A 57,671-nucleotide genomic window follows, 5' to 3' on the forward strand; every position below is an offset into this window, starting at 1 on the left:
AGCCGCTAGATCTTTCGCGCGCTCGCGGTGGCGCGGTCGAGCTCCCAGTATGCGCGCAGGGCGACGAGCTTGCCCTCGTCGTTGACGCGGTAGGTGAACACGCCCTCGGCGGTTACCTCGTAACCGGCGGACCGGATCACGATCGAGCCGACGTTTGCTTCCTCATCACCGCATTGGAACGTCTCGGCGAAGTTGAACTGCAGTTCGCTGGGCGCTATCGCGGTGTCGTAGAACTTGGCGATCGCTTCCTTGCCACGGTGACCCTTGCCCTCCGGGTCGAAGTGCGATGGTCCGATCGGATCCTCGACGATCGCATCGTCGGCGAAGTTGTCCAGCCAGGCCTGCTTGTCGTGGGCGATCGCCGCCTCCCGGGATCGCTTACCCGCCAGGTGAACCGGTGCGTCGGGGTTGGTGACGCTCACTTCTGCCAACCCGAGTGGATGTAGGTCTCGGCGAAACGCTTCATCGAGTCGAGCTTGGCTTGCAGCGGTGCGTCGAAGCCCAGTCCCTCGAACACCCACGGCATCACGATGTTGTCGGTGACACCGGATTCGGCAAGTTCGCGGTGGCCGTCGACGCCGAACTTGTCGATGCAGACGGCCTGGAACTCGAATGGGTCGTCGGCGCGGCCGTATTCGGCGAGCAGTGCCTTCAGCTTGGCGATCGTCTCGGCCAACTGTTCACCGGTCATCATCGCGCTGGTCCACCCGTCACCGACGCGTGCCGCGCGCCTGAGCGCGACGTCGGTGTGGCCGCCGACGTAGAACGGGACCGGTTCGGTGGGCGCCGGACTCATCTGCAGCTTGTCGAAGTCGTAGAACTCACCGTGGAACTCGACCATGCCGCCGGCGAGCACGAGCTTGATCACCTCGATCATCTCGTCGACGCGCTTGCCGCGCTTGGCGTACGGCTGGCCACACCATTCGAATTCCTCTGGTGCCCAGCCGATTCCGACGCCGAAGCCGAACCGGTTGTTGGTCAGGTTGGCCACCGAGCCGACCTGACGCGCCAGCAGCAGCGGGTTGCGCGAGCCCAACTTCATCACGTTGGTGTAGAAGCGCAGCGTCGACGTCACCGCACCCATCGCGCCGGCGGCGATCAGCGGGTCCACCCAGGGAGTGTTCTCGTCCCACATCCGGGAGCCGTCCGGGGTGTACGGATAGTCCGCCGACTGCTTCTCCATGTAGAAGATGGAGTCGGGCAACGCGATCGAGGTGAAGCCGACTTCCTCCGCGGTCCTGGCGATGTCGATGAGGTGGTCGATCTGACACATCGGCACCGCGCAGGTGTACTGCATGTCGGTCATCGGTGCTCGGGCTTGTCGCTGGCGACCACCCACATCGAGTAGTACTGCGAGCCGCCGCCATACGCGTGGCCCAGCGCCTTGCGTGCGTTGGGCACCTGGTGTTCACCGGCCTTACCCATCACCTGGATCGCCGCCTCGGCGAACCGGATCATGCCGGACGCCCCGATCGGATTGCTCGACAGCACGCCCCCCGACGGGTTGAGCGGGATGCGACCACCGATCGCCGTCTCACCGGCCTCGGTCAGCTTCCAGCCCTCACCCTCCGGCGCGAAGCCGAGGTTCTCCAGCCACATCGGCTCGAACCACGAGAACGGCACGTAGACCTCGGCGGCATCGATCTCGTCGATGGGACTCTTGATTCCGGCGGCCTTCCACAACGCCGCGGCGGCGTCGCGGCCGGCCTGCGGGTTGACCTGGTCGCGACCCGCATAGGCCAGCGGTTCGGTCCGCAGCGCGGTGGCGTGAATCCAGGCGACCGGATTGCCTTCCTGGACACGGCGATCCGCAATCTCTTCGTTGCCGATCACCAGCGCGCAGGCGCCGTCGGACGACGGGCATGTCTCGTCGAACCGGATGGGGTCCCACAGCATCTGGGACGACATCACCTTCTCCAGCGTGATGTCGGGCTGATGCAGATGGGCCAACGGGTTCTTGGCGCCGTTGAGCCGGTCCTTGACCGCCACCATCGCACCGATGTGGTCGGGCGCCCCGGAACGGCGGATGTAGGCACGCACATGCGGGGCGAAGTAGCCGCCGGCGCCGGCGCCGACCGGCTTGGTGAACGGCACCGGAATGCTCAACGCCCACATGGCGTTCGACTCGGACTGCTTCTCCCATGCCATGGCCAGCACCCGCCGGTACTTACCGGACTGCACCAGGCTGGCGGCCACCACCGCGGTCGATCCGCCGACCGAACCGGCGGTGTGCACGCGGATCAACGGCTTGTTCGTCGCGCCCACGGCATCGGCCATGAACAGTTCGGGCATCATCACGCCCTCGAAGAAGTCGGGCGCCTTTCCGACCACCACCGCGTCGATGTCGTCCATCGTCGCGCCCGAGTCGGCCAGCGCCTTGTCGATGGCCTCTCGTACCAAACCGTTCATCGAGACGTCCTGGCGCTTGGCGACGTACTTCGTCTGCCCGGTACCCAGGACCGCAGCGAGATTCTTCGACATCAGGCGTGTCCTTCCAGAACGGCCACCAGGTTCTGTTGCAGCGCAGGCCCGCTCGTCGCGTGCGCCAGGACACGCTGCGCCGAACCGTTGAAGATGTGTTGCGCGGCGAACCCGATGCGCTCGAGGCCCGCCGAGAACATCGGGTTGGCGGACAACGCACCGCCCGAAGGGTTCACCTTCGTCGACGAGGGCAGCCCGATCGCCTCCGTGAGGATCAGGTGCTGGTGGGTGAACGGTGCGTAGATCTCGGCCACGTCGATGGATCCCGTGTCGCCGCCGGTGGCCGCCTGGGCGGACGCCGCCGTCGACGGCGACGTGGTCAGATCGCGGGCGCCCAGTATCGGCGTCTCGATGCGATGTTCGATCCCGGTGATCCACGCCGGGTTCTCACGGAGCTCACGCGCCCGGTCGCCGGCGGCGAGCACGATCGCCGAGGCTCCGTCGGTGATCGGCGCGATGTCGTGGCGGCGCAACGGATCTGCGAAGTACGGCCGCTCGAGGAGTTCGGAGATCGCCTTCGCCTCGTCTGAGGCAGTCGGAGCCTTCTCGCTGTCGGTGCGGCCGGCGGCCGTCATCGAGTCCAGTGCCACCTGAGCCATCTGCTCGGCGGTCCACTTGCCGGCGTCGAGCCCGAAGCGGGCCTGCAGGCCCGCCATCGACACCGCGTCCGGCCACAGCGGGGCGACGGTGTAGGGATCGGTCTGCAGCGCCAGCACGCGGCGCAGCACACCCGCACTGGACTTGCCGAAACCGTACACCAGCGCGGTGTCCACCTCGCCGGTGAGGATCTTGATGTAGGCCTCGTACAGCGCCCACGCCGCGTCCATCTCGACATGCGACTCGTTGATCGGCGGCACCGCGCCGATCGAGTCGATCGCGGAGATGAACGAGAACGCCCGGCCCGCAAGGTAATCCGAGGATCCCGAGCACCAGAAGCCGATGTCGGTCTGCTTCAGGCCGAGCTCGTCGGAGAGCTGATGGAAACACGGCATCAGCATCTCGACGCCGTTGGTGGTCCCGTCGGTGCGGCGCACGTGCGGTGCGTGCGCGAACCCGACGACTGCTACATCTCTTGAATCGGTCACGTCCAGCCCTTTACAGGTGGTGCTTGTAGGAGTCGTAGTCGGCGTCGGGCTCACCAGTCGGCCGGAAGTGGTCGATGTTGTCGATGCCCAAACCCCACTCTTCGCGCGGTTTCCAGACCGCTTCGACGCGCATGCCCATGCGGACTTCGCTTGCCTCGATCTCGGTCACCAGATGCAGGAAGGGGATGTCGGCGCCGTCGAGCAGAACGTAGGCAGCCACATAGGGCGGCTTGATGCGTTGTCCTGCAAAGGGAATGTTGATGACGGCGAACGTCGTGACGGTGCCCTTGTCCGGCAACTCGATGAACTCGTCGAGCTCCAGGCCCGTGGCCGGATCGGCCTCCTTGGGCGGGAAGTACACCTTGCCGGGCTTGCCGTCACGGCCGCTCTTGGTTCGCGCCCCGAGCAGCTTGCCCTCCTCTAGGGCGCGCAGGAAGGTGCTCTCGGGCAGGGACGCGGTGTGCTGGATCTCGATCGACGACGGCGTCACCTGGACGGTGACCGGGTCGCGGTCGTCGGGCTGACCCTCCGGTTCGGCGTCCTCGCCTAGTGCGAAGTAGGCGATGTCGGTGATGGCTCCGACCGGCTCGTCCACCCAGTGCGCGTGCACCCGCGCGCCGGTGCTGATGGAGTCTGCGGAACCCGCGTCGACCGCGTGCAGCAGCGGCGTGTCGGCGCCGTCCAGCTTGATCAGCGCCCACGCGAACGGACGGTCCAGAGGCTGACCCTCGAGGGGGGCCGGCTGCCACGTCCACGACACCACGGTGCCGACAGCGGACACCGGTACGATTTCCGTCAATCGCTCGTAGGTCACGGGATCGAACTCGGCCGGCGGCACGTGCACCCGCCCATCCGAACCGCGCACTCCGACGATGCGTCGCTCGCGCAGGGCGGTGAAGAACTGGGACAGGAGTGGTCCGACTGAACGGGTGTAGTCGAATGAGAGCTTCAGCGGCGCTGAAAGCGGCGGCTCATGCGGATCGATCTGCACCGGGCTGCTTTGGCTGGTGGTCACGGCATCGAGTAGAACAGGTTCTAACAATGGTTTCAAGACACCGTTATGAGGTCTGCCGATGAAGCTCGGACTGCAGTTGGGGTATTGGGGCGCGCAACCCCCCGAGAATCACGCCGAACTGGTCGCCGCCGCCGAGCAGGCCGGCTTCGACACGGTGTTCACCGCCGAAGCCTGGGGCTCGGACGCCTACACGCCGCTGGCGTGGTGGGGCCGCGAGACCACGCGGATGCGGCTGGGCACGTCGGTGATCCAGCTGTCGGCGCGCACCCCCACCGCGTGCGCGATGGCGGCGTTGACACTCGACCATCTCTCCGGGGGTCGGCACATCCTCGGGCTCGGGGTGTCCGGACCGCAGGTCGTGGAGGGTTGGTACGGCCAGAAGTTCCCCAAGCCGCTGGCCCGCACCCGTGAGTACATCGACATCCTGCGCCAGGTGTGGGCGCGGCAGGCGCCGGTGCGCAGCGACGGTCCGCACTATCCGCTGCCGTTGGCCGGGGAGGGCACCACGGGTCTGGGCAAGAACCTCAAACCGATCACTCATCCGCTGCGCGCCGACATCCCGGTGATGCTCGGCGCCGAAGGGCCGAAGAACGTCGCGCTGGCCGCCGAGATCTGCGACGGATGGCTGCCGATCTTCTACTCGCCGCGCATCGCCGACATGTACAACGAGTGGCTTGACGAGGGCTTCGCCCGTCCCGGCGCGCGCCGCAGCCGCTCCGACTTCGAGATCTGCGCGACGGCTCAGGTGGTCGTCACCGACGACCGCGCCGAGATCATGGAGCTGATGAAGCCGCATCTGGCGCTGTACATGGGCGGCATGGGCGCCGAGGACACCAACTTCCACGCCGACGTCTACCGCCGGATGGGTTATGCGGAAGTCGTCGAGGACGTGACCAAGCTGTTCCGCTCGGACCGCAAAGACGAAGCCGCGAAGATCATTCCGGACGAGTTGGTCGACGACTCGGCGATCGTCGGCGACCTCGGTTATGTGCAGGAACAGATCAAGGCGTGGGAGGCCGCAGGCGTCACGATGATGGTCGTCGGGGCGCGTTCGCCCGAGCAGATCAGGGATCTCGCCGCGCTGGTCTGACCCCGGGCGGCGAGCCGCCGATCCAGCCTGAGTAGACACTTCCTTGATTGTTGTCTACTCGACGTTCTAGATTGACGCGATGACGTCGCACCACACCATCGCCGGCACGGTGCTCACCATGCCGGTACGGGTTCGCACCGCCACCCAACACACCGCGATGTTCGCTGTCGACGCCGACGCCACGCAGCGGATGATCGACTACAGCGGCCTACAGGTCTACCGTCCGCTACCGGGCCGTGCGATCGTGACGCTGATAATGACCCATTTCGTCGACAGCGATCTCGGCGCGTATCACGAGTACAGCACCTGTGTGAGCGTGAATCCGCCTGGCTCGAAGCCCGGTCTGCGGTCTCTGCAAACGGCGTTCGTCCACCACATGTTCGTCGACCAGTCCTTCACCTTGGAGGCCGGCCGGACGATCTGGGGGTTTCCGAAAGTCATGGCGGACTACGACATCCGCGATGGCCGGCAGTTCGGTTTCGATGCACGTATCGACGGTCGCCTGGTGATCGGAATGGAATTCTCTCCCGGCGTGAAGCTTCCGGCGGCGGCGTCGCGGCAGCAGGAGTTGTCCTCGTACTCGTGTCTCGACGGCATTCGGCGCGAGAGCCGGTTCGAGATGGTGCCCGCGGGCGTACGGATGCGACCGGGCGGGGCGCGAGTCTGGCTGGGCGATCACCCGTTCGCGAAAGAACTTGTCGCGCTTGGTCTACCGAAACGTGCGCTGGTTTCGAATTCTTCTGAAAACGTTGCTATGACGTTCGGCGACGCCAGGGAGGCTTGACGATGACGATGACGAAACCCGATGTCGACCTGACCGACGGCGCCTTCTACGCCGGCGATTCGCGGTCGGTCTACAAGTGGATGCGCGAGAACGAACCGGTGTTCCGCGACCGCAACGGATTGGCGGCGGCCGCAACGTATGCCGCCGTCATCGAGGCGGAGCGCAACCCGGAGCTGTTCTCCAACGCCGGTGGCATCCGACCCGACCAGCCGGGCGTCGAGATGATGATCGAGATGGACGATCCGCAGCATCTGCTGCGGCGCAAGCTCGTCAACTCCGGCTTCACACGTAAGCGGGTCAAAGACCTCGAGGGCTCGATCGAGAACCTGTGCGACACGCTGATCGACAACGTGTGTGAGCGCGGTGAATGCGACTTCGTCTGGGACATCGCGGCGCCGCTGCCGATGGCCGTCATCGGCGACATGCTCGGGGTCCGTCCCGAGGAGCGCGAGATGTTCCTGAAGTGGTCCGACGACCTGGTGGGTGCCCTCAGCAGCACCGCGGACCCGGAGGAATTCCAGGTCACGATGGACGCGTTCGCGGCCTACAGCGAGTACATGATGGGCATGATCGCGGCCCGCAAGGATGAGCCGACCGACGATCTGGTCAGCGTGCTGGTGCACGCCGAGGTCGAGGGCAGCAAGCTCGAAGACCATCAGATCGTCACCGAGGTGCTGCTGCTGTTGATCGGCGGCGACGAGACGACTCGGCACACCCTGTCCGGCGGCACCCGGCAGTTGCTGTTGCACCCCGATCAGCATCGGCGCCTCGCGGCTGATCTGTCGTTGCTACCCAACGCGATCGAGGAGATGCTGCGCTGGACGGCACCGGTGAAGAACATGGCGCGGACGATCACCGCCGACACCGAGTTCCACGGCACGGCCCTCAAAGAGGGCGAGAAGATGATCCTGCTGTTCGAGTCGGCCAACTTCGACGAGAAGGTGTTCGACGATCCCGAGTCGTTCGATATCGAGCGCTATCCGAACAACCACCTGGCGTTCGGCTTTGGCACGCATTTCTGCCTGGGCAACCAGCTCGCGCGGCTCGAGCTGTCAATCATGCAGACCAAACTGCTCCAGCGGCTGCCCGATCTGCAGTTGGCCTCCGGAGACGAGTTGCCGTTGCGGCCCGCCAATTTCGTGAGCGGTCTGGAGAAGATGCCGGTGGTGTTCACGCCGACGGCGAAGGTGCTCTAGTGCGCCGATTGTGAAACGAGCGACGGAAATCGGACCGAAACCGTCGCAGGTTTCACAACCGAGCCAGGGCGCGGGGCGACTTCGCGGGCCTACTTCATCTGAAAGTTCGGGGCCCGCTTCTCCTTGAACGCCCGCGGACCCTCCTTGGCGTCCTCGCTCAGGAACACCGGGATGCCGTTGGCGGTGTCGGGCTTGAACGCCTCGTTCTCGTGCATGCCCTCGGTCTCGCGGATGGTCTTCAGGATCGCCTGCACGGCCAGCGGTCCGTTGTTGTTGATCACCTCGGCGATCTCCAGCGCCTTGTCCAGCGCCGTTCCATCGGGCACCACGTAGCCGATCAGCCCGTACTCCTTGGCCTCGGCGGCGGTGATGTGCCGTCCGGTCAACAGCAGATCGCACGCGATGGTGTACGGGATCTGCCGCACGAGGCGCACCGCCGAGCCGCCCATCGGATACAGGCTCCACTTCGCTTCGGAGATTCCGAACTTGGCGCTCTCGCCGGCGATGCGGATGTCGGTGCCCTGCAGGATCTCCGTACCCCCGGCGATGGCCGGACCCTCGACGGCGGCGATCAGCGGTTTGGTCAGCCGGCGGCCCTTCAGCAGCGCGTCGATGCGCGACGGGTCATAGCTTCCGTCCTTGAACGAGTCGCCCGGCGGCTTGGCCGTCGCGGCCTTGAGGTCCATCCCCGCGCAGAAGTAGCCGCCGGCGCCGGTGAGGATGCAGGTGCGGATCTCGGGATCGTTGTCGACGCGGTCCCAGGCGTCCACCATGATCGAGAGCATCTCGGTCGAGAGCGCATTGCGCGCCTCGGGCCGGTTCAGCGTCAGGATCAGGGTGTGTCCGCGCTGCTCAATGAGGGCGTCGGGGCCCTTCTGGGGATCACTCACTAGGGTTCGCCTTCCAGCGTCGATGCCACAGACTTGTCTGGAAATGTAACACGTTCTAGTTTAGGTCTCGTGGCCCTGAACATCGCTGATCTTGCCGAGCACGCCATCGACGCCGTGCCAGACCGTGTCGCCCTCATCTGCGGCGACGACCAGCTCACCTACGCCCAGTTGGAGGAGCAGGCCAACCGGTTGGCCCACTACCTCATCGATCAGGGTGTCAAGAAGGACGACAAGGTCGGCCTCTACTGCCGCAACCGCAACGAGATCGTCGTCGCGATGCTGGGCATCGTCAAAGCCGGCGCGATCCTGGTCAATGTCAACTTCCGCTACGTCGAGGGCGAGCTGAAGTACCTCTTCGAGAACTCAGACATGGTTGCCCTGGTGCACGAGCGCCGCTACGCCGACCGCGTCGCGAACGTGCTGCCCGAGACCCCGGCCGTGAAGACCGTTCTGGTGGTCGAGGACGGCAGTGACGACGACTTCGAGCGCTACGGCGGCGTCGAGTTCTACTCCGCTCTCGAACAGGCCTCGCCCGAGCGCGATTTCGGACCGCGCAGCCCCGACGACATCTACCTGCTCTACACCGGTGGCACCACCGGTTTCCCCAAGGGCGTGATGTGGCGCCACGAGGACATCTACCGGGTGCTCTTCGGCGGCACCGACTTCGCCACCGGTGAGTTCGTCAAGGACGAGTACGACCTGGCGAAGGCCGCGGCGGAGAACCCGCCGATGGTCCGCTATCCGATCCCGCCGATGATCCACGGCGCCACCCAGTCTGCCACCTGGATGTCGCTGTTCTCCGGTCAGACCACCGTCTTGGCACCGGAATTCGATGCCGACGAGGTCTGGCAGACCATCGAGAAGCACAAGGTGAACCTGTTGTTCTTCACCGGCGACGCGATGGGCCGCCCCTTGCTCGATGCGCTGGTGAAACTGCACGAGTCCGGTCGCGAGCCCGATCTCTCCAACCTGTTCCTGCTGGCGAGCACCGCCGCCCTGTTCTCCACCAGCATCAAGGAAAAGTTCCTCGAACTGCTGCCCAACCGGGTGATCACCGATTCGATCGGGTCCTCGGAGACCGGCTTCGGCGGCACCAGCATCGTGGCCAAGGGGCAGTCGCACACCGGCGGCCCGCGGGTGACGATCGACCACCGCACCGTTGTTCTCGACGAGGACGGCAACGAGGTCAAGCCCGGATCGGGTGTGCGCGGGCTGATCGCGAAGAAGGGCAACATCCCGGTCGGCTACTACAAGGACGAGAAGAAGACGGCCGAAACGTTCAAGACGTTCAACGGAATTCGCTACGCCATCCCCGGTGACTACGCCGAGGTCGAGGCCGACGGCACCGTCACGATGCTCGGCCGCGGCTCGCAGTCGATCAACAGCGGCGGCGAGAAGATCTACCCCGAAGAGGTCGAGGCCGCGCTCAAGGGGCATCCCGACGTGTTCGACGCGCTCGTGGTCGGGGTGCCCGACGAGCGCTACGGTCAGTGCGTGGCGGCGGTCGTGCACCGGCGTCCGGGCACCAACCCGACGCTGGCCGAGCTCGACACGTTCGTGCGCCGCGAGATCGCCGGTTACAAAGTGCCGCGCAAGGTTTGGTGGGTCGACGAGATCCACCGGACCCCGGCGGGCAAGCCGGACTACCGGTGGGCCAAGGACACCACCGAGGAGCGGCCGGCCGACGATGTGCACGCCAACCACGTGGGGTCGGCGTCGTGACGGGAATGCGCACTGAGCTCTGCGACCGGTTCGGCATCGAGTACCCGATCTTCGTGTTCACGCCGTCGGAGAAGGTCGCCGCGGCGGTCAGCAAGGCCGGCGGCCTCGGCGTGCTGGGCTGCGTGCGGTTCAACTCGGCCGACGATCTCGAAGATGTGCTGTGCTGGATGGACGAGAACACCGACGGCAAGCCCTACGGCGTCGACGTGGTGATGCCCGCCAAGGTGCCCCAGGAGGGCACGGCGGTCGACATCGACAAGCTGATCCCGCAGAGCCATCGCGACTTCGTCGACAAGACGCTCGCCGATCTCGGGGTTCCGCCGCTGCCGGAGGACGGGGCGCGCAACGAGGGTGTGCTCGGGTGGCTGCACAGCGTGGCGCGCTCGCATGTCGAGGTCGCGCTCAAGCATCCGATCAAGCTGATCGCCAACGCGCTCGGTTCACCACCGAAGGACGTCATCGACCAGGTGCACGCCGCGGGAGTTCCGGTCGCCGCGCTGGCCGGCAGCGCCAAACACGCTCAGCGCCATGTGGACAACGGCGTCGACATCGTGGTCGCGCAGGGCCACGAGGCCGGCGGGCACACCGGTGAGATCGGCTCGATGGTGCTGTGGCCGGAAATCGTTGACGCCCTTGACGGGAAGGCGCCGGTGTTGGCGGCCGGCGGTATCGGCTCCGGCCGGCAGGTCGCCGCCGCGTTGGCCCTCGGTGCGCAGGGAGTGTGGATGGGTTCGGCGTTCCTAACGTCGGCCGAGTACGACCTCGGGCACCGCAAGCCCGGCGGCGTCTCGACGATCCAGGAGGGGTTGCTGCGGGCGACGTCGGCCGACACCGTGCGCCGGCGGATCTACACCGGTAAGCCCGCTCGTCTGCTGAAGACCAAATGGACCGACGCGTGGGACGCGCCCGACGCGCCGGAGCCGTTGCCGATGCCGCTGCAGAACATCCTGGTCAGCGAGGCGCATCAGCGTATGAACGAGTCGGACAACCCCGACACCGTCGCGATGCCGGTGGGTCAGATCGTGGGGCGGATGAACGAGATCCGCCCGGTCGCCGACATCATCGCCGAGTTGGTGGCCGGTTTCGAGGAGGCCACGCGCCGCCTCGACGGCATCCGCGGCGACTAGTCAGCTGTCACTCCCCGAGCTCAGCGCTTGACGCCACGCAGGCGCGCCCGCACTACCTCGCGGTTGACGGCCGCCACCGCTGTCAGCGGGATGCTCTCGGGACACACCATGGAGCATTCGCCATAGCTGGAGCACGGTCCGAAGTCCTGCTCCATCTGCGCCACCACATCGCGCGCGCGGCGGCTACGTTCCTGACGACCGCGGGTGACGGTGGCCAAGTGCAGCAACTTGGCCCCGGCGTACAGGTGCGCGGACCCGTTCGGGCAGGCCGCCACACAGGCGCCGCATCCGATGCACGCCGCGAAATCCAGCGCGTACTCGGCCTCATCGTGTGGCAGTGGTTCGGCGTCGGCGTCGCCCGCGGTGCCGGCGTCTACGGCGACCGATCCGCCCGCAGCGATCATCCGGTCCAGTGCCGAACGATCCACCACCAAGTCGCGCACCACCGGAAAGGCCGCCGACCGGAACGGTTCGAACCGAATCCGCGCGCCGTCGGCGAACAAACGCACATGCTGGCGACACGAAGGCGTGTTCGGCAGAGGGCCGTGCGGGCGGCCGTCGACGGTGATTCCACATGACCCGCACACCCCTTCGCGGCAGTCCGAGTCGAAGGCGACCGGCTCTCGGCCCTCGGCGACCAGCGCGTCGTTGAGGCGATCCAGCAGTTCCAGCAGCGACATCTCCGGCGTGGCGTCGTCGACGGTGTAGTCCTCGTATCGTCCCGGCGCCGCGGAGTCGGCTTGCCGCCAGATCTGCAACGTCAGCCTCATACATAGTCCCTGGGTTGTAGCGGAACGGCAGTGAAGGTCAGCGCTTCGTGGTGGCGAATTTGCGGCCCGTCGGCGCGGTGCTCCCAAGCCGAGACGAAGCACCAGTTGGCGTCGTCGCGTTGCGCTTCGCCGTCTGCTGTCTGGTGCTCGACGCGGAAGTGCGCGCCACAGGACTCGTCCCGATCCAGCGCGTCGATGCACATCAGCCGGGCCAGACCGAGGAAATCGGCCACCCGGCCGGCCTTTTCGAGTTCCTGGTTTAACTGCGCGCCGGTGCCCGCCACCCGCAGGTCGGACCAGAACGCCGCGGTCAGCTCGTCGATGGCGGCGATGGTGTCGGCCAGCCCCTTCGCAGATCGGGAGACGCCGCACCCGGTGTAGAGCAGGTCACCGAGCCGGCGGTGGAACCGGTCGGGCCCCTGGCTGCCGCCGATCGACAGCAGCTCCTCGACCCGCCGCGTCACATCGGTCAGCGTGCTCACCACCGCGGGATGGTCGGCGGCCAGCGGCGCGGTGCCCAGCATGCCGGCGAGATAGTTCGGTATCGAATACGGCAGCGTGAACCAGCCGTCGACGCACGCCGACAGCAGCGAGTTGGCGCCGAGCCGGTTGGCGCCGTGGTAGCCCCATCCCGCCTCGCCGGCGACGAAAAGCCCTGGGATGGAGGTCATCTGGTCAAAATCACTCCACAGCCCACCCATCGAGAAATGGGCACCGGGCGCGATCCGCATTGGTACTTGGTACGGGTCCTCGCCGGTGACGTCGTGATACATCGAGAACAGATTGCCGTAGCGCTCGGCGATCTTTTCGGGGCCCAGTCGGCTCAGCGCGTCCCGAAAATCAAGGTAGACGCTGTTTTTCAGCGGCCCCACCCCGCGCCCGGACTCGATCTGGGTGCGGGCAGCGCGCGACGAGACGTCGCGCGGAGACAGGTTCCCGTACGCCGGATACATGCGCTCGAGGTAGTAGTCGCGCTCGTTCTCGGGGATGTCATTGGGGTGCCGGTCGTCGCCGTTTCGCTTCGGCACCCAGATTCGGCCGTCGTTTCTCAGCGATTCGCTCATCAGGATTGTCTTGGACTGCCACTCCGAGTTCACCGGTAACGCGGTCGGGTGGAATTGGATGAACGCCGGCGACGCGAACAACGCACCCCGCATGTGCGCGCGCCAGGTCGCCGTGGCGTTGGAGTTGTGTGCCAGCGTGGACCTGAAGAACACGTTGCCGTAGCCGCCCGTCGCGAGCACCACCGCGTGGCCGGTGGTGGCTCGCACTTCACCGGTCACCAGGTCGCGGGTGACGATGCCGCACGCGCGACCGTCGGCAACGATCACGTCGAGCATTTCGGTACGGATGTGCAGGTTCACCGTGCCGGCTTGCACCTGGCGAAACAACGCCTGGCTGGACGCGATCTGCAATTGCTGGCCGGTCTGGCCGCGGGTGTAGTACGTGCGCGAGACCTGGACCCCGCCGAACGACCGGGTGGCCAGGCTGCCGCCGTATTCGCGGGCGAAGGGCGCCCCGATCGCGTTCATATGGTCGATGACGCGTGCGGACTCGTGTGCGAGTCGGTAGCAGTCCGCCTCCCGGCAGCGGAAGTCTGCGCCCTTGACGGTGTCCTTGACGAACCGGTCGATGCTGTCGTTGTCGACCTTACGTGCCCGGGCAGCGTTGATGCCGCCCTGGGCGGCGACACTGTGCGCCCGCCGTGGCGCATCGTGGAACGTGAAACACTCGACGTGATAACCCAACTCACCCAGCGCGGCCGCACAGCCGGCGCCCGCCAATCCGGTGCCGACCACGATCACGGTGAATTTGCGCCGATTCAGCGGACTCACCAGCCGGTAGTCCAAGGTGCGGCGTTGCCAGGCTTCGGCCGGATCACCGGCGGGGACGCCGCCCACGATCGGATCGCCGGCCGCTCGTAGGGATGCCAGGAAGTCCGGTGTCATGACAGCAGCCCGGTCCACACCGCGATCGGGATGGTCATGTTGCCGACCATCACCGTCAGTGCGAGCGAACCTCCTATCGCCACACCCACTTGGCGTGCGCGTTGTCCGGTGACTCCGAGATCGTTGACCAGCGTCCACAATCCGTGCGCCATATGGGCGCCGAGCGCCGCCATGGCCAACAGGTAGAACGCCGCGACACCGGGCCGCTCGAAGCTGGCGATGAGGTTGTCGTAGGCGTGGCTGGTGGTCACGGTGGTGCCGGTGAACGACGAACTCGCGAACGGCCGAGTGCCAGTAGTCAGGTCCATGATGTGGAATACGACGAACCCCAGCAGCGCCAGCCCGGTGACCAGCATCGTGCGCGCGGTGAATGACCGCAGACCGAGCCCGGTGCGCCGGAACCGGCCCCGGGCCCGATGGGCACGGCGCGTGAGCAGGACCGCGGCCCCGACATGGGCGATCAGACAAGCCGACAGCACGACACGAAAGATCCACAATGCACCCTCGTACGGCAACAGCGGTTCGAGCAGAGTGCGCAGCCAGTGTGCGTAGGCATCGAAGTGCTCGGCGCCCGTGTAGACCTTGAGATTCCCGATCATATGGACGAGGACGTACGCCGCGAACACGATTCCGGTGACGGCCATGACGAGCTTGAGCGTCACCGAGGACGGCTGAACCCGCCAGTCCCAGTGCGGACGGGCAACAGTGGGACCGCGTGGTACTTCATGGCCGCTATCAGCGGCGTCGACCGCCTCAGCCGTATCTCTCATCGCACGCACGCCACGTCATTGTCGTCGTCGTACATCGTCAGGATGCCAGCACCCCGGCGATGTGGTACGGGCCGTCTGCCTTGTCGTCGGTGCTCACCATCCCGTTCCTCAGTGCAAGCTCTGCGCCCATCTCCGCGCTGCGGTGCGGACCGGTCTATCACGCTACGGTAACGCCGGCGCGTAGCCATCGCCGATCGGCGCCACTAGTGCTGGAACGGGTACACCGGATCGGCGCATTTTGTGCCCTCGGCCGCCAGCTGCCGCTTGATGACCTTGAACGTCTCGGTGCGCGGCAACGCCGTGCTGATCCGCACGTACGACGGCCACTGCTTCGGCCCGAGATCGGGCTGCGCGGACAGGAATTCGCGGAACGCATCCGGATCGAACGTCGCGCCTTCGGTGAGGGTCAGCGCGGCCATCACCTGGTCGCCCACGTCGGGCGCGGGTATCCCGTAGACCGCTACCTCCACGACGTCGGGGTGGCGCAGCAGCACCCGCTCGATCGGCGCCGCACCGAGGTTCTCGCCGTCCACGCGCATCCAGTCGCCGAGCCTGCCCGCGAAGTACGCGAAGCCGTTCTCGTCCCGGTATGCGAGGTCGCCACTGTGGTACACGCCGCCGCGCATTCGCTCGGCGTCGGCTTCGGGGTCGTTGTAGTAACCCTCGAAACGCCCTGCGTCCGAGGTGTTCACCAGCTCGCCGGTCACACCGGGCGGGCACGGTTGGCCGGTGTCGACGTCGAGGATCTCGGTCCCCGGCGGCAGCGGGCCCAGCGAGCCGGGCGGGGTGTCTGGTGTGCGGGCGATCGCGATCCCGCCCTCGGTCGAACCGAACCCGTCCATCACCACCGTGCCGAAACGCTTCGCGAACCGCTCGACGTCGGCAGGCGCACCCTCGTTGCCGTACACCGCCCGCAGCGGATTGTCCGCGTCGTCGGGAAGCTCCGGTGTGGCAAGGACATACGACAGCGGCTTACCGACGTAGTTGGCATACGTCGCGCCGAAGCGGCGGACGTCGGGCAGGAACTGCGACGCGGAGAACTTGCGACGCAACGCCAACGAGCTCTGCGAGGCCAGCGCCACCGCCCAGCCGACCAGCACCGCGTTCGAGTGGAACAGGGGCATCGACACGTAGCAGACGTCGTCGGGTCCCAGGTCGAAGCGCTGCGTCATCGTCACACCCGCCACCGCAACCTTGCCGTGGCTGCACTTGACGGCCTTCGGGTCACCGCTGGTGCCCGACGTGTAGATCAGCATGAACAGGTCCGCGGGATCGGCACCGCGCACCGTTACGGGCTCGTCGGCGAAGGCCGCCACCTCGTCCGCCCATTCGGGTGAGTCGACATCGATGTGGTCGATACCGTCGATCACGTCGCGTGATCCCGAATCAGCAAGCACCAGTTGACAATCGGCATGGGTGATGTCACGCTGCAGCGCTGCACCCCGCCGGACGGGGTTGAGACCGACCGGCACGATGCCGGTCAGCCCCGCCGCAGCCAATACCGCCGAGAAGAACGGCGTGTTCTGCAGTAGCACCCCAACGTGAGGGGGCCGGTCGGGATCGAGGCGTGCCCGCAGCGCGGCGGCGACGGCCGCGGCGTACCGCAGGTGGTCGCGCCAGGTGGTGACCGTGTCCTCGAAGAGCACTCCGCGATCGTCGACGTCGATCAGCGGCGCCAACAGTTCGGCGACCGTGGGCAGCCTGTTCACCTCACGCGGGCGTATCGGCCAGCTCCCGGCCGATGCGCAGCAGTTGCCCCGTCGCGCCGCCGACCGCGAACTCGGTCTGCTTGGCCGCCAGGAAATACCGGTGCACGGGGTGGTCGATGTCGATCCCGACGCCGCCGTGGACGTGCACCGTGGTGTGCGCGACGCGGTGGCCGGCGTCGGCGGCCCAGAACGCCGCGGTGTTGACGTCGACGTCTGCGGGGAGATCTTCCGAGAGTCGCCAGGCCGCCTGCGTCAGGGTCAACCGCAGCGCCTTGACATCGATGTAGCCGTCAGCCAGCCGTGACGACACCGCCTGGAAACTGCCGATCGGCCGGTCGAACTGCTCGCGTTCGCGGGCGTACTCCGCGGTGAGCTCCAAGGCGCGTTCGAGGACACCGAGCTGAAACGCGCTGCGGCCCAGCGTCACCCGGGTGGTCAGCCACGCGGCGACATCAGCATCGCCGACCGCGCGGCCGGCATCGACCTGGGTGCCCCGCAACTCGAGATGTGCGACGCTGCCGTGACCGGTGGTGCTCAACGACTCGACCGTCACACCGGGGTCCGTCGCCGCGACCAGGAAAACGTTGACGCCCGAATCCGTTTCGGCCGGGATCAGGAATGCGTCGGCCACGGGGCCGTACGGCACCTGCGTGCGCGACCCGGTGAGCCGGTAGCCGCCGTCGCTCGACTGAGCCTGCACCGGCCCCTGACCCATCTCGCCGTCGAGGGCGACGGTGAGCATCTTGTCACCCTTGACGGCGGGCTCCGCCCACTCCTGCTGCAGTGCCTCCGGGGCGAACTTGGCCAGCGCGCCGGCACCCAGCACGACCGACTCGAGGTAGGGCACCGCGGACAACTGCCTGCCGAGTGCGACCAGGATGGCCACCTGTTCGAGCACCCCGAATCCGCCACCGCCCACCGACTCAGGAGCGGCGGCCGACAGCACGTCGGCCTCGATCAGCTTGCCCCACAGCGTTTTGTCGAACCGTTGCTCGAGGCCGTCCAGTTCGCGCTGGCGCTCGGGGGTCACGACCGAGTCGACGATCGTGCGGACCAATCCGCCGAGATCCTCCGACGCTTCGGTTGTCTTGAAGTCCATGGCGGGGTCCTATCGGTTCACTCGGGGCAGGCCGAGCGCGACCATGCCGATGATGTCGCGCTGAATCTCGTTGGTGCCGCCGCCGAACGTCAGGATCAGGCAGCTGCGGTGCATCCGTTCGATCCGCCCGCGCAACAGGGCCCCCGGCGTGCCGGAGCGCAGCGTGGCCGCGGTGCCCAGCACCTCCATCAGCAGGCGGTAGGCCTCGGTGGCCAGTTCGGTGCCGTACACCTTGGCCGCGGACGCGTCCGCGGGTGAGGGGGCGGCGTCGTCGGCGGACGCCAGTTCCCAGTTGATCAGCTTGAGCACCTCGGCCTTGGCGTGCACCCGGGCCAGGTTGAGCTGCACCCATTCGGAGTCGATCAACCGGTTGCCGTGCACGTCCTTGGTGTTCTGCGCCCACTCACGAACCCCGTTGAGCGCCACGAAGATCGGCTGAGCAGACACCAGTGCGACGCGCTCGTGGTTGAGCTGGTTGGTCACCAGCTTCCAGCCGGCGTTCTCCTCACCGACCAGGTTGGTCACCGGCACCCGCACGTCCTGGTAATAGGTGGCGCTGGTGTCGACGCCCGCCATGGTGTGCACGGGCGTCCACGAGAACCCCTCGGCCGTGGTGGGAACGATCAGCATCGAGATCCCGCGGTGCTTCTTGGCCTCGGGATTGGTGCGCGCGGCCAGCCACACGTAATCGGCATAGGCGATCAGGCTGGTCCACATCTTCTGGCCGTTGATCACGTAGTCGTCGCCGTCGCGAACCGCGGTGGTGCGCAGCGACGCCAGGTCTGTGCCCGCGCCGGGCTCGGAGTAGCCGATCGAGAAGTGCAGGTCCCCGGCTGCGATCTTGGGCAGGAAGAACTTCTTCTGCTCGTCGCTGCCGAAGTGCATGATCGTCGGCGCAACGCTGTTGATCGTCAGGAACGGCACCGGCACGTTGGCTATCGCGGCCTCGTCGTTGAAGATCAACCCGTCGATGGGAGGGCGCTCCTGGCCGCCGAACTCCTTGGGCCAGGACAGCGTCAGCCAGCCGTCCTTGCCCATCTGCGCGACGGTTTCGCGGTAGACGTTGCCGCGTCCCATCTCGCCGTCGTTGGAGGCCAGCGCCTCGGCGCGCTCGGCGGTCATCAGCTTGGTGAAGTAGGAGCGCAGCTCGCGGCGCAGCTCTTCCTGCTCTGGGGTGTAGCCGATCCGCATCGCCTTGTCCTAACTTCTCTAGAGGCACGAAGTGGCATACCGGGAGCCAGCCCCGATTCCCTCCCGGTTGTAACACGTTCTAGTCTTGGGGTCCAGGCCGGTGCCACACTGGGCTCGGAGCAGCTTTGACCGCGAGGAGGTTGTGATGAGGGTGGAAGTGGACCGGGACCGGTGCGAGGGCAACGCCGTGTGCGTGGGAATCGCGCCCGACCTGTTCGATCTCGATGACGATGATTACGCGGTGGTCAAGCTCGATCCGGTGCCCGCCGACCAGGAGGATCTGGCCGAGCAGTCCATCGCGGAGTGCCCGAGAGCCGCGCTGCTCCGGCGAGACTAGAGGTATTCATAAATTGACGACGCCCGCGGGCATCCGTGCGGGTACCACCCATACCGAAGGAGAGGGGGAGAGTGGCATGAGTACAGACCCCAACGACCTGTCCGGCCGCGTGGCGGTGGTAACCGGCGCGGCGGCAGGGCTGGGACGCGCGGAGGCCATCGGCCTGGCCCGGGCCGGGGCCACCATCGTCGTGAACGACATCGCCGCCGCGCTCGACAAGTCCGACGTGCTCGACGAGATCTCCGCCGCGGGCGCCAAGGGCGTCGCGGTGGCGGGCGACATCAGCGAGCGCTCGACCGCCGACGAACTGGTCGAAACGGCCGACGGACTCGGGGGCCTGGGCATCGTCGTCAACAACGCCGGCATCACCCGCGACCGCATGCTGTTCAACATGTCCGACGAGGACTGGGATGCGGTGATCGCCGTGCACCTTCGCGGGCACTTCCTGCTGACCCGCAACGCCGCCACGTACTGGCGCGCGAAAGCGAAGGACAACAACGGCCAGGTCTACGGCCGGGTCATCAACACCTCGTCGGAAGCCGGGCTGGTGGGGCCGGTCGGGCAGGCCAACTATGGCGCCGCCAAGGCCGGCATCACCGCGTTGACGTTGTCGATGGCCCGAGCCCTGGAACGCTACGGTGTGCGGGCCAACGCCATCGCGCCCCGTGCCCGCACCGCGATGACCGCGGACGTGTTCGGCGAAGCACCGGAGTTGAGCGAAGGCCAGATCGACCCGTTGTCGCCCGACCACGTCGTGAACCTGGTGCGCTTCCTGGCTTCCCCGGCGGCCGAAGGGGTCAACGGTCAGCTCTTCATCGTCTACGGTCCAACGGTGACCCTGGTGGCAGCGCCGACGGTCGAGGCACAATTCAGCACCGATGCCGATGCCTGGGACCCCGGCAAGCTGTCCGAAACCCTTCAGGAGTACTTTGCTGGCCGCGATCCGCAGAGGAGTTTCTCGGCCTCCGCGCTGATGAGTTAGCAAGACTTACGGTCTCGTTCGTCATCGCCCGACTCCACTAGAACACGTTCTAGAATGACCTGGGTCACACCGGCCTTGACCAGCGCAGAAATCACAATTGTGATGTCATTTTCGGAGCTTTGACACCCCGAACGTGTTCTAGTTAGTATGATCCGGCTCACCGAGAGCAACGTTTGACCAAGGGGTGGGAAGTCCGCCGTGACAACATATTTCACCTCTTCGCCACGACCACGACGCGCCGAACATCCCGACCCCCGAGAACGGAGCAAAGGTTGATCGAACAGCTCGCGGCCCCGGCTCGGGCCGTGGGCGGGTTCGTGGAGATGTCGTTTGACACGTTCGCCAAGACGTTCCGGCGGCCGTTCCAGTTTCGGGAGTTCCTCGACCAGACGTGGATGATCGCGCGCGTTTCGCTGGTGCCGACCCTGCTGGTCGCCATTCCTTTCACCGTGCTGGTCGCGTTCACGCTCAACATCCTTCTTCGCGAGATCGGCGCCGCGGACCTGTCGGGCGCCGGTACCGCCTTCGGCACCATCACCCAGCTCGGCCCGGTGGTGACCGTGCTGGTGGTGGCGGGTGCCGGTGCGACCGCGATCTGCGCAGACCTGGGCGCGCGCACCATCCGCGAGGAGATCGACGCCATGCGCGTGCTGGGCATCGACCCGATCCAGCGGCTGGTGGTGCCCCGCGTGCTGGCCTCGACGTTCGTCGCGTTGCTGCTCAACGGCCTGGTCTGCTTGATCGGCTTGTCCGGCGGTTACGTGTTCTCGGTCTTCCTGCAGGGCGTCAACCCGGGCGCGTTCATCAACGGGTTGACGGTGTTGACGGGCCTCGGTGAGCTCGTCATGGCCGAGATCAAGGCTCTGCTGTTCGGGGTGGTCGCCGGACTGGTCGGCTGCTATCGCGGCTTGACCGTCAAGGGTGGCCCCAAGGGCGTGGGCACCGCGGTCAACGAGACCGTCGTCTACGCGTTCATCTGCCTGTTCGTGATCAACGTGGTGATGACCGCGATCGGCGTGAGGGTGCTCGAGCGATGAACGCTTGCGTGAAGAGCAGAGGGGCGCGATGAGCTACGACGTCACCGTGCGCTTCCGCCGTTTCTTCAGCGGTGTGCCCAGGATCGTCGACAGCATCGGCGAGCAGGCCCTGTTCTACGGCGAGACGATGCGCTACCTGCCCAACGCGGTCCGGCGGTACCGCAAGGAGACGGTCCGCAACATCGCCGAGATGACGATGGGCACCGGCGCGCTGGTGATGATCGGCGGCACCGTCGGCGTCGCGGCGTTCCTGACGTTGGCCTCCGGCGGCGTCATCGCCGTCCAGGGCTACAGCTCGCTCGGAAACATCGGTATCGAGGCGCTGACCGGGTTCCTGTCGGCCTTCCTCAACGTGCGCATCGTGGCCCCCGTGATCGCGGGCATCGCGTTGGCCGCGACGATCGGCGCGGGCACGACCGCGCAACTGGGCGCCATGCGGGTGTCCGAGGAGATCGACGCCGTCGAGTCGATGGCCGTGCACTCGGTGTCCTACCTGGTGTCCACCCGGCTTATGGCCGGCATGGTCGCGATCATCCCGCTGTACTCACTGTCGGTGCTCGCCGCCTTCTTCGCCGCGCGGTTCACCACGGTGTTCATCAACAAACAGTCGTCGGGCCTCTACGACCACTACTTCAACACCTTCCTGGTGCCGACGGACCTGCTGTGGTCCTTCCTTCAGGCGATCGTGATGGCCATCGCGGTCATGCTGGTGCACACCTACTACGGCTACAACGCATCGGGCGGGCCGGTCGGGGTCGGCATCGCGGTCGGCCAGGCCGTGCGGACCTCGCTGATCGTCGTCGTCACCATCACCTTGTTCATCTCACTCGCCGTGTACGGCGCGTCCGGCAACTTCAACCTCTCCGGGTAGGCGGGGACGATGTCAGACAACGAGGCCAAGCGCAGCCACGTGAGGATCGCCGCGGCGATTCTCGCGGCGATCCTGCTCGCGGCGACGGTGTTCACCTACCTGGCCTACACCGCGGCTTTCACGCCGGTGGACACCGTGAACGTCACCGCTCACCGAGCGGGTCTGGTGATGGAACGCGACGCCAAGGTCAAGTACCGGGGAGTGCAGATCGGCAAGGTCGAGTCGATCGAGTACGCCGGCAACGAAGCCAAGCTGACGTTGGCCATCAACCGCAACGAGATGCGCTACATCCCCTCCAACGCCAATGTGCGGATCGGCAGCACAACGGTTTTCGGCGCCAAGTCCGTCGAGTTCCTGCCTCCGGCGCAGCCGTCGGGCCAGCAGCTGAAGGCCGGCGCGACAGTGGCCGCCAAGGATGTGCAGCTCGAGGTCAACACGCTGTTCCAGACGTTGAGCGATGTGCTCAACAAGATCGACCCGATCAACCTGAACGCCACGCTGAGCGCGGTGGCCGAAGGTCTGCGGGGCAACGGCGACGATCTCGGTGCGCTGCTGGCCGGACTGAATTACTACCTGCAGCAGCTCAATCCGAAACTGCCCACGCTGCAAGAGGATCTGCGCAAGACCGCCGTGGTGGCCAACATCTACGGCGACGCCGGTCCGGATCTGGCCCGCATCATCGACAACGCACCGGCGATCAGCGACACGATCGTCGACGAGAAGGACAACCTCAACGCGGCGCTGTTGGCCGCCACCGGGCTGGCCAACAACGGCACCGCCACATTCGAACCCGCCGAGGACGACTACATCGCGGCGATCCAACGGCTCCGCGCACCGCTGAAGGTGGCCGGTGACTATTCACCGGTCTTCGGCTGCATGCTCGAGGGCACCGCGCTGGCAGTCGACCGGTTCGCACCCGTCATCGGCGGTATCCGGCCAGGCCTGTTCGTGGCGTCGAACTTCCTTCCCGGCTCGCCCGGCTACACCTACCCCGAGAGCCTGCCCATCGTGAACGCCACCGGCGGGCCGAATTGTCGTGGCCTGCCCAATGTTCCGAGCAAGCAGTTCGGCGGATCGTGGTACCGCTCGCCGTTCCTGGTCACCGACAACGCGAATGTCCCGTACCAGCCGAACACCGAGTTGCAGTTCGATGCGCCGTCGACGCTGCAGTGGCTGTTCAACGGGGCGTTCGCAGAACGGGACGACTTCTAATGCGCGGCGACAAGACGTTGCTCTACGTCAGCATCTTCACCGTGGTCATGCTTCTGGTGGCCGCGGGACTGGTGGTCGTGTTCGGCGAGTTCCGGTTCACCGCCGAGAAGGGCTATCACGCGACCTTCACCGACGCCTCCCGGTTGAAGGCGGGTCAGGACGTGCGGATCGCCGGTGTCCCGGTCGGAACCGTCGGCGACGTCAAGCTCAACCCCGACAACACGGTCGACGTCTCCTTCGATGTCGACAAGCGCTATCAGCTCTACACCTCGACGCGGGCGGTGGTCCGCTACGAGAACCTGGTGGGCGATCGGTATCTGGAGATCACCTCGGGACCGGGAGAGCTGCGAAAGTTGCCGGCCGGCAGCACGATTCCCAAGGAGAACACCCAGCCCGCGCTCGATCTGGACGCGCTGCTCGGCGGCCTGCGGCCGGTGCTCAAGGGTCTCGACGGTCAGAAGGTCAACGAGGTCAGCAACGCGGTGATCGAGCTGTTGCAGGGCGAGGGCGGCGCGCTGTCGAACCTGTTGTCCACCACGAGTGCATTCGCTCAGAATCTCGCCGCCAGGGACCAACTCATCGGTGACGTCATCAACCACCTGAACACCGTGCTCGGAACCGTCGACGAGAAGGGTGCGCAGTTCGACGCCAGCGTCGACCAACTGCAGCAGCTCATCACGGGTCTGGCCGAAGGCCGCGATCCGATCGCCGGCGCCATCGAGCCGCTCGCGTCGGCGGAGAACAACCTGACCGACATGCTGCAGAAGTCACGCAGGCCGATACAGGGCGTCCTCGAGAACGTCCGTCCCTTCGCGCAGCGGATGGATGAGCGCAAGGCCGACGTGAACAAGGTGATCGAGCCGCTTGCAGAGAACTACCTGCGGCTCAACGCTCTTGGCGCCTACGGTTCCTTCTTCAACATCTTCTACTGTTCGACGCGTTTGAAGATCAACGGGCCGGCGGGCAGCGACATCCTGATCCCACTGGGCGGTCCGCCCGATCCGTCGAAGGGGAGGTGTGCGCCGAATGTCGAGTAGACCCGATGATTCGAACCCGTTGCGCACGGGCATCTTCGGCATCTTCCTGGTGGCATGCTTGGTGCTGGTGTCGTTCGGCTACAGCAGCTTGCCGTTCTTTCCGCAGGGTAAGCCTTACGAGGCGTATTTCAGCGACGCGGGCGGCATCATCCCCGGCAATGACGTCAACGTGTCGGGCATCAAGGTCGGCAAGGTCACCGGTGTCGAACTGGCCGGGGACGCGGCGAAGGTCCTGTTCACGGTCGACCGCGACATCAGGGTGGGCGACCAGTCGATGGTCGCGATCAAAACGGACACGGTGCTCGGCGAGAAGTCGTTGGCGGTGACGCCGCAGGGAAGTGGTGAGTCGACGGTTATCCCGTTGGGACGCACCACGACTCCCTATACGTTGGCCACGGCGCTGCAAGACCTCGGGCAGACCGCGGGCGAGCTGGACAAGCCGCGGTTCGAGCAGGCGCTGCAGGCCATCACCGACTCGCTGCGCGATGCGACCCCGCATCTGCGCGGTGCGCTGGACGGGGTGGCGAACCTGTCGCGCAGCCTGAACAACCGCGACGAGGCGCTCGGGCAGCTGCTCGGCCACGCCAAGCGGGTTTCCGACACCCTGGCGCAACGCGCCGGTCAGGTGAACCAGCTGATCGTCGACGGCAACCAACTGTTCGCCGCGCTCGACGAGCGGCGTCAGGCGCTGAGCAACCTGATCGCGGGCATCGACGATGTGTCACAACAACTTTCCGGTTTCGTCGCCGACAACCGTCGTGAGTTCAGGCCCGCGTTGGAGAAGCTCAACCTGGTGCTGGACAACCTTCTCGAACGGCGCGAACACATCAGCGAAGCGCTCAAGCGGTTGCCGCCGTATGCCACCGCCCTCGGTGAGGTGGTCGGATCGGGCCCCGGATTCCAGATCAACCTGTACGGACTGCCGCCGGCACCGATAGCCGAGGTGCTCCTCGACTTCTACTTCCAGCCGGGCAAGTTGCCCGACAGCCTCGCCGACATGCTGCGCGGTTACATCTCCGAACGCCTGATCATTAGGCCGAAGTCACCATGACCCAAGCGACTTCGACCCTGACCCGCAACCGCTGGCTGCGGCCGACGCTGGCCGCCCTGCTGGTGATAGCGCTCGCCGTCGGGGTGTACCTCGTGTGGCCGACCCGGGTCGGCAACAAGGTGACGGCGTACTTCACCTCGGCGGTCGGGCTCTATCCCGGCGACGAGGTCCGCATCGTGGGGGTCCCCGTCGGTACGGTCGACTCGATCGAACCGCGGGTCGGCGACGTGAAGGTCACGATGACGCTGGACCACGGGGTCCAGGTGCCCGCCGACGCCAAGGCGCTCGTGATCGCGCCGAACCTGGTGTCGGCCAGGTTCGTTCAGCTCACACCGGCCTACACCGGCGGCACGGCGATGGCCGACGGTGCGGAGATCGGGCTCGATCGCACCGCGGTGCCGGTCGAGTGGGACGAGGTCAAAGAGCAGCTCACTGCGCTGAGCGCGCAACTCGGGCCGAAACCCGGTTCGATGCAGGGCCCGCTGTCGACCGTCGTCAACCAGGCAGCCGACACCTTCGACGGCAACGGTGACACGTTCCGCGAAGCGTTGCGGGAGCTCTCGCAGACCGCCGGCCGGCTCGGCGACTCGCGCACCGACCTGTTCGGCACGATCCGCAACCTGCAGGTGCTGGTGAATGCGCTGTCGAACAGCAACGAACAGATCGTGCAGTTCTCCAACCACGTCGCGTCGGTGTCGCAGGTGCTCGCGGACAGTTCGGCGGGCCTGGACAACACGCTCGCCACGTTGAACCAGGCGCTGGGCGATGTGCAGGGCTTCCTCAACGAGAGCAACAGCGCGCTGATCGATCAGGTCACCAAGCTGACCGACTTCACCAGCATCCTGACCGAGCGCAGCGAGGACATCGAGCAGATCCTGCACATCACGCCCAACGGCCTGTCGAACTTCTACAACATCTACAACCCGGCCCAGGGCACGGTGGGCGGCCTGCTGACGCTGCCCAACTTCGCCAACCCGGTGCAGTTCATCTGCGGCGGTGCATTCGAAGCGGCTCCCACACCTGACAACTTCAAACGCACCGAGATCTGCCGCCAACGCATGGGCCCCGTCTTCAAGCGCATCGCGATGAACTTCCCGCCGCTGCTGTTCCACCCGATCAACAGCATCACCGCCTACAAGGGCCAGATCATCTACGACACCCCCGCGACGGAGGCGAAGGCCGAGACCCCGGTTCCGTACCTGCAATGGCAGCCCGCCCCCGGCGTCACTCCGCCGCCGGTGTCCGCGGACATGGACCTCAGTTCGCTGATGGCTCCCCCCGCGCCGGACACGGCCCCGGGTGCCGCGCATGCCGGCGGCCCGCTCGCCCAGGCTCCTGCCGCCGAGTCGGACGCTTCGGTCGGCGACCCGTCTCAGGCCGCCGAACCCGGCGATCCGGTCGCTCCCGTACCGATGCCTGCCCCGCTACCGGGTGGAGGTGCACCGTGATCCGCAAAATAGTGGCGATCCCTTCGCTGGCGGTGCTGCTGGCGGGCTGCTCGTTCGGCGGGCTCAACTCGTTGAACATGCCGGGCACCGCCGGGCACGGCCCCGGTTCCTACGAGATCACCGTGGAACTGCCCGACGTGGCGACGCTGCCGCAGAACTCGCCGGTGATGGTCGACGACGTCACCGTCGGAAGCGTCTCGGGTATCGAGGCGGTGCAACGCTCCGACGGCACGTTCTACGCTGCGGTCCAGTTGTCGCTGGACGAGAACGTCAACCTGCCCGAGAACGCGACCGCGAAGGTGGCGCAGACCTCACTGCTCGGTTCGCAACACATCGAACTGTCTTCGCCCACCGACGCTCCCGGCGTCGGCCAGCTCAAGAACGGTTCGCACATCCCGCTCGATCGGACCGGGCGCTACCCGACCACCGAGGAAGTTCTGTCCACTCTGGGCGTCGTGGTCAACAAGGGCAATCTCGGTGCGCTGCAAGACATCACCGACGAGACGTACAACGCGATCGCGGGACGTCAGGGCTCGTTCACCGACCTGATACCGCGGCTCGCCGAGCTGACCAGTTCGCTGGACCGCCAGACGAACGACATCATCGCGGCGATGGAAGGCATAGACCGGTTCGCCGGGATACTCGCGCGCAGCAAGGACAGCCTGGGGCTGACACTCGACCGGCTACCGGCGGCGTTGAAGGTGCTCAACGACAATCGCGCCAACATCGTCGAGGCGTTCACGGCGCTGCGCAGCTTCGCCACCATCGCGGCCCGTGTCCTCGAGCAGACCAAGGACGACTTCGCGGCCGACTTCAAGGATCTCTACCCGGTGGTCAAGGCGTTCAACGACAACGCCGACTTCTTCATCAAAGATCTCGAGCTGTTGCCGACCTTCCCGTTCCACTACAAGTACCTGCGCAACGCGGTCCGCGGTGACTACCTGAACGTGTACACCACATTCGACCTGACCCTGCGGCGCACCGGCGAGTCGGTCTTCACGACGTCGTGGGGGCTCGACCCGAACATGAAGCGGATGCATGAGCTCATCACCCCGCCGGACTTCATGACGGGCTCGCTGGCGAACCTGTCCGGTCAGGCCGCAGACCCGTTCGAGATTCCGCCGGGCACGGCGACACAGCACGGGGAGGGGCCGTAGATGCTGTCGCGCCTGACTCGTATCCAGCTGTCGATCTTCGCGATCGTCACCGTGCTGACGGTGGGCGCGATCTCGATCTTCTATCTGCAGTTACCGGCCGCGGTCGGCATCGGCACCTACCGGGCGACCGCCGACTTCGTCGCCGCCGGCGGGCTGTACGAGAACGCGAACGTCACTTACCGCGGGGTGACGATCGGCCGGGTCGAATCGGTCGCTCTCTCCGATGACGGCGTCGTGGCCAAGATGCGCCTCAACAGCGGCACACCCGTACCGGAGAACGTCACCGCGACGGTCAAGAGCGTGTCCGCGGTCGGCGAACAATACATCGACCTGGTTCCTCCGCCGGACGCGTCGAGCGCCACGTTGCGCGACGGATCCAACATCGGGGTCGACCGCACCGCGATCGGGCAGGACATCGCCGGCCTGCTGGATGAGGCCGAGAAACTCGTCACGAGCATCGGGGACAGCCGCATCCAGGAACTCCTCCGCGAAACGTTCAAAGCCTTCAACGGGTCCGGACCCGAACTGGCGCGGATGATCCAGTCGGCGCGGATGCTCGTCGACGAGGCCAACGCCAACTACGGGCAGGTCAACCAGCTCATCGACCAGGTGGGTCCGTTCCTCGACGCGCAGATCCGCGGCGGCGACGACATCCGCTCGCTGGCCGACGGGCTGGCCCGGTTCACCACCGAGCTGGCCAACGCCGACCCGCAGTTCCGCTCGACGCTGCAGACCGTGCCCGGAGCGGCGGCCGAGGCCAACGAATTGTTCAGCGGGATCCGGCCGTCGTTCCCGGTGCTGGCCGCCAACCTCGCGAACTTCGGACGCATCGGCGTCATCTACCGCAAATCGCTCGAACACGCGCTCGTGGTGTTCCCGGCGTTGATGGCGGCGCTGCTGACGGTCGGTGGCGGCCTGCCCGCCGATGAGGGCGGCAAACTCGACTTCAAGATCGACCTGCAGGACCCGCCGCCGTGCCTGACCGGGTTCGTGCCGGCGAGCGAGATGCGCAGCCCGGCCGACGAGACCCTGCGCGAACTGCCCAAGGACCTGTACTGCAAGGTGCCGCACAACGATCCGTCCGTCGTTCGCGGCGCGCGCAACTATCCCTGCCAGGAATTCCCGGGCAAGCGTGCCCCGACGATCCAGCTGTGCCGCGACCCGCGCGGATACGTCCCGATCGGCAACAACCCGTGGCGTGGTCCGCCGGTGCCGCTGGGAACACCGATGGACGTGATGGAGGACGACACCCCCGAGGACGGCCGCAACATCCTGCCGCCCAACAAGTTCCCCTACATCCCGCCGCAGGTGGACCCGGAACCGGGCCCGCCGGCGGTGCAGTTACCGCCCGGCGTCCCGCCCGGTCCCGGCCCCGCGCCGCATGCCCCGTTCCCGCTTCCGGTGCCGCCGAACGAGGTCCAGCCGACCCTGCCGCCCGCGTGGCCGTTCTTCAGCCCGCCCGACCACGTGGTGCCGCCGTACGGCCGGACACCGCCGCCCCCGCCCGCCGGAACCCTGCCACCGCCTGCGGCCCCCGGTTCCCCGCCGGCGGGTGGCCCGCCGCTGCCCGCCGAGGCGCCCCCGATGGCATCGGCACCGGCCGGCCCGCGCTTCACCACATACGACCAGAACGGGCAGTTCGTCGACCCCGAGGGCGGAACTGGCGTCATCGCGGCCGCGACTGACAAACTGGCGCCTGCAGAAAACTGGGTCGACCTGATGTTGGCCCCAAGACAGGCGTGAATGACGGAGGTTCGGCTTCGGTGAGCACGAGCGGTGGGCCCACGCGCGCGGCGCAGGGGACGACCAGCCAAACAGCACCGACGGAGACCAAGCCGAGGCCGGCGCGGCGTCGGCGCGCGTCGCGGGCCGCCGGTCCGGCGCGGGGTGAGACGACGGCGACGGCAGTGCGCGTCGAGGCGCCCAAACCTGTCACGGTCCGGCTGGCGAAGCCGGCGGCCCCCCCGCCGCGCAGGCAACCCAACCGCAAGCTCGTCGCGACGGTCTTCCTGGCCGCCGCCGCCGTCGCCACGGCAGTTCTTGTGGGGCTCGGCGCGCTGATGGTCGTTGAGCAACGCGATACCGAGGCGTCGCTGGCGCGCGAGCAGGCTTTCGTCGACACGGCCAAGCAGCTGGTGGTGAACATGTTCAGCTACGAGCAGGACACCATCGACTCGAGCGTCGACCGGTTCGTCAACAGCACCAGCGGACCGCTTCGCGCGATGATGACCGAGGGCAACAACACCGAGAACCTCAAGATGCTGTTCCGCGACACCAACGCCAGCGCGGAAGCCGTGATCAACGGCGCCGCGCTGGAGAAGATCGACGAGGTCGCCAACAACGCCGCTGTGCTGGTGTCGGCGCGGGTCACCGTCACCGACCTGGACGGCAACAACCAGCCGTCGCAACCGTATCGACTGCGCGTCATCGTGCACGAGGACGACAACGGGCACATGACGGCCTACGACCTCAAGTACCCCGACGGTGGGAACTGATGCGCGCATCGTCGAAGAGCCCAAAGACGCCGTGGACCGCGCGGATCGTCGGCGCGCTGTCGATTCTGTTGGCGGTCGCGTTCGTGGCGTCGGCCGGTGTGGGCGGGTGGCTCTACTGGAACCGCGTGGAGCAGCGCGGCGAGCTGGCCGCGCGCAGCGAGTTGGCGCCGTTGGCCGAGCGGCAGATCCCGAAGGTGTTCGGCTACGACTATCAGACCGTCGAGCGCACGCTCAACGAGGTCTACCCGATGCTCACCCCGGATTATCGCCAGGAGTTCCGCGACCGCGCGGACAAGGACATCATCCCGCAGGCGCGCGAACGACAGTTGGTCAGCCAGGCCCATGTCGTCGGGGTCGGCGTGCTCGACGCGCATCGTGAATCGGCTTCGGTGATGGTGTATTTGAACCGAACCGTCACCGACAAATCGAAGGAACCCGTCTACGACGGCAGCCGCTTACGGGTCGACTATCAGAAGGTCGACGGCAAGTGGCTGATCCAGTACATCACTCCGATTTAGACCTCGTCGAAGCCAGCGCATCCAAGAACGCGCGGGCCCAGCGGTCGACGTCGTGCGCGAGCACCTGCCTGCGCAGCGCCCGCATGCGGCGCCTGCCCTCCTCCGGCGCTTGGTTCAGCGCGGCCTCGATGGCGTCCTTCACGCCCTCGAGGTGATGCGGATTGGCCAGGTAGGCCTGACGCAATTCCGCTGCGGCGCCGGTGAACTCGCTGAGGACCAACGCGCCGCCCAGATCACTGCGGCAGGCCACGTACTCTTTGGCGACGAGGTTCATGCCGTCGCGCAGCGGGGTCACCAGCATGACGTCGGCCGCGACGAAGAACGCGATCAACTCCTCACGCGGCACCGGGCGGTGCAGGTAGTGCACGATGGGATGACCGACCTCACCGTATTCGCCGTTGATGTGGCCGACCTGACGCTCGATGTCCTCGCGCATCTCGATGTAGCTCTCGACCCGCTCCCGGCTGGGTGTCGCAAGCTGGACGAGCACGGTGTCCTCGCGGTTGGCCCGGCCCTCGGCGAGCAGTTCGGACAACGCCTTGAGCCGGACGTCGATGCCCTTGGTGTAGTCGAGCCGGTCCACACCCAGGAGGATCTTGCGGGGGTTGCCCAGCTCGCTGCGAATCTCCTTGGCGCGCTGGCGGATCGAGCGGGACCGTGCCTGCTGGTCGAGCGCCGTCGAGTCGATCGAGATGGGGAAGGCGCCGACCTTGACCGTGCGGAACCCGAAACTGACCTCACCGAACCGTGACCGTACCCCGATCGTCGCTCGGGATGTGTTGGCGCCGACCAACCTTCGAGCCAGGATGAGGAAGTTTTGCGCACCGCCGGGCAGATGGAATCCGACGAGATCGGCACCGAGCAGTCCTTCGATGATCTCAGTGCGCCACGGCATCTGCATGAACAACTCGACCGGCGGGAACGGAATGTGCAGGAAGAACCCGATGGTGAGGTCCGGTCGCAGCATGCGCAGCATCTTGGGGACCAACTGCAGCTGGTAGTCCTGGACCCACACGGTGGCGCCCTGCGCGGCGTGTTTGGCGGTGGCCTCCGCGAAGCGCCGGTTCACCGCCACGTAGGTGTCCCACCACTCGCGGTGGTAGATCGGCTTGACGATCACGTCGTGGTACAGCGGCCACAGGGTCGCGTTAGAGAAGCCTTCGTAGTACATCGCCACGTCGTCGGCGGACAGCTTGACCGGGCACAGGGTCATGTCGTCCTGCTGGATGGGCCCGTCGTCGGCGTCGGGAACGCCGGGCCAACCGATCCACGCCCCGCGCCGGCGGCGCAGCAACGGTTCGAGGGCGGTGACCAAGCCGCCCGGACTTCGCTTCCACGTCGTGCTGCCGTCGGGCAACCGCTCCATGTCGATCGGCAGGCGGTTGGCCACCACCACGAAATCGGCGTTGCCGGAGCCGGCCCGTGGACCGTCCCCTGAAGTCACTTACGCCTCGAGTTTCGAGGGCCCAATGCCGAGCATCGAGAGAAACACCCGGCATTCTTCGGCGTCTTTCGCGTACGCGGCGACGACGCGACGCGCCTGGCGCGCGGTGCTGTCGGCGAGCGGTTCGACGTCGCCGAGCTCGGCGGGATCTGATTTCGCAGGCATACGACAACTGTATGCGAAAGGCGGACCGCGCCGGTCCGCTAACCCCCTGACTAGGGGCTGTGGCTGAACACCGGGGCCGGCGGCGGTGTCACCGTCTGCGCCTGCGCTTCCTCGGCCAGGCCGATGCAGCCGCCCTGATTGTGGCCGATGCACGGAACACCCATGACCTCGGGGACATCGGGGTTACCGGGTTGCGTGGTGAACACCGAGCCGGCGTTCGGCACCGTGTGGGGCACGCAGTTGCCGGTGAACTGGTCCGGCTCCTCTCCGCCGGAGCACCCCTGAGCCTGTGGCGCAACCGGGATCGTGGGTGTCGCGAAGACGGAGACCACCGGTGCCGCGGCGATCGCAACCGCAAAGCCGCCGGCAAGGATCAGCCGTTGTACAGGGGACTTCAAGCTCGCCATTGTCACGCTTTCTGTAGTGATCAACCGTGCCTTGGCAGGGATTCTATGGAAGCCGAAAGCTTTGTGCACAGCTTCGCGAAATGGATACCTGCCCGACTACGGGCTGGAACTGATGGTGGAGCGAGGCTGCGCGGGCGGGCCGGCCGCGGCTTCGTCCTCGGCCAACCCCAGGCAGGCGCCGGCATTGTGCCCGATGCAGGGGATGCCTTGGATTTCCGGAACATCCGGGTTTGCCGCCGTGACCTGGAAGGGAGGCGGTGCATTCGGGACCAGGAACGGCACGCACGTCATGGTGAACTGGTCCTGCTCCTCACCCCCCTGACAGCCTTGAGCCATCGCGGTGCTCGGTTCCGACACCACGTGCAGGGCGGCCATGGGACCTGCTGCGGCTGCGACCGATACAGCGCCGGCGAGAACAAGTCTCCGCAGCGGGGCCGAGTAATTCGCCATTCCGCGATTCTAGGAGCCGATCCGTTGATTCGCGCACCTTTGCCGTCGACGACACGTCGGGATATGGGTCGCACCGATACCGGTGACCCGGCAACGGATTACGGGAAACGCACAACGTGGCACCCCTGGAGCAGCGATGCGGGACGCACCGTAATGTGCAGTTGATCGAACTACCCAAACGAGGTGATCCGCGATGGCGAGCCCTGATCTGACGAGCGCCGATGCCGGAGGCGGTGCAGCGCAACAGGTGACGTACGAAACGCTCGACGAGGGCCAGATCGCCCGCGTCTGGCTGAACCGACCGGATGCGCAGAACGCCCAGTCCCGCACCCTGTTGGTGCAGTTGGACGAGGCGTTCGGTCGCGCAGAAGCCGATGACAATGTGCGGGTGGTCATCCTGGCCGCGCGCGGCAAGAACTTCTCGGCTGGACACGATCTCGGGTCGGAAGAGGCGATGCTCGAGCGCACGCCGGGCCCGGCCCAGCATCCGACGTTCCAATCGCACGGCGCCACCGTCCCGGCGATCGCCGAGCGCACCTATCTGCAGGAGTGGCACTTCTTCTTCGAGAACACCCGCCGGTGGCGCGATCTGCGAAAGATCACGATCGCCCAGGTGCAGGGAAACGCGATATCGGCGGGCCTCATGCTCATCTGGGCGTGCGATCTGATCGTTGCCGCCGACGACGCGAAGTTCAGCGACGTGGTGGGCGTGCGGATGGGAATGCCCGGCGTCGAATACTATGCCCACCCATGGGAATTCGGCGCCCGCAAGGCCAAAGAGCTTCTGCTGACCGGTGATTCGATCGACGCCGAGGAAGCGTACCGCCTCGGGATGGTGTCGAAGATCTTCGCCCACGACGAACTCGAGGACAAGACACTCGAATTCGCCCGCCGGATCGCCGAGCGTCCGACGATGGCGGCGTTGCTCATCAAGGATTCGGTCAACGCCGCCGCCGACGCGATGGGGTTCACCGAGGCGTTGCGCCATGCGTTTCACATCCACGAACTCGGACATGCCCACTGGGCGGCGCACAACGAGAACCGCTACCCGGTCGGGCTCCCGCCGAACGTGCCGGACTGGCGCACACTGGGCGCGCCGAAGCCGGCCCGTCGTGACGAGCCGTGACGTATAACTAGAACCTGTTCTAGCTACGGCGAAGGGATCTGCGGTGGAGTTGTCCTTGACGGGTCGGACGGTGTTGGTCACCGGCGGTGGCAGCGGCATCGGCAAGGGTGTGGCGGCCGCGGTGGTGGCGGCCGGCGGTAACGCGATGCTCGTCGGCCGCAACGCCGACAAGCTGGCCGGCGCGGCCGACGAGATCAAGGCGCAGGGCGGTCCCGGCGGAGTGCTCTACGAGCCGGCCGACGTGACGAACGAGGACGAGGTCGCGCGGGTCGTCGAGGCCACCACGGCTTGGACGGGCCGACTCTACGGCGTGGTGCACTGCGCAGGGGGCAGCGAGACGATCGGACCCATCACCCAGATCGATTCCGAACTGTGGCGACGTACCGTCGATCTGAACATCAACGGCACCATGTACGTGCTCAAACATTCGGCGCGCGAGATGGTGCGCGGTGGCGGTGGATCGTTCATCGGTATCTCGTCGATCGCGGCGAGCAACACCCACCGCTGGTTCGGCGCCTACGGCGTCTCCAAGGCGGGCATCGACCACATGATGCAGCTCGCCGCCGACGAACTCGGCGCCTCCTGGGTGCGCGTGAATTGCATCCGCCCCGGCCTGATCCGTACCGAGCTCGTCGCACCGGTACTTGAATCCCCGGAGCTGCGTGGCGACTACGCCGCCTGCACGCCGCTGCCGCGGCCGGGTGAGGTGGAAGACATCGCCAACGCCTCGCTCTTCCTGCTCAGCGATGCGGCCGGATTCATCACCGGTCAGGTCATCAACGTCGACGGCGGACAGTTGGTGCGACGGGGACCCGACTACTCGTCGATGCTCGAGCCGCTCTTCGGGGCCGAGGGTTTGCGGGGAGTCGTCTCCAACTAGCGGCCCCACCCACGTGAGGGCGCGGTAACGTCGGCCCGTGGTCACCTTGGATCGGCTGGTCAACGTGCTGGGCAGCTATGGCGTACGCCTGCGCTTCTGCCCGATCCCGCGTTCGACGGAGTTGGGCAGCGTGGTGATGCACGAGGTCACCGAGGGCCGCACGGTCACCGGTGACGTCCTGCTGGCGATCGGGGCGCGAACGGTCAACGAGGCGCTGCGGTGGGCGGTTTCGGCGCGCGCGCTGGTGGTGCTGCTCCGAGACGGCGACGACGACACGACATTTGCGGGCATGGTCGAGGGCGTCGCGGTGATGGTCGTCGACCCGGCGGTGCCCTGGAGCGAACTCTCCGCGATCGTCTACGGCCTGGTGCTGGAGGGGCGGGAAACGGAATCCGGCCGCGGCCCAACGGATCTGTTCGCTCTTGCCGACAGCCTGGCCGAATCGGCGGGCGGCGCGGTGACCATCGAGGACCCGCTGTCCCGCGTGCTCGCGTACTCGACGATGCAGGAGAACGCCGACCCCGCCCGCGTCGCGACCGTCATGAATCGGCAAGCGCCGCAGTGGTTGCGGGAGTACTTCGAATCACAGGGCGTGTTCGCCCATCTCACGTCCTCCGACGAACCGATGTTCGTCGCGCCGAACGCCGATCAGGGCCTGTCCGGTCGCACGGTGGTCGCGGTGCGCTCGGGTCGAGAGCTCATGGGCGCGGTGTGGGTCTCCTCTCCCAAGCCGTTGGCGGAACCTGAACGCACGGCGCTGACCGACGATGCCCGGACCGTCGCCCTGCATCTGTTGCGCTCGCGCGCCAGTGCCGATCTCGAACGCCAGGTCGAATCCGATTTGGTGTTGCGGCTACTCGACGGCAGTGCCGACGCCGCGGCATCGGCCAGCAGGCTCGGCCTGTCGCAGGGACCGATGCGGGTCATCGCCGTGCACACGTCGATCGGTGGTGAGCGGGATGCGGCGCTGCTGTTGGCCTTCGAACGCGCGACCGCCGGCTTCGGCTGGTCGCGTCCGGGTCGCAGCGCGCTAGCGGGCAACACGATCTACACCTTGATGCCGGGCGAACGTGTCGCCGGCGCCCGCAAATGGGTCGACGCCTTGAAAGCGGCGCTCCCGGAACGGGTGACGGTGGTGGCAGGCATCAGCAAGGCGGCCGCGGCCGTCGACCTGCCCGCGGCGCGGCAGGAGGCCGATGAGTGCCTGGCGCTGCACGAGCTCGGCCCGCATGACGCCGTGCCGCCCGCGTACGACGAGTCGTGGGACGAGATCCTGCTGCAGCGGCTGCGAACGGCCGCACGGTCGGGACGTACGCCGGACCGCGGACCGGTCGCCGAATTACGCCGCCACGACCAGAACCACGCCACCGAGTACGTCCCGACGCTGCGCGCATATCTGGAGGCGCTGGGTGATCCCGCCCAGGCGGGGCACCGCCTCGGAGTCCACGAGAACACGGTGCGGTACCGCCTGCGCAAAATGGGTGAGATCACCGATCTGCCGCTGGAGGACGCCCGCAAGCGCCTCGCCATGATGATCGAACTCGCCGCGATCGACACCGACTGAACCGTCGCGATCGGACCCCACCCGACCAGGTCATTGTCGGATCACCACAACGGCCCCCCGGGGGATTGTCGGGCCGGGGCAAGTCCGAACGCGCTCGACCGGCCGACCATGGAGTCAACGAACACACGTTCTCAGCGATGGAGGGATTGCAATGGTCGGCGGCGAGCGGATTGACGGTGGACCGCGGTCTGCGATCGTGGTCGGCGCCGGCATCGTCGGCTTGTCAACGGCGTGGTTCCTGCAGGAGCGCGGTGTCAACGTCACCGTCGTGGACCGCAGCGGGGTCGCCGAGGGCGCCTCGTGGGGCAACGCCGGATGGGTAGCGCCCGCGCTGACGCTGCCGTTGAACTCGCCGAAAACGCTGCGCTACGGCCTGCGCTCCTTGCGTGACCGCAACGCCCCGCTGCACATCCCGCTGACCATCGACGGGGCGTTGTGGCTGTTTCTGATCCAGTTCGCCGCGAACTCCCGCTCGTCGGTGTGGAACCAGGCGGTGGCGGCCAACGTGCCTCTGAACCAGGAATGTATCGAGGCGTTCGATGTCCTGATCGCGAACGGGGTAGACGCCCCGGTGACCGACGCGCCGATCACCGCGATCTTCCGCAGCACCGCCGACGCCGAGAACATGATGGCCGATCTGCGTGCCCTCGAACGCGCGGGGCAGGAACTGTTCGTCACCGGCTTGTCCGGTGCGGCGTTGCGCGAGCAGGTGCCGTTGGCTTCGCCGGCGATCACCGCCGGAATCAACATCAACGGTCAGCGGTTCGTCGACCCGGGCCGTTTCGTACAAGCCCTGGGCCGGGCGGTCGAGGAGCGTGGGGGAAACATCCTCACCCACGACGTGCGGGGCGTGTTCAGCTCCGGCAACGGGATCGTGGTGCAGCCCTACAACGGCAAGCATCTGACCGCCGACAGCGCGGTGATCGCTACCGGCGCCTGGATGTCGCGATTGGCGGGGCACCGACTGCGTGTGCCCGTGGAGTCCGGCCGCGGTTACTCGTTCACCGTGCCGGTGGACCGCCCCATCCCCGGCCCGATCTACCTGCCGGACGCGCGCATCGCGTGTACGCCGTACAAGGGCGCACTGCGAGTGGCGGGCACGATGGAGTTGCGCGATCCGCACGAACCGGCGATCCCCGAGCGGGTCGGTGCCATCGTCGAATCGGCCAGCCCCCTCCTGGAGGGAGTCAGGTGGGCCGAGCGCAGCGACATCTGGGTGGGTCCGCGGCCGATCACTCCGGACGGCCGCCCGCTCATCGGCGAGATGTCGCGCAACGTCTACGTCGCCGGCGGGCACGGGATGTGGGGGCTCGCTCACGGTCCGGTCACCGGCCGGCTCTTGGCCGAACAGATCACGACCGGCAAGCAACCCGAAGCGCTGCGGCCCTTCGATCCCCTCCGCCGCGCGGTCGCGTAGAGCGGCCAACCGACTCTTCGCCCCTCGCGGGCACTGCGAGTCGTCAGGGGCGGCGCTATCACAGCCCATGGCCCGCCCCTGACGGCAACCCCTTTCGAGAAAGGACCACACATGACGCGCACCCGATTCGAGGTGCCCGACGACGCCACTGACACCAGCCGACTCCCAGCTTGATTGCACGGAAGGACCGAAAAATGACAAGTGCGCAGCGAATCTGGATCTCGCGGGCCGCCTACGAGCGCCTGCAGCAGGAACTCGCCACTTTGCGCGAGCTGTGCGCGAACGCGGTCGGCGACGAAGACACCGACGAGAACGCGAGCGCGATCAAGCGGGCGCGTCAGGCGCGTATCCAGCAGATCCACGAGATGCTCATCAACGCTGTCGTCGGGGAGGATCCGCCGGACGACGGTATCGCCGAACCGGGCATGGTGGTCACGGTGCGGTACGACGACACCGCTGAGATCGAGACGTTCCTGCTCGGCGTGCGCAGCGCCGAACACGGCGACATCGAGGTGTACTCCACCCAGTCGCCGATGGGCGCGGCCATCCTCGGTGCCCGCCCGGGGGAGCAGCGCACCTTCCGGACGCCGAGCGGGACCGAGCTCTCGGTCACGATGCTGACGGCGGTGCCCTACGGCATGCACAGCGACGACGGGACGCCTGTGAACGCGGCCGGCTGATCGGCCGGCCGCGCCGGTTCGCTGAATGGCTTTCGGTGCGCGGCGGCGCTACCTAAGATCGAGGTCACGAGATTTGGGTACATGACCCCTGGCCCCGCGCCGAAGGGAGCGTTCCTTGACCGCCGAAGTGACCTCGGTTCCCAAGCTGGAGGTGCGTCGCCCGTTCCCGGCCCGGATGGGGCCAAAGGGCGCGCTCATCTACAAGCTGATCACCACCACCGATCACAAGCTGATCGGCATCATGTACGTGGTCACCTGCTTCGTCTTCTTCTTCATCGGCGGGCTGATGGCGCTGTTCATCAGGGGCGAGCTCGCGATGCCCGGGCTGCAGTTCCTGTCCAATGAGCAGTACAACCAGCTGTTCACCATGCACGGCACGATCATGTTGCTGTTCTATGCGACCCCGATCGTGTTCGGGTTCGCCAACCTGGTGCTGCCGCTGCAGATCGGCGCCCCCGATGTGGCGTTCCCGCGGCTCAACGCGTTCTCGTACTGGCTGTTCTTGTTCGGCGGGCTCATCGCGGTCGCGGGTTTCATCACCCCCGGGGGTGCGGCCGACTTCGGCTGGACGGCGTACGCGCCGCTGAGCAATGCCATGCATTCGCCGGGCGCGGGCGGTGACCTGTGGATCATGGGCCTTGCCGTGGCCGGCCTGGGCACCATCCTGGGTGGGGTCAACATGATCACCACCGTGGTGTGCATGCGCGCACCCGGTATGACCATGTTCCGGATGCCGATCTTCACCTGGAACATCCTGGTGACGTCGGTCCTGGTGCTGATGGCCTTCCCGATCCTGACTGCCGCACTGCTCGCCCTGGCCGCGGACCGCCATCTCGGCGCGCACGTCTACGACCCGGCCAACGGCGGGCCGATTCTCTACCAGCACCTGTTCTGGTTCTTCGGCCATCCCGAGGTGTACATCGTCGCGCTGCCGTTCTTCGGCATCGTCACCGAGATCTTGCCGGTCTTCAGTCGAAAGCCGATCTTCGGTTACACCACGCTGATCTACGCCACCCTTGGCATCGCCGCGTTGTCCGTCGTGGTGTGGGCGCACCACATGTACGCCACGGGTGCCGTACTCCTTCCCTTCTTTTCGTTCACCACCTATCTGATAGCGGTGCCGACGGGCATCAAGTTCTTCAACTGGATAGGCACGATGTGGAGGGGTCAATTGACCTTCGAAACACCGATGCTGTTCTCGATCGGGTTCATGCTCACCTTCCTCCTCGGTGGACTCACCGGCGTGATGCTGGCCAGCCCGCCGCTGGACTTCCACGTGTCCGACACCTACTTCTTGATCGCGCATTTCCACTATGTGTTGTTCGGGACCATCGTGTTCGCGACCTATGCGGGGATCTACTTCTGGTTCCCGAAGATGACGGGCCGGTTGCTCGACGAACGGTTGGGCAAGCTGCACTTCTGGCTCACGTTCATCGGGTTCCACACCACGTTCCTGGTGCAGCACTGGCTGGGCAACGACGGCATGCCTCGTCGCTACGCCGACTACCTGGCGTCCGACGGGTTCACACCGCTCAATGTGGTGTCGACGATCGGGGCGTTCATCCTGGGTATCTCGATGCTGCCGTTCGTCTGGAACGTGTTCAAGAGCTGGCGCTACGGCGAGCCGGTCACGGTCGACGATCCGTGGGGATATGGGAACTCGCTGGAGTGGGCGACGTCGTGTCCGCCGCCGCGGCACAACTTCACCGAGCTGCCCCGGATCCGTTCGGAGCGACCGGCTTTCGAGCTGCACTATCCCCACATGGTGGACCGGATGCGGGCAGAGTCGCATATCGGTAGGCACGCCACGGCAGGTGAATCGCCGTCCGGTTTCGGGCCCCGCACAGAGCCCGACCGCAGCTGACCTCCTCGGCTGCTCAGTCGGTCCGAACCGGTTACGGAATCGATTGCTGTCGTTCGAAAGTCGCGATGATGGCTTCGACCGGCGACCGCCACGTCACACCGAGGTCGCCGGTGGTGGCCGAGTCGTCGGTCGGCGTCGCGGCGGTGAGCAGCAGGGCGGCCTCATAGGTCAGACCGTCGCCAAGGTCGACAACGCCGGACAGCGCCTCTCCGACGATGCTGAGGCCTCGAAACATGCCCTGGCTGACTGGGATTCGCCGGAATCGACGGTTCGTGCCCCGCTCGAGGGCCGAAATCATGTCGTCGAACGCGATCAGTTCGCCCCCGCACACATAGCGGCGCGGTCCGCGGCCGGGAACGAACAACGCGGCATGCACGTCGGCGACGTCACGGACGTCGATCATCTGCATCCCTCCGCGCAGTCGCGGCGCGATGCCCCATCGCACCAGCGGCGCCCATCCACGCTCGGTGACACCCGCGGCGGTGTGGAACGCCGGACCCACCACACTCGACGGGTACGTGATGACCACCGGCGCGCCCTGCTCCTGCAGTCGCCGCGCCACGCGGTCGGCATAGGCCTTGGTCTTCGCGTACGGACTGCGGCCGGGCGCGGTGGGCGTATCGGGACCGATCACGCCGTCGGGCGGTGGGAACAGCGCGCTGTAGCTGCTGACCAACACGACGGGGTCCAACCCGCCGGCCACCGCGCGCGTCAGCACCGCCTCGGTGGCGTGGGCGTTCACCTCCCACATCAGCGCGCTGCGGCGCCTGTCAGTCCCGACGACTCCGGCGCCGTGCAGTACCGCATCGCAGCCGTCGAGGAGCCCCTTCACCGTGGCGGTCTGCCTGATGTCGCCGCTGACCGTTTCGACGTCCCCGAGCTCGGCGAGCTTGGCGAGGACCGGAGCCCCCTCCGCGTCGGGCGCGATGAGCAGGCGTACGCGGTGGCCGGCGCCAAGCAGGGCACGCACGCAGTGGGCGCCGACGTAGCCGGTGCCCCCGGTGACGGCGATCAGCATGGCGGTCTAGGTCATCTCGGCGGCACGGTGCACCGCGTTGACGATCCCCTGATAGCCGGTGCACCGGCAGAAGTTGCCGGACAAACCCTCGCGTATCTCCTCGTCGCTCGGCTTGGGATTGTCGCGCAGCAACGCGGTGATGGAGGTGACGAAACCCGGTGTGCAGAAACCACATTGCAGCCCATGGCATTCGCGCAAGGCGGCCTGCACCGGCGACAGTTCACCGTCCGCACCGCCGATGCCCTCGACGGTGGTGACCTCCATACCCTCGGCCTGGACGGCGAAGATCAGGCAGGAGCGGACCGCGTCCCCGTCGACCAGCACCGTGCATGCGCCGCAGGCGCCGTGCTCACACCCGAGGTGTGTTCCGGTCAACCCACACTTCTCACGCAGGAAGTCCGCGAGCGTGAGGCGCGGTTCCACGGTCGCGGTGAACGTGCGCCCGTTGACCGTCACTTCGACCGGCATCTCATGCATCGCTTGCCTCCGTGATGGCGCAGGACCACGCGCGGGCGACCATCGTCGCCCCGACCTTGGCCCGGTAGGTGGCCGACCCCTGCAGGTCGGATGGAATGTCCTCGAGGCCGGACAGGGCCAGCCGCCCGACCTCTTCGGCGCTGACGTCGTGGACCGGTCGGCCGGTGACGGCATCTTCGGCCACGCTGCCGCGCAGCGGCGTCGAGCCCAGCCCCAACAATCCGATGCCGCAACGACTTACACGGTCGTCGTCGTCGAGTTCAACCGCCACCGCGGCCCCGGCGATCGCGAAGTCGCCGTGGCGGCGGGCGAATTCCTCCAGTGCGAAACCGGACCGTCCACCCCAGACGGGGAAGTGCACGGCGGTCAGCATCTCCCCGGGCTGCAGTGAGGTCTCCCAGAGGCCCGTGAAGAAATCCTTCGCCGCGATCTGCCGGGACCCGGTTGCCGAGACGACGTCCATCTGCGCGTCGAGCGCGAGCGCGACCGCCGCGTATTCCGCCGCGGGATCGGCGTGTGCGATGGCGCCGCCGAGCGTGCCCCTGGTGCGGATCTGGAAGTGCCCGATGTGCGGGGTGGCCAGCGTCAGCAGCGGAACCGATTCCGCCACTTCGTCATCCATTCCGACGAACGAGTGCGGTGTGCCCGCGGCGACACGTACGGCGCCGTCCACCAGGTCGATACTGCGGAGCTCGTCGATCCGGGAGATGTCGACGAGATTCTCAAAATGCGTCAGGCGCATCGCGAGCATCGGCACCAGACTCTGCCCGCCCGCAAGAATTTTCGCGTCCTCGCCGTATTCGGCGAGCATGTCCACCGCCTCCTTCACCGAATCGGGGCGGTGGTAGGTGAACGGAGCGGCTTTCACGGGCGCAGCCGCTCGGTCGGCGCGCTGAGCAGTCGCATCAAGGCGGACTGCAGATCGTCGGCCAGCTCCGCGGTGGGGCTCTTCCTGCGACGCCGGCCGATCAGGAAACCGACCGCCAAGCCACCGGCTACGGCGGCCAGGACCGGTGCCGCGCGCTTGGCCATCGGTAGCGCAACGACTTTCAGCATGTCGATGGAGTCACCGGCATCGGGTTGAGCAGCGACCGCCGCCGTCTCCGTGGTCGGTGCGGTGGTCGCGGCGCCGCCGAGGAGATCCGACTCGAGGTTCTTGGCGAACTGTCCGATCAGGTTGGACGACACGTCGGCCAGGACGCCGCGGCCGAACTGAGCGGCCTTCCCCGAGATGGTCAAGTCCGTGTTGATCACGACGCTGGTCGCGTCGCCCTCGTCCTTGAGTTGCGCGGTCACGACCGCTGCCGCGTTACCACTGCCTCGGGTCTCCTTACCTTGGGCCTTGATGACGACACGGCGAGCGGCCTTGTCGCGCTCCTCGAACGATGCATCGCCGGAGTAGGACACCGTGATCGGGCCGACCTTGACCTTCACCGCGCCGGTGAAGGCGTCGCCGTCGACGGACAACAGCTGCGCACCCGGAATGCACGGTGCGACGCGTTCGACGTCGTTGAGTGCCTCCCATGCCGTGTCCACCGGCACGGCGACCCGGAATTCGTTGTTGAGTTCCACTGTGGCTGTGTTCCTTACTTCTTGGCGTTCTCGATCGCCTCGACGATCGCGGCGGGGCTGGCGGGTAGGCGGGTCAGGGTGACGCCGAGAGGTGCCAGGGCATCGTTGATCGCGTTGATGACGGCGGGAGTCGAACCGATCGCGCCGCCCTCGCCGACACCCTTGTACCCGCCGACGCCGGGTCCGGGGATCTCCACGTGGCCGTACTCGATCGCGGGCACCTCGGTGGCCGTCGGCAGCAGGTAGTCGACAAAGGTGCTCGACAGCGGATTGCCGTCGTCGTCGTAGGCCATGTCCTCCAGGAGTGCACCGCCGATACCCTGCACGGTGCCGCCGGCAATCTGACCCTCGACCACGTTGGGGTTGATCATCGGACCGACGTCCTCGCTGACGATGTAGCGGGTCAGGGTGACCCGCCCGGTCTCGATGTCGACCTCACATGTGCAGGCATGCGTGGCGTTGGCCCAGTGGATCATCGCCTCGGGTGGTGAGGCGAACCGCGCCGTGGCCTCCAACGACGACGAGACACCGGGCGGCAACTGCTGGGGCTCGTAGTAGGCGCGGTAGGCCAGGTCGGCGAAACTCACGCTCTTGTCCGGGTTTCCGCTCACCACCGCGCGCGAGCCGGTCAACTCCACCTCGGCCTCGTCGACCTCCAGGCGCGGCGCGGCCATCGCGATGATCTGCTTGCGCAACAACGCGCCCGCCTCAGCGACCGCACCCGCGGTCATCGGACCGCTGCGACTGCCCTGTGTGCCCGCACCGTACGGGGTGACCGCGGTGTCGCCCTGGATCGTCGACACGTCGGCGATGTCGGCGCCCAGGGCGTCGGCGGTCAACTGCACGACGGTGGTCTCGAGGCTGTTGCCGGTCGACCCGCCGTTGACGTAGACGTTGATCTTGCCGGTGGGCTCCATCCGGATGGTGCAGCCCTCGGTGCCGAGGTGTCCGGTCGCGGCGCCGGTCGGTTCGATGTAGGCCGAGAATCCCAGACCGATGTAGCGGCCCTCGGCCAGCGCATCGGCCTGCTCCTTGCGGAAGCCCTCGTGGTCGAGGATCTTGACGGCCTGCTCGAAGGTGTCGGCGGGTGCGACGTGGTCGTAGGGCATGCCGTTGGGGTTGAAGTAGGGCATCTCGTCGCCGCGCAGGATGTTGCGCCGCCGCAGTTCGACCGGATCCATGTCGAGCTTGCGCGCGGCGATGTCGAAAAGCACTTCGCGGGCCAACGTTTCGTACTGCCAGGGCCCGCGGTACGCGTGCAGGCCCGCGGTGTTGGAGAACACGGTCTTGTAGTTGAAGCTGGCCTTCGGCACCCGGTACGGACCGGGGAAGAACATGCCGACGGCGGCGGTGGTCAGCACCGGGTACGGGGTGGGGTAGGCGCCGACGTCGTAGGCGAAGTCGATGTCGACGGCCAGGATGGTGCCGTCCTCGTCGAGGGCCATCCGGGCGGTGCCGTCGACGTGGCGGGCCTGACCCGCCGACATCAGGTTCTCGCGGCGGTCCTCGATCCACTTCAACGCCGCCGGCACTTTGCGCGCGGCCAGCATGATGCACATGTCCTCGCGCATCGGCACAACCTTCTGGCCGAAGCCACCGCCGGTGTCGCGCATGATGACCCGCACGTTGTGCGCCGGGATGCCGAGTAGTCGGGCGCAGAACGCCCGCAACTCGTGGGGCGTCTGGGTCGACGCCCACAGGGTCAGTTCCTCGGTCGCAGGCGTCCACTCGACGACCATGCCGCGGCACTCGATCGGCACCGGGGAGTGGATCTGCTGATAGACGTTCGCCGATGCGACGCAGGCGGCGTTGGCGAACGTCTCCTCGTCGGGCGGGGCTCCGCCCATGCCGCCCGCGACGTTGTCGGGGTAGGCCTCGTGCACGACCACCGACGATCCGACGGCTTTCGTGAAGTCGGCGACCGCGGGCAGTGGTTCGTAGTCGACGTCGACCAGATCGACGGCGTCCTCGGCGAGGTAGCGGCTGTCGGCCACGACGAGCGCGACCGGATCGCCGACGAACTTCACCTCACCTTCGGCCAGCGGTGGGCGCGGCGTGTCCGGGATGTCCTTGCCGGCGACCGCGTGCCAGGCCTCTTTGACGTCGGGGTTGAGATCGTCGGCGGTGAACACCGCGTGCACACCCGGCATGGCCAGCGCGGCCGACGCGTCGATGCCGTTGATCTTGGCCCTGGCGAACGGGCTCCGCACAAAGCACGCGTGCAGCATTCCGGGTCGCACGACGTCGTCGACGAAAGTGCCGCGGCCGGTGAGGAGTCGGTTGTCCTCGACGCGCGCGACCCGGGTTCCTGCGTAACGGGTCGCGACCTTCTCCGCTGAAGCAGAAGTCACCGGTTCACCCTTCTCCTCGCCGTGTAAAGAGTGACGTTATCGCATCCGAGAACGACATTTCCATACGCGTTGTCTCATCGGCCGCGGCGAACGCGTCTGCGGTCCTTATCCGGTTGATTACTCGCACCAGGTACATGCGATCAACCCTCTAAGCCCTGTTCGTCTCGTCCGTCGTGGTGGATGCGTCCGTCGGTGTCGCTCAGCGGTCGGCCGCCGCCGCCCCACTTGCGCGCGATGATCTCCGCCGCGATCGACACCGCGGTCTCCTCGGGTGTTCGCGCCCCGAGGTCGAGGCCGATCGGGCTGGCCAGCCGGGTCAGTTCGGCGTCGGTGAGGCCGCATTCGCGCAACCGGCCCATCCGATCGTCGTGCGTGCGGCGCGATCCCATCACCCCGATGTACCCGACCTCGGGTAGGCGCAGCGCGACCTGGAGCACGGGGACGTCGAACTTCGGATCGTGGGTGAGCACGCAGATCGCGGTGCGGGCGTCGATCGCGCCCTGTTCGGCCTGTTCCGCGAGGTAGCGGTCGGGCCACATCACCACCACCTCGTCGGCGCCGGGAAAGCGGGCCGGGGTGGCGAAGACGGGGCGGGCGTCGCACACGGTGATGCGATATCCGAGCAGGGCGCCCTGCTGAGCGAGGGCGGCGGCGAAGTCGATAGCCCCGAAGATCAGCATCCGCGGCGGTGGTGCGTGGCTGGCGACGAACACCTCCATGCCCGTCTCTTGTCGCTGGCCGTCGGGGCCGTACGACAGCACGCCCGTGCGGCCGACTGCGAGCAACCCACGCGCGTCGTCGGTGACCGCGGCGTCGAGGCGGGCCGAGCCCAGCGATCCATCGACCGAATCCGCGCCGATGACCAGGCGACGCCCGATCCGGCCGGCGTCGGGGTGGGCGATGATGGTGGCCACGGCGGTGGGCCGGTGGGCGGCGATGTCGTCGGCGATCGCAGCCAACTGCGGGAAGGTCTCGCGCGACACCGGTTCGGCGAAGATGTCGATGATGCCGCCGCACGTGAGCCCCACGGCGAACGCGTCGTCGTCGCTGATGCCGTAGCGGTGCAATTCGGGCCGACCCGAGGCGACGACCTCGTTGGCCAGTTCGTAGACGGCGGCCTCGACGCAGCCACCGGAGACCGAACCGGCGACCGAGCCGTCGGGGCTGACCACCATGGTCGCGCCGGGCTGCCGGGGTGCCGAGCGGATCGTGCGCACGACGGTGGCCACGCCGGCGGCGCCGCCGGACCGCCACACGGTCAGCAACTCATCGAGCACCTCGCGCACGCTCGCAGTCTAAGCCCGAAACGCTGTGCGAGTGCTCAGCGGGAAGGGGCGCGAACGCCGGACGGCGCGTCATGTTCGCTCTATCGTTGAAGCATCGCCTGGAATCTGCCCAAACCGCTGTCCATTCCGCGGCTGCCGTCGTTACCCGCGTTGGCCTCCGCTGCCCACGTCCCGGACGGCCGCATGGTGGACTTGCCCGGCCGCGGTACGACGTACGTCGTCGACTCGGGGCCCTGCGACGGCCCCGTCTTCCTGTTGTTGCACTCGGTGGCGTGCACGGGCGTCATGACGTGGTATCCCGCGCTGGACGCATTGCGGGAACTCGGTCGCGTGGTGGTCTTCGACCAGCGCGGTCACGGTCAGGGCATCACCGCGCCGCGGTTCCTGCTCGAGGACTGCGCCGACGACGTCGCCGCCCTGGCCGATGCCCTGGGCATCCGGACGTTCGTGCCGGTCGGCTATTCGATGGGATCGCTTGTGGCCCAGCTGGTCTGGAAGCGCCATCCGGCACGTGTCGACGGGTTGGTGTTGTGCGCCGCGGCGGCGGCGGTGAACCGAGCCGGCTACGAGCGGATCGCGACCGGCGTGTTCGCCGCTCTGCTCGAATCGCTGAGCCCGCCCGCGAGGCGACTCGCACCCGCCGCGATGGTGGGTCCCGGCGCGTTGCAGAACCACCAGTGGCTGCTCAACCAGGTGCGCAGTACGTCGCCCGGTGCGATCACCCGGGCCGTGGCGGAGGTCATCCGCTTCGACTCGACGACATGGGTCCACGAAATCGACGTCCCCACGGCGGTGGTGGTGACGACACGCGACCGGGCCTTCGGGGTGCGACGGCAGCGGTGGCTGGCCGATCGGATACCCGACGCCGAAACCGTCGACGTGGCCGCCGGTCACGCCGGATGCACGTTCGCCTCCGACAAGTTCGTCGAAGCGCTGCTGACCGCAGCCGAGTCGGTCAGCAGACGCCTGCCGCCGATCGAGCGGTACAAGTCCGCCGAAGGGTGACCACGTGAAGCGCCTCAGCGGCTGGGACTCGCTGCTGCTGTCCAGCGAAACGCCGAACGTGCACCAGCACACGCTCAAGATCGCCGTTGTCGACACCTCGCGGTTCGAGGGCGAGCCGACGTTCGACGCGTTCCTCGAGACCTTCCGCGAGCGCCTACCCGACCTCGACCCCTTCCGGTACGAACTCGTCGAGGTTCCACTTCACCTGCATCGGCCGGTGTGGCGGCAAGGCGCGGCCATCGACTTCGGCTATCACGTCCGAAAAGTCACTGTCCCGGAACCGCGCGGGCGTGCGGGGCTCGACGCGCTGATCGGTCAGATCGCGAGCACGCCCTTGGATCGCGGCCGACCGCTGTGGGAGCTGTACTACGCCGAAGGTCTCGCCGAAAACCGCGTCGCGGTGATCGGCAAGGTGCACCACGCGTTGGCCGACGGTGTCGCGTCGGCGAACCTGATGGCCCGCGCGATGGAATGGCCAGGCACCGGCGGCAGCGAGTCCCGTTCCGCAGGCGACTCCGAATCACTTTCGGCCCCAGCCCTGCTCGTGTTCGCCGCACGTGACCACCTCAGCCAACTCGCGAGCCTGCCCGGCGTCGTCAAAGAGGTTGCCGTAGGCGCCTACCGACTTCAGCGGGGAGCGCGTCAGCGCCGCCGCCATCCAGAACTCGCCGAACGGTTCAACCCGCCTCCCACCTTCCTCAACCGCAAGCTCTCGGCCGGGCGCGCGTTCGCGACCGCCACCCTGTCGCTCGACGAGGTCAAAGCGACGAGCAGGCACCTCGAGGTGACCGTCAACGACGTGGTGCTCGCGATCGCCGCCGGCGGACTGCGCACGTTGCTCATCGAGCGTGAGGGGGTCGCCGACCGGGCGCTGATCGCCTCGGTTCCCGCCTCGACCGACACCTCGCCTCACCGCATCACCGGCAACGAATTGAGCACCATGCTGGTGTCTCTGCCGGTACAGATCGCCGATCCGTGCGAACGGCTCCGCCTGATCCGGACGGCCTCGCGGATGGCCAAAGAGGACAACGAGTCACTGGGCCCGGCCACCGTCGGCAAGGGCCTGCGTTACGTACCGCCGGCGGCGGCTCGCGCCACCTTCCGATGGATGTCGCGGCGCGAGGCGCCGAACCAGTTGTTCAACCTGATCGTGTCGAACGTGCCGGGACCCCGCGAGCGCGGCCGGATCGCCGGTGCGGTCGTCACCGAGATCTACTCGGTCGGTCCCCTGGCCGCCGGTTCGGCGATGAACATGACGGTGTGGAGCTACGTCGACCAGCTCAACATCTCGGTGCTCTGCGACGACCTGGCGTTCGACGACGTCCACACCGCGACGGACGCGTTCATCGCCGCCTTCACCGAACTGCGCAGGGCCGCAGGCCTCGGCCATACCACCACCGAGATGGCCGGTGCTTTGCCACAGGTCAGCGCGGGTCGAACACGATCGGAAGCGTCGCAGGGCCGGTGATGCCCACCAGCGGCTTCCAGGTCGCGGGTCCGGCACGCCGCAGGTTGCGCATGCGGCTGCTCATCACGACGAGCGCCTCGGCAAGTTCTCGACGGGCCAGGTTCGCGCCGAGGCAGTAGTGCGCACCGGCGCCGAAGCTCTGCATCGGCGCGGCACCCCGCCGGGTGATGTCCAGGCGGTCGGGTTCGTCGTACACGTCAGGATCGCGGTTGGCGCCGGCCGTGTTCACCAGGACGAACGTGCCTGCGGGAAGGGTCACGCCGCCGTACTCGACGTCCTCCATCGTCAGACGCATCGCCCCGAACACGACCGGATAGAACCGCATCAGTTCCTCGACGGCGTTCATCGCGAACTCGGGATGCCGGGCCAGCAGCTCCCACTGGTCCGGGTGGTCGCACAGCACGTCCACCGCGGCGGCGAGCTGGTTGCGGGTGGTGTCGGTGCCCGCCATCAAAATGCCGGCCGCGAGCATGCGCAGTTCCTCGATGCTCAACCGGTCGCCGTCGTCCTCGGCGCGGATCAATTCGGAGATCAGGTCGTCGGTCAGCGTCCTGCGGCGCTCGGCGACCATCCCGTCGATGTAGTCGTCGAGTTCGGCCCAGGCCTGCAGGATCGCCGGCGCGTGTTCGGCCGCGTTCCACTGGAACAGTTTGAAGAAGTCATCGGCCCACTCGGAGAACAACTTCCAGTCCTCGCTCGGGGCGCCGAGCAGCTCGGCGATGACCGGAACCGGATACGGACGTGCGATGTCCGCGACGACCTCGCACCGGCCCGACGCCACCAGCGGGTCCACCAGATCCGTGATGATTCCGGTGATCGTCGTCTCCAGCCGGCCCACCGAGCGTGGCGTGAACGCCTTGCACACCAGGCGGCGAAGCCGGGCGTGGGTTTCACCGTTGACGCTGAGGAGCGTCGTGACGGCGCGATCCCACAGCGGGCCGGAGGTGATGCCCTGGGCCTCCAACCCGAGACCGGGTGGGACGCACATGCGGTGGTCGCGCAGGGCCGCCCGGACCGTCTCGTAGCTCAACAACTCGGGTCCGTGAGCGCCCATCGCGACCGGTCCTGCGCGGCGCGCCTCGGCGATCCGCCGGTGTGCTTCGTGAGCATCGGGCGCGTCCTCATAAGAGAGGGTCGGCACGTCGGCCTCGAACACCGTCGGGCTCTGCCGGTCGTTGATGGCGACGCTCATGGTGACCTCCTCGGCGTGACGACAACTTCGATGCTCGGTTGCGCCGGGGAAGCCGACTAGCGTAGGCGACTACTCCAGTCCGGAAGCGAGGCGAAATGCGTATTGCCTTGGCGGGCTCGGCGGCGGTCGCCGTCGTCCTCGCGTGGCCGACCGGCGTTGCCACAGCGACACCGGACCCACCCGTGCCGCCCCTGACAGATGCGGCCCGGGCGGCCGGACTCGTCGATGTCCGCACCGTGGTGCCCGACGCGGTGATCGACCTGCGTTACGCGACGACGGACAACTTCGTGGGCGAGCAGCTGTATCCCGCCGATGCGCGGTGCCTGGTCCACGAGTCGATGGCACCCGGCTTGGCGGCGGCCGCCGACGCGTTACGCCCCGGCGGGGAGGTGCTGGTGTTCTGGGATTGCTACCGCCCACACGACGTTCAGGTGCGGATGTTCGAGGCCGTCTCCGATCCCGGGTGGGTGGCCCGGCCCGGCCCCTACGCCAGCAGCCATGAAGCGGCGTTGTCGGTCGACGTGACCCTGTCCCGTGACGGTGTTCTCGTTGACATGGGTACCGGCTTCGACGAGTTCACTTCGCGCGCCAACGCTCATGCCATCGACCGGGTCAGCCCCGCGGCTCAGACCAACCGCAAACGGTTGCGCGACGCGATGGGCGCAGGCGGGCTCACCGTTTACGCCGGCGAATGGTGGCATTTCGACGCGCCGGGTGCGAACCGGCGGCACCCGATACTCGACGTCCCCGTGAACTAACTGCCGGTCAGCCGTCAGGCGGCGGCCGGATCGGCGGTCATGGCTTGGCAGTAGGAGCACAGGTTCGGCCCGAGTGTCGGGTAACCACATCCGCCGCAGATCGCGACCGCGGTGACTTCTTCGGCTTCGGGCATGCCGGTTATTTACCCCCTTGAAATCCAATTAATCCCGGGTCCGCGACGAAGTTCTGGAAAGCTGCCCACGACATGGCTACTGCACAGCTCGCTCCGGTCAGCGGCACCCACAGCGCGCGGCGAGCCTGGGTTGCGGTCGCCCTGCTCGCGATCGTCGGGACGCTGAACTACGCGGACCGGTTCCTGCCCGCGGTCCTCGCCGAACCGATCAGGGCCGAACTGGACCTGTCCGATACCGCGCTCGGCGTGATCAACGGGTTCGGCTTCCTGGCCGTCTACGCGGTGCTCGGCCTGCTGATCGCCCGGATCGCCGACCGTGGTGCGTTCGGGCTGGTGGTGTCGACGTGCCTGACGCTGTGGGGCGCGATGACGATGTTGGGCGGCGCGGTGCAGTCGGGTCTTCAACTGGCGTTCACCCGCGTGGGCGTGGCGATCGGTGAGGCCGGCAGCACACCGGCCGCGCACGCGTATGTCGCGCGCAACTTCGCGCCGGAGCGTCGCGCGGCGCCGCTGGCCGTGATCACGCTCGCCATCCCACTGGCCAGCGCGGCCAGCCTGATCGGCGGCGGCCTGCTGGCGCAAACCCTGGGCTGGCGAATGGCTTTCGTCGTGATGGGGGCGATCAGCGTGGCGGTCGCCCCCTTGGTCCTCATCGCGCTCGGGCGTAGGCAGTCGATGCCGGCCAATCCCCAAGTCGACGTCGATGTGCCCGCCAAGGCCTGGGATCTGCTGCGCAAAGGCAGCTTCGTGGGCGTCGTCGTCGGCGCGTCGTGCATCTCGGTGGCCGGCTACTCGTTGACGGCCTTCGCCCCCGCTTATCTGGTCCGGACCCGCGGGATGGAGTTGGGCGAGGTCGGGGGTGCAGTACGGCATCGCCAGCGGGGTGACGGGCATCCTCGGCCTTCTGGTCGTCGGCCGGGTCGCGGACCGGTTGTCGGCCTCCGATCCCCGGTGGCTGCTGTGGCTGGTGGCCGCAATGACCGCTGCGATGCTCCCGTTCTCGGCGCTGGCGTTCACGGTGGGCGACCGGACGCTGTGCATATGGTTCATCTCGCTGAGCTACGTCGTCGGCACGGCGTACATGGCGCCGTCCATCGCGGCCATCCAGCGACTGGCCCGACCCGAACAGCGCGCGACGGCTTCGGCGATCTTCCTGTTCTTCGGCGCCATCGTCGGGTCGGCGGGCCCGTTCCTCACCGGTGTCATCAGCGATGCGCTGAAGGACGACCTCGGTGCGATGTCGTTGGGGCGGGCGCTGCTGATCGTGCCGGTGTTCCAGGTGGTCGCGATCGCCTGTTACCTGCTGGCCAGTCGAAGGTTCGTCCGTGAGATCGTCGAGTCGACAGGCGCCCACCGCGGCGCACACATTGGGTAGGTTCGCCTCGTGGCCGAGCTGATGAACCGCCAAATCGTGTTGCGCCGCAGACCTCTCGGGCTGGTCCAGCCCGCCGACACCGAGTTGATCACCGCGCCCGCGCCCGAGCCCGCCGACGGTGAGGCGTTGGTGCGCACGACCTACATCGGCATCGACGCCGCGGCCCGGACCTGGCTCAACGACCAGCCCGGCTATCTGCCGCCTGTGCAACTCGGAGAGGTCATTCGCGCGGCGGGCATCGGTGAGGTTGTGGCGTCGCGGTGCGATGCCTACGCCGTCGGCGACGTCGTCACGACGTTGACGGGGTTTCAGGAGTACGTCATCAGCCGCGACGACATCTTCACCACACCGGTGCCCGGCCCCGACGTCGACCAACTGGCGGTGATGTCGGTGTACGGCCCGACCGGCGCGACGGCCTATTTCGGAATGGTCGGGATCGGCAAGCCGCAGCCGGGGGAGACCGTGGTGGTCTCGGCGGCAGCGGGTGCCACCGGTTCGGTTGCGGGTCAGATCGCCAAGATCGCCGGGGCCCGGGTGGTGGGTATCGCGGGTGGACCTCAGAAGTGCCGCGCCGTCGTCGAGGATTTCGGGTTCGACGCGTGCATCGACTATCGGGAGACGGACCTGCCCGCGGCGTTGAAGCAGCACTGCCCCAAGGGCGTCGACGTGTACTTCGACAATGTCGGCGGGCCGATCCTCGACGCGGTGCTCGGCCGGCTGGCTCACAAGGCGCGGGTGGTGTTGTGCGGCGTCATCTCCAGCTACCTGACCGGGGAGCACCCCGGCCCGGCCAACTACGTCAACCTGCTGTCGAAGACCGCGCTGATGCAGGGATTCAACGCGCTCGACGAGTGGGGGCGCTTCGAAGAGGCATTCGGGCCGCTGCGCCGGTGGGCAGACGAGGGCCGGCTGGTGCACCGCCAGACGATCTTCGAGGGTATCGAGGCCTGTGTCGACGCCATGAACGGCTTGTTCACCGGTGCCAACATCGGCAAGATGTTGGTCAAGATCAGTGAGCCGGGTGGCGGGAAAATTCCCTCGTAAAACGGTTGGTTGGTCGCGGATCAAAGCGGGTATGACGAACGTCGCAATTGGTCGACTCACACATAGGAGTGGTGGCATGGGCGCTCGACGAATCGCTCGGATGTTGGGTCTGGTGGTGCCGTTCGCGGCGCTGCTGACCGGAACGATTCCCCTCGCGGCGGCCCAACCATTGCCGCCTCCACCCCCCGCGCCTGCCCCGCCGCCCGCTTGTCCGGACGTGCAGGTGGTATTCGCGCGCGGGACCGGCGAGCCGGTCGGTGTCGGCGGGGTCGGGCAGGCATTCGTCGACCAGCTGCGTGCCCAGGCCGGCCCACGGTCGATCGACGTCTATCCGGTGAACTACCTGGCCAGCGGCGACTTCGGCAACCGGATCCAGTTCGCGCGCACGGTCGTCGACGGAATCCGGGATGCGGGACAGAAAGTCGAGTCGACGGCAGCGGCGTGCCCGGACACGGAGATCGTGCTCGGCGGGTTCTCACAGGGCGCTGCGGTGGCCGGATATGTGACCTCGGCGGAAATCCCCGAGGAGATACCCGCTGAGTACCGCGAGTTCATCCCTGAGCCGATGTCCGAGGAGATCGGCGACCACGTCGCCGCTGTGGTGTTGTTCGGCCGGCCCTCGGATCAGTTCCTGACCGATGCCGGAGCACCCGCGATCGTCATCGGACCGTCGTATCAGGACAAGACGCTGAGCCTGTGCGCCGAGGGCGACACGATCTGCAACGGCGCTCCCATCGGTCTTCCGAGCTTCGCGCACAACTCCTACATGGTGAACGGGATGCCCGCCGAGGGTGCGGCCTACGCGGTAGCGCGTCTCGAGCCGGCTCCGGCGCCCCCGCCCCCACCGGCCCCCGCACTGGCTCCGGCGCCGTTGGCCGTGCCGGCACCACCGCCGGCGCCCGCGCCGTTCGCGGCACCCGCACCCGCGCCGGCACCCGCACCCGCCGGCTGAGCGGTCCCCGTCGCGGTCTGCCACTCTCGAGTGGTGGACCAAGACGTGTACGACAAGGGCCGTGAGATCCGTACGGCGGTGCTCGGTGAGGCCTATGTGCAGAAGGCGGCGGACGGCTCCGACGACTTCACCGGGCCGTTCCAGGACCTGGTGACCGAGTACTGCTGGGGAGCGGTGTGGGGCCGCGAGGGCCTGTCCCGCAAGACGCGCAGCATGCTCAACCTCGCCATGCTCGCGGCGTTGAACCGCCCCAACGAACTTCGCACCCACGTGCGGGGCGCGCTCACCAACGGCGTGACACGCGACGAGATCCGCGAGATCTTCATGCAGGTCGCGGTGTATGCGGGCGTGCCGGCCGCGGTGGAGGCCTTCCGCACCGCGCGCGCCGCCTTCGACGACGCCGAACAGCGGTAGGCCGCGACATGGACATCGGCTTCATCGGACTCGGCAACATGGGCTTCCCGATGGCGGCCCGCCTGCGGGCGGCCGGGCATCGGGTGGTGGTGTGCGACAGTCGCCCCGAGGTGGTCGACAGGGCGGTCGAAGCCGGGGCGCAGCGCGCGGCCTCGGTGCGCGAGGTCGCCGACCGCGTGCCGACGATTCTGGCCAGCCTGCCGAACCCGCAGGCGTCGGAGTCCGTCGCCGCCGAGGTCGCCGGCGGGACTCTCGTCAAACGTTTCGTCGATCTGTCGACGGTGGGAAGCCAAGCCGCGCAGCGCAACAGCGCGCTGTTGGCCGGGAGCGGGATCGGCGCGCTCGACAGCCCCGTCAGCGGCGGTGTGCACGGGGCCGAGGCGGGGTCGCTGGCCATCATGGTGTCGGGGCCGCGAGCGCACTACGAGACGTGCACGCCCCTCTTCGAAACTCTCGGGCGGGCGACGTTCGTCGGTGAGAAGCCCGGTGCGGCTCAGACGATGAAGCTCGTCAACAACGTGATCGCGGCGACGACGCTGGCTGTCACCGCCGAGGCGATGGTCGCCGGTGTGAAGGCCGGACTCGACGCCCGGGTGATGATCGATGTGCTCAACGCGGGTTCCGGTGGCACTCATGCCAGTCGGGACAAGTTTCCGCGGGCGGTGCTGCCCCGCACGTTCGACTACGGCTTCGCGACGGGGCTGATGGTCAAGGACGTGCGGCTCTACCTCGACGAGGCCAAGGCGCTGGGCCTGCCGACCGAACTCGCCGCCGCCGTGGCCCGGGTCTGGGAGGCGACGATGGCCAGCGAGGGGCCCGAATCCGACTTCACCGCGGTGGTGAAGCCCATGGAAGCCGCCGCGGGTGTGGTGGTCGAGGGCTGACCGGGCAGCGCCGACGGTAGAGTTCGGCAGGTGAACACGCCGAAGTCGCGCGCACGTTGGGTGCGCGGGGGTCTGGTCGGTGCGTGTTCTGCCGTATTGACCGCGACCGCGCACACGTTCGCCGGCGGCGGGCTTCCCGGGGGATCGGCGCTGATCGTCGCGATGCTCGTGTGCGGCACCGTTGGGGCCGTGGTCGCGCGGCCCGCGCTCGACGGCCGCCACGCGCGGTTGTTCGGCGCTGTCGGCGCGCTGAGCCTCGCGCAGCTCCTCGGCCACCTGTCCTTCGTCGTCGCCGGCGGGCACATCCACTCGGCCGCGGCCCTGGGGTTGACCCCCGCGATGACCGCGGCCCACGTCGGCGCCGCCGTGATCCTGGGGGCGGCGATCGCCTGCGTCGAATACCTGTACGTCGTTTGTGTATCCGTGCTGCGGTGGCTGCGGATCTTCGCCACGTCCGGACTGCGTCCGCGCGTGCACCGGGTGCACCGTTTCGTCAAAACCGTTGTCGCCGAATCCGTCCTGCTCAGTTACGGGCTCGGCATGCGCGCTCCGCCGCAGAGGTTGGCAACGGCGGGTTAATCCCGCCGCGCACCGAATTCGGCCGCGACAGCTGTCGCGGCTTTCGACGCAACCACCTCACCTCAATATCCGGCTCGACGGGTGTGCTCGCCGGGCCGCCGGCTGAAGGTTCGCCTTTCATGACAACGACCCCCACCCTCGG

The 57,671-nt window shown here is 67.2% G+C and carries 56 protein-coding genes and 1 pseudogene (2 of these 57 cut by a window edge); 34 read left to right on the top strand and 23 right to left on the bottom strand.

The genetic code is table 11. The features are described 5' to 3' along the window. Positions 1–9 carry the end of an MOSC domain-containing protein gene (locus AU198_RS10110; protein ID WP_197416076.1) on the top strand. It extends 978 nt beyond the left edge of the window, so only the last 9 of its 987 coding nucleotides appear in the window; its start codon lies off the left edge, out of view; it ends in the stop codon at positions 7–9. Here the strand turns inward: AU198_RS10110 and AU198_RS10115 are convergent. From AU198_RS10115 to AU198_RS10135, 5 genes are read right to left on the bottom strand one after another with little or no spacing between them, the layout of a single operon-like run. Further along, positions 6–422 carry a nuclear transport factor 2 family protein gene (locus tag AU198_RS10115; RefSeq protein WP_064347966.1) on the bottom strand — a complete coding sequence of 139 codons (417 nt, stop codon included), beginning with the start codon at positions 420–422 and terminating at the stop codon, positions 6–8. The two genes, AU198_RS10110 and AU198_RS10115, sit on opposite strands and share 4 nt — an antisense overlap. After that, on the bottom strand, positions 419–1,306 hold the full coding sequence (locus AU198_RS10120) for a TIGR03619 family F420-dependent LLM class oxidoreductase (protein ID WP_502689276.1): 888 nt from the start codon (positions 1,304–1,306) through the stop codon (positions 419–421). The genes AU198_RS10115 and AU198_RS10120 overlap by 4 nt, the downstream gene beginning before the upstream one ends. Further along, complete coding sequence (locus AU198_RS10125) at positions 1,303–2,481, bottom strand: thiolase family protein (protein ID WP_064347967.1); 1,179 nt, start codon at positions 2,479–2,481, stop codon at positions 1,303–1,305. Before AU198_RS10125 ends, AU198_RS10120 begins: the two co-directional genes overlap by 4 nt. Further along, positions 2,481–3,566: a thiolase family protein gene (locus AU198_RS10130; RefSeq protein ID WP_064347968.1), complete on the bottom strand. Its 1,086-nt coding sequence runs from the start codon at positions 3,564–3,566 to the stop codon at positions 2,481–2,483. Before AU198_RS10130 ends, AU198_RS10125 begins: the two co-directional genes overlap by 1 nt. A 10-nt stretch (positions 3,567–3,576) precedes the next feature. Next, positions 3,577–4,581, bottom strand: a complete 1,005-nt coding sequence (locus tag AU198_RS10135; protein ID WP_064347969.1) for a Zn-ribbon domain-containing OB-fold protein — start codon at positions 4,579–4,581, stop codon at positions 3,577–3,579. Between the two features lie 58 nt (positions 4,582–4,639). On the opposite strand from AU198_RS10135, the gene AU198_RS10140 reads away from it, so the two are divergent. The 3 genes from AU198_RS10140 (at position 4,640) to AU198_RS10150 (ending at position 7,651) form a co-directional block, all read left to right on the top strand. After that, positions 4,640–5,671 (top strand): LLM class F420-dependent oxidoreductase, encoded by a 1,032-nt coding sequence (locus tag AU198_RS10140; RefSeq protein ID WP_064347970.1) that lies wholly within the window; start codon positions 4,640–4,642, stop codon positions 5,669–5,671. A gap of 79 nt (positions 5,672–5,750) precedes the next feature. Next, a complete protein-coding gene (locus tag AU198_RS10145) occupies positions 5,751–6,455 on the top strand; it encodes an acetoacetate decarboxylase family protein (protein WP_064347971.1) in 705 nt (234 codons plus the stop codon). A gap of 2 nt (positions 6,456–6,457) precedes the next feature. Next, positions 6,458–7,651: a cytochrome P450 gene (locus AU198_RS10150; RefSeq protein WP_082690950.1), complete on the top strand. Its 1,194-nt coding sequence runs from the start codon at positions 6,458–6,460 to the stop codon at positions 7,649–7,651. 89 nt (positions 7,652–7,740) lie between these two features. On the opposite strand, the gene AU198_RS10155 is transcribed toward AU198_RS10150, so the two are convergent. After that, positions 7,741–8,541 (bottom strand): crotonase/enoyl-CoA hydratase family protein, encoded by an 801-nt coding sequence (locus AU198_RS10155; RefSeq protein WP_064347973.1) that lies wholly within the window; start codon positions 8,539–8,541, stop codon positions 7,741–7,743. A 69-nt stretch (positions 8,542–8,610) separates the two neighbouring features. Between AU198_RS10155 and AU198_RS10160 the strand changes: the two genes are divergently transcribed. Both AU198_RS10160 and AU198_RS10165 read left to right on the top strand, forming a co-directional pair. Beyond that, entirely contained in the window at positions 8,611–10,263 is a 1,653-nt protein-coding gene (locus AU198_RS10160) for an acyl-CoA synthetase (RefSeq protein WP_064347974.1), read from the top strand. A 5-nt stretch (positions 10,264–10,268) separates the two neighbouring features. Next, on the top strand, positions 10,269–11,390 hold the full coding sequence (locus AU198_RS10165; RefSeq protein WP_064347975.1) for an NAD(P)H-dependent flavin oxidoreductase: 1,122 nt from the start codon (positions 10,269–10,271) through the stop codon (positions 11,388–11,390). 20 nt (positions 11,391–11,410) lie between these two features. Here AU198_RS10165 and AU198_RS10170 read toward each other — a convergent pair whose 3' ends face one another. From AU198_RS10170 to AU198_RS10195, 6 genes are all read right to left on the bottom strand, one after another. After that, positions 11,411–12,160 carry a succinate dehydrogenase/fumarate reductase iron-sulfur subunit gene (locus AU198_RS10170; protein WP_064347976.1) on the bottom strand — a complete coding sequence of 250 codons (750 nt, stop codon included), beginning with the start codon at positions 12,158–12,160 and terminating at the stop codon, positions 11,411–11,413. Beyond that, positions 12,157–14,109, bottom strand: a complete 1,953-nt coding sequence (locus AU198_RS10175) for a fumarate reductase/succinate dehydrogenase flavoprotein subunit (RefSeq protein WP_064347977.1) — start codon at positions 14,107–14,109, stop codon at positions 12,157–12,159. The genes AU198_RS10170 and AU198_RS10175 overlap by 4 nt, the downstream gene beginning before the upstream one ends. Beyond that, positions 14,106–14,879: a succinate dehydrogenase cytochrome b subunit gene (locus tag AU198_RS10180; RefSeq protein WP_064347978.1), complete on the bottom strand. Its 774-nt coding sequence runs from the start codon at positions 14,877–14,879 to the stop codon at positions 14,106–14,108. Before AU198_RS10180 ends, AU198_RS10175 begins: the two co-directional genes overlap by 4 nt. A gap of 203 nt (positions 14,880–15,082) precedes the next feature. Continuing rightward, entirely contained in the window at positions 15,083–16,588 is a 1,506-nt protein-coding gene (gene fadD17 / locus AU198_RS10185) for a long-chain-fatty-acid--CoA ligase FadD17 (protein WP_064347979.1), read from the bottom strand. Between the two features lies 1 nt (position 16,589). Next, a complete protein-coding gene (locus AU198_RS10190; RefSeq protein ID WP_064347980.1) occupies positions 16,590–17,687 on the bottom strand; it encodes an acyl-CoA dehydrogenase family protein in 1,098 nt (365 codons plus the stop codon). Between the two features lie 9 nt (positions 17,688–17,696). Next, on the bottom strand, positions 17,697–18,878 hold the full coding sequence (locus AU198_RS10195) for an acyl-CoA dehydrogenase family protein (protein ID WP_064347981.1): 1,182 nt from the start codon (positions 18,876–18,878) through the stop codon (positions 17,697–17,699). 145 nt (positions 18,879–19,023) lie between these two features. Between AU198_RS10195 and AU198_RS10200 the strand changes: the two genes are divergently transcribed. The 12 genes from AU198_RS10200 to AU198_RS10255 all read left to right on the top strand — a co-directional run bounded on the left by AU198_RS10200 (position 19,024) and on the right by AU198_RS10255 (position 31,023). Beyond that, the gene (locus AU198_RS10200; protein WP_064347982.1) at positions 19,024–19,215 is read left to right on the top strand and encodes a ferredoxin; all 192 of its coding nucleotides are present in this window, start codon (positions 19,024–19,026) and stop codon (positions 19,213–19,215) included. 76 nt (positions 19,216–19,291) lie between these two features. Further along, positions 19,292–20,197, top strand: a complete 906-nt coding sequence (locus tag AU198_RS10205) for a 3-oxoacyl-ACP reductase (protein ID WP_064347983.1) — start codon at positions 19,292–19,294, stop codon at positions 20,195–20,197. A 272-nt stretch (positions 20,198–20,469) separates the two neighbouring features. Next, complete coding sequence (locus tag AU198_RS10210) at positions 20,470–21,234, top strand: MlaE family ABC transporter permease (protein ID WP_064347984.1); 765 nt, start codon at positions 20,470–20,472, stop codon at positions 21,232–21,234. A gap of 28 nt (positions 21,235–21,262) precedes the next feature. Then, positions 21,263–22,105: an MlaE family ABC transporter permease gene (locus tag AU198_RS10215; protein WP_064347985.1), complete on the top strand. Its 843-nt coding sequence runs from the start codon at positions 21,263–21,265 to the stop codon at positions 22,103–22,105. 9 nt (positions 22,106–22,114) lie between these two features. Continuing rightward, positions 22,115–23,317, top strand: a complete 1,203-nt coding sequence (locus tag AU198_RS10220) for an MCE family protein (protein WP_064347986.1) — start codon at positions 22,115–22,117, stop codon at positions 23,315–23,317. After that, positions 23,317–24,354 carry an MCE family protein gene (locus AU198_RS10225; RefSeq protein ID WP_064347987.1) on the top strand — a complete coding sequence of 346 codons (1,038 nt, stop codon included), beginning with the start codon at positions 23,317–23,319 and terminating at the stop codon, positions 24,352–24,354. Before AU198_RS10220 ends, AU198_RS10225 begins: the two co-directional genes overlap by 1 nt. Next, positions 24,344–25,405: a virulence factor Mce family protein gene (locus tag AU198_RS10230; protein WP_064347988.1), complete on the top strand. Its 1,062-nt coding sequence runs from the start codon at positions 24,344–24,346 to the stop codon at positions 25,403–25,405. The genes AU198_RS10225 and AU198_RS10230 overlap by 11 nt, the downstream gene beginning before the upstream one ends. Then, complete coding sequence (locus AU198_RS10235; protein ID WP_064347989.1) at positions 25,402–26,853, top strand: MCE family protein; 1,452 nt, start codon at positions 25,402–25,404, stop codon at positions 26,851–26,853. Before AU198_RS10230 ends, AU198_RS10235 begins: the two co-directional genes overlap by 4 nt. Then, positions 26,850–28,010 (top strand): MCE family protein, encoded by a 1,161-nt coding sequence (locus AU198_RS10240; RefSeq protein ID WP_064347990.1) that lies wholly within the window; start codon positions 26,850–26,852, stop codon positions 28,008–28,010. The genes AU198_RS10235 and AU198_RS10240 overlap by 4 nt, the downstream gene beginning before the upstream one ends. Further along, positions 28,011–29,753, top strand: a complete 1,743-nt coding sequence (locus AU198_RS10245; RefSeq protein WP_064347991.1) for a virulence factor Mce family protein — start codon at positions 28,011–28,013, stop codon at positions 29,751–29,753. Between the two features lie 20 nt (positions 29,754–29,773). Continuing rightward, positions 29,774–30,505, top strand: coding sequence for an Rv1363c family protein (locus tag AU198_RS10250; RefSeq protein ID WP_064348204.1), 732 nt, complete (start codon positions 29,774–29,776; stop codon positions 30,503–30,505). After that, the gene (locus tag AU198_RS10255) at positions 30,505–31,023 is read left to right on the top strand and encodes a hypothetical protein (RefSeq protein WP_064347992.1); all 519 of its coding nucleotides are present in this window, start codon (positions 30,505–30,507) and stop codon (positions 31,021–31,023) included. The genes AU198_RS10250 and AU198_RS10255 overlap by 1 nt, the downstream gene beginning before the upstream one ends. Here AU198_RS10255 and AU198_RS10260 read toward each other — a convergent pair. The 4 genes from AU198_RS10260 to AU198_RS10270 all read right to left on the bottom strand — a co-directional run bounded on the left by AU198_RS10260 (position 31,010) and on the right by AU198_RS10270 (position 33,489). Next, the gene (locus AU198_RS10260; RefSeq protein ID WP_064347993.1) at positions 31,010–32,467 is read right to left on the bottom strand and encodes an alpha,alpha-trehalose-phosphate synthase (UDP-forming); all 1,458 of its coding nucleotides are present in this window, start codon (positions 32,465–32,467) and stop codon (positions 31,010–31,012) included. The genes AU198_RS10255 and AU198_RS10260 overlap by 14 nt on opposite strands. Further along, positions 32,468–32,632 carry a hypothetical protein gene (locus AU198_RS26150; protein ID WP_156431547.1) on the bottom strand — a complete coding sequence of 55 codons (165 nt, stop codon included), beginning with the start codon at positions 32,630–32,632 and terminating at the stop codon, positions 32,468–32,470. Positions 32,633–32,682: 50 nt separating this feature from the next. Then, on the bottom strand, positions 32,683–33,039 hold the full coding sequence (locus AU198_RS10265; RefSeq protein ID WP_064347994.1) for a hypothetical protein: 357 nt from the start codon (positions 33,037–33,039) through the stop codon (positions 32,683–32,685). Positions 33,040–33,135: 96 nt separating this feature from the next. Further along, on the bottom strand, positions 33,136–33,489 hold the full coding sequence (locus AU198_RS10270) for a hypothetical protein (RefSeq protein ID WP_064347995.1): 354 nt from the start codon (positions 33,487–33,489) through the stop codon (positions 33,136–33,138). Positions 33,490–33,682: 193 nt separating this feature from the next. Here AU198_RS10270 and AU198_RS10275 point away from each other — a divergent pair, with 193 nt between their 5' ends. From AU198_RS10275 to ctaD, 6 genes are all read left to right on the top strand, one after another. Then, complete coding sequence (locus tag AU198_RS10275) at positions 33,683–34,615, top strand: enoyl-CoA hydratase (RefSeq protein ID WP_064347996.1); 933 nt, start codon at positions 33,683–33,685, stop codon at positions 34,613–34,615. Positions 34,616–34,658: 43 nt separating this feature from the next. Then, positions 34,659–35,495: an SDR family oxidoreductase gene (locus AU198_RS10280; RefSeq protein WP_064347997.1), complete on the top strand. Its 837-nt coding sequence runs from the start codon at positions 34,659–34,661 to the stop codon at positions 35,493–35,495. A 37-nt stretch (positions 35,496–35,532) separates the two neighbouring features. Beyond that, positions 35,533–37,059, top strand: coding sequence for a PucR family transcriptional regulator (locus AU198_RS10285; RefSeq protein WP_064347998.1), 1,527 nt, complete (start codon positions 35,533–35,535; stop codon positions 37,057–37,059). Between the two features lie 151 nt (positions 37,060–37,210). Then, on the top strand, positions 37,211–38,476 hold the full coding sequence (locus AU198_RS10290; RefSeq protein ID WP_064347999.1) for an NAD(P)/FAD-dependent oxidoreductase: 1,266 nt from the start codon (positions 37,211–37,213) through the stop codon (positions 38,474–38,476). A 194-nt stretch (positions 38,477–38,670) separates the two neighbouring features. After that, entirely contained in the window at positions 38,671–39,156 is a 486-nt protein-coding gene (locus AU198_RS10295; protein ID WP_064348000.1) for a GreA/GreB family elongation factor, read from the top strand. Between the two features lie 175 nt (positions 39,157–39,331). Next, complete coding sequence (gene ctaD, locus AU198_RS10300) at positions 39,332–41,020, top strand: aa3-type cytochrome oxidase subunit I (RefSeq protein ID WP_082690975.1); 1,689 nt, start codon at positions 39,332–39,334, stop codon at positions 41,018–41,020. A gap of 31 nt (positions 41,021–41,051) precedes the next feature. On the opposite strand, the gene AU198_RS10305 is transcribed toward ctaD, so the two are convergent. From AU198_RS10305 to AU198_RS10330, 6 genes are all read right to left on the bottom strand, one after another. Then, positions 41,052–42,038: an NAD-dependent epimerase/dehydratase family protein gene (locus AU198_RS10305; RefSeq protein ID WP_064348002.1), complete on the bottom strand. Its 987-nt coding sequence runs from the start codon at positions 42,036–42,038 to the stop codon at positions 41,052–41,054. Between the two features lie 6 nt (positions 42,039–42,044). Beyond that, positions 42,045–42,515, bottom strand: coding sequence for a (2Fe-2S)-binding protein (locus AU198_RS10310; protein ID WP_064348003.1), 471 nt, complete (start codon positions 42,513–42,515; stop codon positions 42,045–42,047). After that, entirely contained in the window at positions 42,508–43,383 is an 876-nt protein-coding gene (locus tag AU198_RS10315; protein WP_064348004.1) for an FAD binding domain-containing protein, read from the bottom strand. The genes AU198_RS10310 and AU198_RS10315 overlap by 8 nt, the downstream gene beginning before the upstream one ends. Further along, on the bottom strand, positions 43,380–44,087 hold the full coding sequence (locus AU198_RS10320) for an SRPBCC family protein (RefSeq protein WP_064348005.1): 708 nt from the start codon (positions 44,085–44,087) through the stop codon (positions 43,380–43,382). The genes AU198_RS10315 and AU198_RS10320 overlap by 4 nt, the downstream gene beginning before the upstream one ends. A 14-nt stretch (positions 44,088–44,101) precedes the next feature. Next, entirely contained in the window at positions 44,102–46,438 is a 2,337-nt protein-coding gene (locus AU198_RS10325; protein ID WP_064348006.1) for a xanthine dehydrogenase family protein molybdopterin-binding subunit, read from the bottom strand. A 140-nt stretch (positions 46,439–46,578) separates the two neighbouring features. Then, on the bottom strand, positions 46,579–47,724 hold the full coding sequence (locus AU198_RS10330; protein WP_064348007.1) for an XdhC family protein: 1,146 nt from the start codon (positions 47,722–47,724) through the stop codon (positions 46,579–46,581). 183 nt (positions 47,725–47,907) lie between these two features. Between AU198_RS10330 and AU198_RS10335 the strand changes: the two genes are divergently transcribed. Together AU198_RS10335 and AU198_RS10340 are read left to right on the top strand one after the other, a co-directional pair. Next, positions 47,908–48,729, top strand: a complete 822-nt coding sequence (locus tag AU198_RS10335; protein WP_231744625.1) for an alpha/beta fold hydrolase — start codon at positions 47,908–47,910, stop codon at positions 48,727–48,729. Positions 48,730–48,733: 4 nt separating this feature from the next. Beyond that, positions 48,734–50,197, top strand: coding sequence for a WS/DGAT/MGAT family O-acyltransferase (locus tag AU198_RS10340; RefSeq protein ID WP_064348009.1), 1,464 nt, complete (start codon positions 48,734–48,736; stop codon positions 50,195–50,197). Here AU198_RS10340 and AU198_RS10345 read toward each other — a convergent pair. After that, positions 50,154–51,389 carry a cytochrome P450 gene (locus AU198_RS10345; RefSeq protein ID WP_064348010.1) on the bottom strand — a complete coding sequence of 412 codons (1,236 nt, stop codon included), beginning with the start codon at positions 51,387–51,389 and terminating at the stop codon, positions 50,154–50,156. The genes AU198_RS10340 and AU198_RS10345 overlap by 44 nt on opposite strands. Positions 51,390–51,484: 95 nt before the next feature. On the opposite strand from AU198_RS10345, the gene AU198_RS10350 reads away from it, so the two are divergent. The 8 genes and pseudogenes from AU198_RS10350 to AU198_RS10385 all read left to right on the top strand — a co-directional run. Beyond that, positions 51,485–52,147 carry a M15 family metallopeptidase gene (locus AU198_RS10350; protein WP_064348011.1) on the top strand — a complete coding sequence of 221 codons (663 nt, stop codon included), beginning with the start codon at positions 51,485–51,487 and terminating at the stop codon, positions 52,145–52,147. Between the two features lie 206 nt (positions 52,148–52,353). Then, a pseudogene (locus AU198_RS10355) lies at positions 52,354–53,656 on the top strand (spinster family MFS transporter). Between the two features lie 9 nt (positions 53,657–53,665). Beyond that, positions 53,666–54,700, top strand: a complete 1,035-nt coding sequence (locus tag AU198_RS10360) for an NADP-dependent oxidoreductase (RefSeq protein ID WP_156431548.1) — start codon at positions 53,666–53,668, stop codon at positions 54,698–54,700. A gap of 100 nt (positions 54,701–54,800) precedes the next feature. After that, the gene (locus AU198_RS10365; RefSeq protein WP_231744643.1) at positions 54,801–55,652 is read left to right on the top strand and encodes a cutinase family protein; all 852 of its coding nucleotides are present in this window, start codon (positions 54,801–54,803) and stop codon (positions 55,650–55,652) included. 33 nt (positions 55,653–55,685) lie between these two features. Further along, the gene (locus AU198_RS10370; RefSeq protein WP_064348206.1) at positions 55,686–56,066 is read left to right on the top strand and encodes a carboxymuconolactone decarboxylase family protein; all 381 of its coding nucleotides are present in this window, start codon (positions 55,686–55,688) and stop codon (positions 56,064–56,066) included. Between the two features lie 8 nt (positions 56,067–56,074). Beyond that, the gene (locus AU198_RS10375) at positions 56,075–56,950 is read left to right on the top strand and encodes an NAD(P)-dependent oxidoreductase (protein ID WP_064348012.1); all 876 of its coding nucleotides are present in this window, start codon (positions 56,075–56,077) and stop codon (positions 56,948–56,950) included. 30 nt (positions 56,951–56,980) lie between these two features. Beyond that, positions 56,981–57,529, top strand: a complete 549-nt coding sequence (locus AU198_RS10380) for a hypothetical protein (protein WP_064348013.1) — start codon at positions 56,981–56,983, stop codon at positions 57,527–57,529. Between the two features lie 119 nt (positions 57,530–57,648). Next, positions 57,649–57,671, top strand: the beginning of a protein-coding gene (locus tag AU198_RS10385; protein ID WP_064348207.1) for a PepSY-associated TM helix domain-containing protein. 1,393 nt of this gene lie beyond the right edge of the window; 23 of the gene's 1,416 nt are visible here — the first part of the coding sequence; its start codon is at positions 57,649–57,651; its stop codon lies off the right edge, out of view.

Origin of the sequence: Mycobacterium sp. GA-1199 (assembly GCF_001500045.1) — a bacterium.
In the GTDB taxonomy this organism is placed as follows: domain Bacteria; phylum Actinomycetota; class Actinomycetes; order Mycobacteriales; family Mycobacteriaceae; genus Mycobacterium.

Coding starts and splice junctions, on each gene's coding strand:
- AU198_RS10270 (WP_064347995.1), bottom strand. CDS start 33,489: ATGGCGAATTACTCGGCCCCGCTGCGGAGACTTGTTCTCGCCGGCGCT.
- AU198_RS10275 (WP_064347996.1), top strand. CDS start 33,683: ATGGCGAGCCCTGATCTGACGAGCGCCGATGCCGGAGGCGGTGCAGCG.
- AU198_RS10245 (WP_064347991.1), top strand. CDS start 28,011: ATGCTGTCGCGCCTGACTCGTATCCAGCTGTCGATCTTCGCGATCGTC.
- AU198_RS10145 (WP_064347971.1), top strand. CDS start 5,751: ATGACGTCGCACCACACCATCGCCGGCACGGTGCTCACCATGCCGGTA.
- AU198_RS10175 (WP_064347977.1), bottom strand. CDS start 14,109: ATGACACCGGACTTCCTGGCATCCCTACGAGCGGCCGGCGATCCGATC.
- AU198_RS10335 (WP_231744625.1), top strand. CDS start 47,908: ATGGTGGACTTGCCCGGCCGCGGTACGACGTACGTCGTCGACTCGGGG.
- AU198_RS10215 (WP_064347985.1), top strand. CDS start 21,263: ATGAGCTACGACGTCACCGTGCGCTTCCGCCGTTTCTTCAGCGGTGTG.
- AU198_RS10165 (WP_064347975.1), top strand. CDS start 10,269: ATGCGCACTGAGCTCTGCGACCGGTTCGGCATCGAGTACCCGATCTTC.
- AU198_RS10295 (WP_064348000.1), top strand. CDS start 38,671: ATGACAAGTGCGCAGCGAATCTGGATCTCGCGGGCCGCCTACGAGCGC.
- AU198_RS10225 (WP_064347987.1), top strand. CDS start 23,317: ATGCGCGGCGACAAGACGTTGCTCTACGTCAGCATCTTCACCGTGGTC.
- ctaD (WP_082690975.1), top strand. CDS start 39,332: ATGGGGCCAAAGGGCGCGCTCATCTACAAGCTGATCACCACCACCGAT.
- AU198_RS10230 (WP_064347988.1), top strand. CDS start 24,344: ATGTCGAGTAGACCCGATGATTCGAACCCGTTGCGCACGGGCATCTTC.
- AU198_RS10150 (WP_082690950.1), top strand. CDS start 6,458: ATGACGATGACGAAACCCGATGTCGACCTGACCGACGGCGCCTTCTAC.
- AU198_RS10375 (WP_064348012.1), top strand. CDS start 56,075: ATGGACATCGGCTTCATCGGACTCGGCAACATGGGCTTCCCGATGGCG.
- AU198_RS10200 (WP_064347982.1), top strand. CDS start 19,024: ATGAGGGTGGAAGTGGACCGGGACCGGTGCGAGGGCAACGCCGTGTGC.
- AU198_RS10265 (WP_064347994.1), bottom strand. CDS start 33,039: ATGGCGAGCTTGAAGTCCCCTGTACAACGGCTGATCCTTGCCGGCGGC.
- AU198_RS26150 (WP_156431547.1), bottom strand. CDS start 32,632: ATGCCTGCGAAATCAGATCCCGCCGAGCTCGGCGACGTCGAACCGCTC.
- AU198_RS10190 (WP_064347980.1), bottom strand. CDS start 17,687: ATGGACTTCAAGACAACCGAAGCGTCGGAGGATCTCGGCGGATTGGTC.
- AU198_RS10305 (WP_064348002.1), bottom strand. CDS start 42,038: ATGCTGATCGCCGTCACCGGGGGCACCGGCTACGTCGGCGCCCACTGC.
- AU198_RS10170 (WP_064347976.1), bottom strand. CDS start 12,160: ATGAGGCTGACGTTGCAGATCTGGCGGCAAGCCGACTCCGCGGCGCCG.
- AU198_RS10290 (WP_064347999.1), top strand. CDS start 37,211: ATGGTCGGCGGCGAGCGGATTGACGGTGGACCGCGGTCTGCGATCGTG.
- AU198_RS10180 (WP_064347978.1), bottom strand. CDS start 14,879: ATGAGAGATACGGCTGAGGCGGTCGACGCCGCTGATAGCGGCCATGAA.
- AU198_RS10255 (WP_064347992.1), top strand. CDS start 30,505: ATGCGCGCATCGTCGAAGAGCCCAAAGACGCCGTGGACCGCGCGGATC.
- AU198_RS10205 (WP_064347983.1), top strand. CDS start 19,292: ATGAGTACAGACCCCAACGACCTGTCCGGCCGCGTGGCGGTGGTAACC.
- AU198_RS10235 (WP_064347989.1), top strand. CDS start 25,402: ATGACCCAAGCGACTTCGACCCTGACCCGCAACCGCTGGCTGCGGCCG.
- AU198_RS10125 (WP_064347967.1), bottom strand. CDS start 2,481: ATGTCGAAGAATCTCGCTGCGGTCCTGGGTACCGGGCAGACGAAGTAC.
- AU198_RS10345 (WP_064348010.1), bottom strand. CDS start 51,389: ATGAGCGTCGCCATCAACGACCGGCAGAGCCCGACGGTGTTCGAGGCC.
- AU198_RS10365 (WP_231744643.1), top strand. CDS start 54,801: ATGTTGGGTCTGGTGGTGCCGTTCGCGGCGCTGCTGACCGGAACGATT.
- AU198_RS10310 (WP_064348003.1), bottom strand. CDS start 42,515: ATGCATGAGATGCCGGTCGAAGTGACGGTCAACGGGCGCACGTTCACC.
- AU198_RS10140 (WP_064347970.1), top strand. CDS start 4,640: ATGAAGCTCGGACTGCAGTTGGGGTATTGGGGCGCGCAACCCCCCGAG.
- AU198_RS10195 (WP_064347981.1), bottom strand. CDS start 18,878: ATGCGGATCGGCTACACCCCAGAGCAGGAAGAGCTGCGCCGCGAGCTG.
- AU198_RS10220 (WP_064347986.1), top strand. CDS start 22,115: ATGTCAGACAACGAGGCCAAGCGCAGCCACGTGAGGATCGCCGCGGCG.
- AU198_RS10350 (WP_064348011.1), top strand. CDS start 51,485: ATGCGTATTGCCTTGGCGGGCTCGGCGGCGGTCGCCGTCGTCCTCGCG.
- AU198_RS10120 (WP_502689276.1), bottom strand. CDS start 1,306: ATGACCGACATGCAGTACACCTGCGCGGTGCCGATGTGTCAGATCGAC.